This is a genomic window from Flavobacterium sp. UBA5153 (assembly GCA_002413745.1).
In the GTDB taxonomy this organism is placed as follows: Bacteria; Bacteroidota; Bacteroidia; order Flavobacteriales; family Flavobacteriaceae; genus Flavobacterium.
On the sequence record DHXP01000073.1, the window covers coordinates 301257 to 353918 of the forward strand.

43 protein-coding genes, 3 tRNA genes and 1 pseudogene (1 of these 47 cut by a window edge) are annotated in these 52662 nt (G+C 35.7%); 21 read left to right on the plus strand and 26 right to left on the minus strand.

Annotation, left to right across the window (positions count from 1 at the left end; genetic code table 11):
* The 13 genes from B2145_RS15740 to B2145_RS15800 all read right to left on the minus strand — a co-directional run.
* A protein-coding gene (locus B2145_RS15740; protein ID WP_291104370.1) for a hypothetical protein crosses the window boundary here: on the minus strand, nt 1–1640 show its 5' portion. 403 nt of this gene lie to the left of the window's left edge; 1640 of the gene's 2043 nt are visible here — the first part of the coding sequence; the start codon lies at nt 1638–1640; the stop codon falls past the left edge of the window.
* A 108-nt stretch (nt 1641–1748) separates the two neighbouring features.
* The gene (gene fabG / locus B2145_RS15745) at nt 1749–2495 is read right to left on the minus strand and encodes a 3-oxoacyl-[acyl-carrier-protein] reductase (protein ID WP_291104373.1); all 747 of its coding nucleotides are present in this window, start codon (nt 2493–2495) and stop codon (nt 1749–1751) included.
* Nucleotides 2496–2606: 111 nt separating this feature from the next.
* On the minus strand, nt 2607–3035 hold the full coding sequence (locus tag B2145_RS15750; RefSeq protein ID WP_291104375.1) for a hypothetical protein: 429 nt from the start codon (nt 3033–3035) through the stop codon (nt 2607–2609).
* 129 nt (nt 3036–3164) lie between these two features.
* Entirely contained in the window at nt 3165–4037 is an 873-nt protein-coding gene (gene sucD, locus B2145_RS15755) for a succinate--CoA ligase subunit alpha (RefSeq protein ID WP_291104378.1), read from the minus strand.
* A 94-nt stretch (nt 4038–4131) separates the two neighbouring features.
* Nucleotides 4132–4494: a nuclear transport factor 2 family protein gene (locus B2145_RS15760; RefSeq protein ID WP_291104381.1), complete on the minus strand. Its 363-nt coding sequence runs from the start codon at nt 4492–4494 to the stop codon at nt 4132–4134.
* A gap of 1 nt (nt 4495) precedes the next feature.
* Nucleotides 4496–5425 (minus strand): UDP-3-O-(3-hydroxymyristoyl)glucosamine N-acyltransferase, encoded by a 930-nt coding sequence (locus B2145_RS15765; RefSeq protein ID WP_291104384.1) that lies wholly within the window; start codon nt 5423–5425, stop codon nt 4496–4498.
* A 76-nt stretch (nt 5426–5501) separates the two neighbouring features.
* Nucleotides 5502–6068, minus strand: coding sequence for an elongation factor P (gene efp, locus B2145_RS15770; protein ID WP_291104388.1), 567 nt, complete (start codon nt 6066–6068; stop codon nt 5502–5504).
* Between the two features lie 173 nt (nt 6069–6241).
* The gene (lpxA, locus tag B2145_RS15775) at nt 6242–7027 is read right to left on the minus strand and encodes an acyl-ACP--UDP-N-acetylglucosamine O-acyltransferase (protein ID WP_291104391.1); all 786 of its coding nucleotides are present in this window, start codon (nt 7025–7027) and stop codon (nt 6242–6244) included.
* A gap of 70 nt (nt 7028–7097) precedes the next feature.
* On the minus strand, nt 7098–8486 hold the full coding sequence (locus tag B2145_RS15780) for a bifunctional UDP-3-O-[3-hydroxymyristoyl] N-acetylglucosamine deacetylase/3-hydroxyacyl-ACP dehydratase (protein WP_291104394.1): 1389 nt from the start codon (nt 8484–8486) through the stop codon (nt 7098–7100).
* On the minus strand, nt 8479–9525 hold the full coding sequence (gene lpxD, locus B2145_RS15785; RefSeq protein ID WP_291104397.1) for a UDP-3-O-(3-hydroxymyristoyl)glucosamine N-acyltransferase: 1047 nt from the start codon (nt 9523–9525) through the stop codon (nt 8479–8481). Before lpxD ends, B2145_RS15780 begins: the two co-directional genes overlap by 8 nt.
* Before the next feature lie 131 nt (nt 9526–9656).
* Nucleotides 9657–10886 carry an HD domain-containing protein gene (locus B2145_RS15790; protein ID WP_291104400.1) on the minus strand — a complete coding sequence of 410 codons (1230 nt, stop codon included), beginning with the start codon at nt 10884–10886 and terminating at the stop codon, nt 9657–9659.
* A gap of 48 nt (nt 10887–10934) precedes the next feature.
* Nucleotides 10935–11558, minus strand: a complete 624-nt coding sequence (locus B2145_RS15795) for a murein L,D-transpeptidase catalytic domain-containing protein (RefSeq protein ID WP_291104403.1) — start codon at nt 11556–11558, stop codon at nt 10935–10937.
* A 518-nt stretch (nt 11559–12076) separates the two neighbouring features.
* Nucleotides 12077–13363, minus strand: a complete 1287-nt coding sequence (locus B2145_RS15800) for a DUF4236 domain-containing protein (protein WP_291104406.1) — start codon at nt 13361–13363, stop codon at nt 12077–12079.
* Nucleotides 13364–13860: 497 nt separating this feature from the next.
* On the opposite strand from B2145_RS15800, the gene B2145_RS15805 reads away from it, so the two are divergent.
* The 5 genes from B2145_RS15805 (at nt 13861) to B2145_RS15825 (ending at nt 18085) form a co-directional block, all read left to right on the plus strand.
* Complete coding sequence (locus B2145_RS15805; RefSeq protein ID WP_291104409.1) at nt 13861–15414, plus strand: bifunctional response regulator/alkaline phosphatase family protein; 1554 nt, start codon at nt 13861–13863, stop codon at nt 15412–15414.
* 47 nt (nt 15415–15461) lie between these two features.
* Nucleotides 15462–15869, plus strand: coding sequence for a tRNA (adenosine(37)-N6)-threonylcarbamoyltransferase complex ATPase subunit type 1 TsaE (gene tsaE, locus B2145_RS15810; protein ID WP_291104412.1), 408 nt, complete (start codon nt 15462–15464; stop codon nt 15867–15869).
* Between the two features lie 10 nt (nt 15870–15879).
* Nucleotides 15880–16350, plus strand: a complete 471-nt coding sequence (locus B2145_RS15815) for a GNAT family N-acetyltransferase (RefSeq protein WP_291104415.1) — start codon at nt 15880–15882, stop codon at nt 16348–16350.
* A gap of 130 nt (nt 16351–16480) precedes the next feature.
* Nucleotides 16481–17674 carry an alanine dehydrogenase gene (locus tag B2145_RS15820; protein WP_291104418.1) on the plus strand — a complete coding sequence of 398 codons (1194 nt, stop codon included), beginning with the start codon at nt 16481–16483 and terminating at the stop codon, nt 17672–17674.
* A gap of 36 nt (nt 17675–17710) precedes the next feature.
* Nucleotides 17711–18085 (plus strand): DUF4258 domain-containing protein, encoded by a 375-nt coding sequence (locus B2145_RS15825; RefSeq protein ID WP_291104420.1) that lies wholly within the window; start codon nt 17711–17713, stop codon nt 18083–18085.
* Nucleotides 18086–18489: 404 nt separating this feature from the next.
* Here B2145_RS15825 and B2145_RS15830 read toward each other — a convergent pair.
* The 4 genes and pseudogenes from B2145_RS15830 to B2145_RS15845 form a co-directional block, all read right to left on the minus strand.
* Nucleotides 18490–18789 (minus strand): annotated as a pseudogene (locus tag B2145_RS15830) (ATP-binding protein); the annotation flags it as partial.
* Between the two features lie 286 nt (nt 18790–19075).
* A tRNA-Arg gene (locus B2145_RS15835) sits at nt 19076–19149 on the minus strand.
* Nucleotides 19150–19199: 50 nt separating this feature from the next.
* Nucleotides 19200–19274, minus strand: a tRNA-Pro gene (locus B2145_RS15840).
* 14 nt (nt 19275–19288) lie between these two features.
* Nucleotides 19289–19375: transfer RNA gene (locus B2145_RS15845), tRNA-Ser, on the minus strand.
* A gap of 306 nt (nt 19376–19681) precedes the next feature.
* On the opposite strand from B2145_RS15845, the gene B2145_RS15850 reads away from it, so the two are divergent.
* A complete protein-coding gene (locus B2145_RS15850) occupies nt 19682–20860 on the plus strand; it encodes an acetyl-CoA C-acyltransferase (protein WP_291104423.1) in 1179 nt (392 codons plus the stop codon).
* A 71-nt stretch (nt 20861–20931) separates the two neighbouring features.
* The gene (locus B2145_RS15855) at nt 20932–21693 is read left to right on the plus strand and encodes a C40 family peptidase (RefSeq protein WP_291104426.1); all 762 of its coding nucleotides are present in this window, start codon (nt 20932–20934) and stop codon (nt 21691–21693) included.
* A gap of 51 nt (nt 21694–21744) precedes the next feature.
* Here B2145_RS15855 and B2145_RS15860 read toward each other — a convergent pair whose 3' ends face one another.
* Nucleotides 21745–23019: a tetratricopeptide repeat protein gene (locus tag B2145_RS15860; protein WP_291104430.1), complete on the minus strand. Its 1275-nt coding sequence runs from the start codon at nt 23017–23019 to the stop codon at nt 21745–21747.
* Nucleotides 23020–23073: 54 nt separating this feature from the next.
* Nucleotides 23074–25698: a DNA gyrase subunit A gene (gene gyrA, locus B2145_RS15865; protein ID WP_291104433.1), complete on the minus strand. Its 2625-nt coding sequence runs from the start codon at nt 25696–25698 to the stop codon at nt 23074–23076.
* A gap of 259 nt (nt 25699–25957) precedes the next feature.
* Here gyrA and B2145_RS15870 point away from each other — a divergent pair, with 259 nt between their 5' ends.
* From B2145_RS15870 to B2145_RS15880, 3 genes are all read left to right on the plus strand, one after another.
* Complete coding sequence (locus B2145_RS15870) at nt 25958–28501, plus strand: ATP-dependent Clp protease ATP-binding subunit (RefSeq protein WP_291104435.1); 2544 nt, start codon at nt 25958–25960, stop codon at nt 28499–28501.
* A gap of 109 nt (nt 28502–28610) precedes the next feature.
* Nucleotides 28611–29981: a 30S ribosomal protein S6--L-glutamate ligase gene (gene rimK / locus B2145_RS15875; protein ID WP_291104437.1), complete on the plus strand. Its 1371-nt coding sequence runs from the start codon at nt 28611–28613 to the stop codon at nt 29979–29981.
* 48 nt (nt 29982–30029) lie between these two features.
* On the plus strand, nt 30030–30539 hold the full coding sequence (locus B2145_RS15880) for a DUF421 domain-containing protein (RefSeq protein WP_291104440.1): 510 nt from the start codon (nt 30030–30032) through the stop codon (nt 30537–30539).
* Between the two features lie 31 nt (nt 30540–30570).
* Here the strand turns inward: B2145_RS15880 and B2145_RS15885 are convergent, their stop codons facing one another.
* The 3 genes from B2145_RS15885 to hutH are packed head-to-tail and all read right to left on the minus strand — an operon-like array spanning nt 30571 to nt 34114.
* Nucleotides 30571–31878: an inorganic phosphate transporter gene (locus tag B2145_RS15885; protein WP_291104443.1), complete on the minus strand. Its 1308-nt coding sequence runs from the start codon at nt 31876–31878 to the stop codon at nt 30571–30573.
* 29 nt (nt 31879–31907) lie between these two features.
* Nucleotides 31908–32552: a DUF47 domain-containing protein gene (locus B2145_RS15890; RefSeq protein ID WP_291104446.1), complete on the minus strand. Its 645-nt coding sequence runs from the start codon at nt 32550–32552 to the stop codon at nt 31908–31910.
* A gap of 47 nt (nt 32553–32599) precedes the next feature.
* Entirely contained in the window at nt 32600–34114 is a 1515-nt protein-coding gene (gene hutH / locus B2145_RS15895; RefSeq protein ID WP_291104449.1) for a histidine ammonia-lyase, read from the minus strand.
* Between the two features lie 374 nt (nt 34115–34488).
* On the opposite strand from hutH, the gene B2145_RS15900 reads away from it, so the two are divergent.
* The 4 genes from B2145_RS15900 to thrC all read left to right on the plus strand — a co-directional run bounded on the left by B2145_RS15900 (nt 34489) and on the right by thrC (nt 40356).
* Nucleotides 34489–34893, plus strand: coding sequence for a hypothetical protein (locus B2145_RS15900; RefSeq protein WP_291104452.1), 405 nt, complete (start codon nt 34489–34491; stop codon nt 34891–34893).
* Nucleotides 34894–35535: 642 nt separating this feature from the next.
* Nucleotides 35536–37983: a bifunctional aspartate kinase/homoserine dehydrogenase I gene (gene thrA, locus B2145_RS15905; protein ID WP_291104455.1), complete on the plus strand. Its 2448-nt coding sequence runs from the start codon at nt 35536–35538 to the stop codon at nt 37981–37983.
* A 90-nt stretch (nt 37984–38073) separates the two neighbouring features.
* On the plus strand, nt 38074–39012 hold the full coding sequence (locus B2145_RS15910; protein WP_291104458.1) for a homoserine kinase: 939 nt from the start codon (nt 38074–38076) through the stop codon (nt 39010–39012).
* 54 nt (nt 39013–39066) lie between these two features.
* Entirely contained in the window at nt 39067–40356 is a 1290-nt protein-coding gene (gene thrC, locus B2145_RS15915; protein ID WP_291104460.1) for a threonine synthase, read from the plus strand.
* 128 nt (nt 40357–40484) lie between these two features.
* Here the strand turns inward: thrC and B2145_RS15920 are convergent, their stop codons facing one another.
* A complete protein-coding gene (locus B2145_RS15920) occupies nt 40485–41024 on the minus strand; it encodes a YSC84-related protein (RefSeq protein WP_291104463.1) in 540 nt (179 codons plus the stop codon).
* Nucleotides 41025–41703: 679 nt separating this feature from the next.
* Here B2145_RS15920 and ltrA point away from each other — a divergent pair.
* From ltrA to B2145_RS15935, 3 genes are all read left to right on the plus strand, one after another.
* The gene (gene ltrA, locus B2145_RS15925; protein WP_291104466.1) at nt 41704–42963 is read left to right on the plus strand and encodes a group II intron reverse transcriptase/maturase; all 1260 of its coding nucleotides are present in this window, start codon (nt 41704–41706) and stop codon (nt 42961–42963) included.
* Nucleotides 42964–43259: 296 nt separating this feature from the next.
* Complete coding sequence (locus tag B2145_RS15930) at nt 43260–43769, plus strand: GNAT family N-acetyltransferase (RefSeq protein ID WP_291104469.1); 510 nt, start codon at nt 43260–43262, stop codon at nt 43767–43769.
* Nucleotides 43770–44243: 474 nt separating this feature from the next.
* Nucleotides 44244–44837: a nitroreductase gene (locus tag B2145_RS15935; protein WP_291104473.1), complete on the plus strand. Its 594-nt coding sequence runs from the start codon at nt 44244–44246 to the stop codon at nt 44835–44837.
* A gap of 62 nt (nt 44838–44899) precedes the next feature.
* Here B2145_RS15935 and B2145_RS15940 read toward each other — a convergent pair whose 3' ends face one another.
* Nucleotides 44900–45754, minus strand: a complete 855-nt coding sequence (locus B2145_RS15940) for an NAD(P)H-hydrate dehydratase (RefSeq protein WP_414654636.1) — start codon at nt 45752–45754, stop codon at nt 44900–44902.
* Nucleotides 45755–46088: 334 nt separating this feature from the next.
* Between B2145_RS15940 and B2145_RS15945 the strand changes: the two genes are divergently transcribed.
* The 3 genes from B2145_RS15945 to B2145_RS15955 all read left to right on the plus strand — a co-directional run bounded on the left by B2145_RS15945 (nt 46089) and on the right by B2145_RS15955 (nt 48868).
* A complete protein-coding gene (locus B2145_RS15945; protein ID WP_291104479.1) occupies nt 46089–46514 on the plus strand; it encodes a hypothetical protein in 426 nt (141 codons plus the stop codon).
* 503 nt (nt 46515–47017) lie between these two features.
* Complete coding sequence (gene gcvT / locus B2145_RS15950) at nt 47018–48100, plus strand: glycine cleavage system aminomethyltransferase GcvT (protein WP_291104482.1); 1083 nt, start codon at nt 47018–47020, stop codon at nt 48098–48100.
* Nucleotides 48101–48157: 57 nt separating this feature from the next.
* Complete coding sequence (locus tag B2145_RS15955; RefSeq protein WP_291104485.1) at nt 48158–48868, plus strand: YebC/PmpR family DNA-binding transcriptional regulator; 711 nt, start codon at nt 48158–48160, stop codon at nt 48866–48868.
* Nucleotides 48869–48964: 96 nt separating this feature from the next.
* Here B2145_RS15955 and B2145_RS15960 read toward each other — a convergent pair whose 3' ends face one another.
* Nucleotides 48965–50005 carry a PLP-dependent cysteine synthase family protein gene (locus B2145_RS15960; RefSeq protein WP_291104488.1) on the minus strand — a complete coding sequence of 347 codons (1041 nt, stop codon included), beginning with the start codon at nt 50003–50005 and terminating at the stop codon, nt 48965–48967.
* Between the two features lie 72 nt (nt 50006–50077).
* Entirely contained in the window at nt 50078–52138 is a 2061-nt protein-coding gene (locus tag B2145_RS15965) for a S9 family peptidase (RefSeq protein WP_291104491.1), read from the minus strand.
* A gap of 142 nt (nt 52139–52280) precedes the next feature.
* On the opposite strand from B2145_RS15965, the gene B2145_RS15970 reads away from it, so the two are divergent.
* Entirely contained in the window at nt 52281–52601 is a 321-nt protein-coding gene (locus tag B2145_RS15970) for a YbaB/EbfC family nucleoid-associated protein (protein ID WP_291104494.1), read from the plus strand.
* Nucleotides 52602–52662 lie beyond the last annotated feature (61 nt).

Here is a 52662-nt window from a genome sequence, read left to right on the forward strand (position 1 = left end):
GTTTTGGTATTAGTCACTGAAATAGTCAAACGTGCTTTCTCGTCAAATTCGTAGTTTTTATTGAAGTATTGTGCCGAAATTTCAATTGCTTCACCCGAATTGTAGAAATTTTCGTGGCTGACAACCAACGATTTTTTCGAGTTATTGGAGGCTAAATATTGGATGATTTTATCAACGAAAACACCAAATTTTCCGAATGATTGATTATCAATGTGGCTTTGCAAACGCCATTTCCAAAGGTTTTCTCCCAAAAGAAAAGCCGAGCGTTTACCTTGATTTTCAGCAAAAGCCAATAAAGGTGAATTGGTTTCAATGTTTCTGATTTTGGAAGAAAGTAATGTTGCAACATTTCCATTTGTGGTTACCGTTCCAAAAGCATTTTGCAAAGGCGAAAAATTTTCAAAACCCAAATTCTCAATCGCAAAAAGATTAAACCGTGAATTGAATTCGGCCAAATAATCTTCTTTTTGACCGCTCATTTTGAAAACTAAATTGCTTTGTTGTTGGTTCAAAAAATTGAAATCAGTGTCAGTTCCCGTGACAATAAAAGTGTTAATTCCAGCTAATTTATTGTTCTCAAAAATTGATTTAAACTCTGCGGTTGGTTGGTATAAAATTAAAATATTATAATCCTGTAATGATTTGATTTCTTTAGGTTTAACAATAGTTACTTTTCGTTGTGCATTAGATTCTATTGCTCGTTTCAAAGCGCCAATATCAGGATGATTTATTGCCGAAATTATCGCCACATTGGTCTTTTGGTCAATCACTTCGATCGCAAAATTTTTGGTGTTATTATAGGTGTTTTTTTCTTTTTCTTTGGAAGAAATCGAGGCCTTAAAAACTTGCAACTCCACTTTATCGGCAGGAAGCAGAACGTTTAAAATCTCTGACTTTTTGGATGAAGAAAACGAAACTGTTTGCCTGCTCAAAACCGAATTTCCTTGCGAGATACTAAAATCGGCGGTTACATTTTTGTTTCCTGAATATTGTAAAAATACTTCCACAGGAAATTTATTCTTGTGAAAGGCATATTTATTGACATTCAATTGATTGATTTTCAAATCCAAAAATGTAGTTGTATCGCCTACTACCAAAGGATAAACCTTGTTATTTGCGTCAAAACTATACACATAATCATTGCCCGAAGTTTGATTACCGTCGGTGATCAAAACCGTCGGGAAAACAACATTTTTGTAGATACTTTTCAGGTTTTGGGCAACTTCATCAATATTCGTCTGGCTTCCCTTGAAATTCATCCCGATAGCTATCGGGACTTCCGATTGCTGGAATTCGCTGTCAAATTGATAGGATTGCACATCGAATTTGTCCAATAAATCTTTGTTTTGGGCCAGTTTTTTGTGTAATTCCAATTCCGTTTCTTTGGCTTTCAAATCAACAATAGAACTCGAATTGTCAACAACAATTGGTAAAGGTGTTTTCACGATTTCGAAAGTTTTTCTGGAAATTATTGGATTAATCAACAATAACAAAATTCCGAAAATGGATATGAAACGCAAAAAAGCCAAAACCAAGTTCACTTTCGACTTGGTTTTGGCCTTATAATAATATTGAAAAAACGACAAACCACCAGCTATTATTAGAGAAAGCAATAGTGATAGAATGGCGTTTGTGGTCATTTATTTATATTTAAAAATTCGAAGATTCAAAGATTTAAAGATTATAAAATTAAATGTTACATCTTCAAAATCAATTTTTAAATCTTTAAATGATTTAATCTTTTAATATTAAGTAAGCGTTCCTCCACAAACGTTCAAAACTTGCCCGGTGATATAGCTACTCATATCCGAAGCCAAGAAAAGGCAGGCATTAGCAACATCTTCGGTAGTTCCCCCACGTTTCAATGGAATCCTTTCTCTCCAACCTTGAATCACTTCGTCACTTAATTTTGCCGTCATTTCAGTTTCGATGAATCCTGGGGCGATAGCATTGCAACGAATATTTCTTGAACCCAACTCCAATGCCACCGATTTTGTAAAACCGATAATTCCAGCTTTAGAAGCCGCGTAATTAGTTTGACCAGCATTTCCCTGAATTCCTACCACGCTGCTCATATTGATGATTGACCCAGCACGTTTTTTAAGAAAAGTTCTTTGAATGGCTTTGGTCATATTAAAAACCGACTTCAAGTTGACATCAATTACTTTGTCGAAATCTTCTTCGGACATACGCATCAACAAGTTGTCTTTAGTTATTCCGACATTGTTTATCAAAATATCAACGGTTCCGAATTCTGCCAAAACAGCATCTACAAATATTTGCGCTTCTTTGAAATCAGCGGCATTCGATTGATACCCTTTGGCTTTTATACCCATTTCGTTCAATTCGTTTTCTAATGCCATAGCCGATTCGACAGAAGAACTATAGGTAAACGCCACGTTTGCACCGTGTTTTGCAAAAACTTCAGCAATTCCTTTTCCTATTCCGCGACTTGCGCCTGTGATTATGGCCACTTTTCCTTCTAGTAGTTTCATATTATGATTTAAGTTTGTTTATTATCGAGTTTCAAATATAAGAATAATGTAGGGAGTGCCAAAAAAAATGCCCAACGAATTGTGGGCATTTATATTTTGCGATAAAATGTACTAAAAAGCAACATTCCATCTTGGCAATCTTCCGTTTTCGTCAAGGAAGTTTTGTAAAATTTGTCCTTCCACAAAAGTTGGGATTACTTTAGTTTTTTCGTTGAATGTTTCATACCAATACACTTCAAGTCTTTCTATTTTTTCCAGTTTCATTTGTGCTGGCCAAGAGTATTTTCTTCCTGTTTTGGCAAATTGGTGTCCGTTAACAATCTTGTCGAACAATCCACCGTTTTTGCTTTTCAGCGTTCCGTCATTTTGGATTGTTCCTGTAGAACCAACCATAATTAACTCTTTTTCTTCTCCATCAACTGCATACACAAGGAAAATTCCGCTTCCGGTTTCTGTGGCATTACAAACTTCTTCTAGACTATCATCAGTTGTATAACTAAATTGATTTTTGACTTTGAACTTTTTTAATTCTTTATACATTTTATCTTTTTTTGCCACAAAGGCACTAAGGCACAAAGTGTTTTTTTTATTAATTTTAATAATAGAAAAAAGTCTCAATACAATTATCGAGACTTTTTTTTTGGTTTTATTATTTAAAAATATTGGAGTTTATCCTAATACTTCTTTTACTTTTTTTCCAATTTCTGCAGGAGAATCCACCACGTGAATGCCACATTCTCTCATAATACGTTTTTTGGCTTCAGCTGTATCATCGGCACCTCCAACGATTGCACCTGCGTGACCCATTGTTCTTCCTTTTGGAGCAGTCTCTCCAGCAATGAATCCAATTACTGGTTTACGGTTTCCATCAGCTTTGATCCATTTGGCAGCGTCAGCTTCCAATTGACCTCCAATTTCGCCAATCATGACGATACATTCGGTTTCTGGATCATTCATAAATAATTCGATGGCATCTTTCGTGGTTGTTCCAATGATTGGATCTCCACCAATACCAATTGCGGTCGTGATTCCCAAACCTTGTTTTACCACTTGATCAGCCGCTTCATAAGTCAACGTTCCAGATTTTGAAACGATACCAACTGTTCCTTTTTTGAAAACAAAACCTGGCATAATACCTACTTTTGCTTCACCCGGAGTAATCACGCCAGGACAGTTTGGACCAACTAATCTGCAATCTCTGCTTTTGATGTAATTATTGGCTTTTATCATATCTGCCACCGGAATTCCTTCGGTAATGGCGATTATCACTTTGATACCTGCATCGGCAGCTTCCATAATTGCATCGGCAGCAAAGGCCGGCGGTACAAAAATAATGGTAGTATCAGCTCCTGCTTGATCTACGGCGTCCTTAACCGTATTGAAAACTGGGCGATCTAAATGGGTTGTTCCACCTTTTCCAGGAGTAACTCCACCAACAACGTTGGTACCATACTCAATCATTTGAGAAGCATGGAAAGTTCCTTCGCTTCCTGTAAATCCTTGAACAATTATTTTGGAATCTTTATTGACTAAAACGCTCATGATATATTTTTTTATGTAGTTTTTTAATTGTGATGCAAAAGTATAAAATAGTAAACAGTAATCAGTAATCAGTATTCAGTTTTTTAGGGCTAATTTATGATAATTGGCTCATTTGATAGCCTCTAAATAATTTATTGTCTTTTATTTGCCAAATTGCCATAAAATGTGCCAATAACATTTCTTCTCTTGGATTTTCAATTGTTTTTACAAAATGAGAATACCGCACCGAAACTATGTCTTTTTCCACTATAATATGACTTATTCTTACTTTGGATCTTACATAGGCCCTGCTCAATTCGTTGGATAAATCCATTAAAGAATCATAATTCATCTGTATAAATCCTTTGGTGCTATTCCAATCTATCAAGATTTCTGGATGCACGAATTCTTTCATAATTTCGCTATCAATGAGTGCGTCAGATTTATAAAATTTTAGAACAATTTCTTTGGCAGACATATCATTTTAATTTATTTAGAATTTCTGGTATCTTTTTGATATTGGCAAGCTGTTTCAATTTTTCCCTGGATTCTTCGATTGGTGTACCAAAATAAGTTTTACCGCCTTCAACCGATTTTGTAACTCCAGTTTGACCAAGAATTACAGCCTTCTCGCCTATTGTTATTCCGCTTGTGGTTCCTACTTGTCCCCAAATAGTGACTTCATCCTTAATTATTACACAACCCGCAATTCCTGTCTGGGAAGCAATCAAGCATTTTTTTCCAATTACGGTGTCGTGTCCAACATGTACTTGATTATCAATTTTTGTTCCTTCGCCAATGGTTGTATCGCCCGAAACTCCTTTATCAATGGTACAAAGTGCACCAATGCCAACATTGTCTTTTATAACCACTCTACCTCCAGAAATCAATTGGTCGTAGCCTTCGGGACGTTTTTTATAGTAAAAAGCATCTGCTCCAAGAATGGTTCCCGCATGAATAATCACGTTATCACCAATTACGGTATGGTCATAAATGGAAACATTCGAATGAATCAAACAATTTTTTCCAATGATTACGTGGTTTCCAATAAAAGAATTAGGTTGAATTATCGTTCCTGCTCCTATTTTGGCTGAAGCCGAAATAGCTGCATTGGCAGACTGAAAAGGCCTGAAATGATTTGTTAATTTATTGAAATCCCTAAAAGGATCATCGGAAATCAACAAAGCTTTACCTTCGGGACAATCTACATTTTTGTTTATCAAAATGGTTGTTGCCGCCGAATTCAGTGCTTTGTCATAATATTTTGGATGATCAACAAAAACAATATCGCCTGATTCGACTACGTGAATCTCGTTCATTCCAGAAACGGGAAAAAAAGGATCGCCAACATATTCACAGTTGATAATAGTTGCGATTTCTTGTAATGTATGGGTTTTGCTGAATTTCATTTTAATTTAGGGTATAAATTTAGAGGGTTATGAGTTTAGACTAAACTTCTAAACTCATAACCCTCTAAACTAGAAACTATTCCTTAACGCGTTCCATATAATTTCCAGAAGCGGTATCAATTTTAATTTTGTCGCCTTCATTGATAAATAAAGGCACGTTTACTGTCGCTCCAGTTTCAACCGTGGCTGATTTTGTGGCATTTGTAGCGGTATTCCCTTTTATTCCAGGCTCTGCATAAGTCACTTCAAGTACCACAGATGCAGGCATATCAACCGAAAGAGGCAAATCGGTTTCCGTATTGATGCTTACCATTACGTTTTCGCCTTCTTTCAATAATCCCGGCGAATCCAATATGTTTTTATTCAAGGAAATTTGTTCGAAAGTTTCAACATTCATAAAATGAAATTCATCTCCTTCTGGATATAAATATTGGAATTTATGGTTTTCAACCCTCACTTCTTCAATTTTATGCCCTGCCGAAAAAGTATTGTCCAATACTTTTCCGTTAGTCAAACTTCTTAGTTTTGTTCGAACAAAAGCGGGTCCTTTTCCAGGTTTAACGTGAAGAAATTCTATGATTTTATAAATATCATTGTTGTATTTTATACACAATCCGTTTTTAATATCTGATGTTGATGCCATTTTGTTTTTTTTATTTCTTTCCTCTCCCCAACCCTCTCCAAAGGAGAGGGAGCCGAGGCTGAAAATTAGTTACTAATTATTTTATATTATTGTTTTATTTTGTGCTACGTTATATTTTTTGCAATATAGTTACACCTACACTCCCTCTCCTTCGGGGAGGGCTGGGGTGGGGATTAATAATTCCCGGTATATCCCTTCATGACCCCTCTTGATGAATTTCTGATAAAATCTAATATTTCATCGCGTTCAGGAGTTGCTTCCATTTCAGCCTCAATGATACCTATAGCTTGGGTTACATTATAATTTTTTTGGTAAAGAATTCTATATATTTCTTGAATTTCCCTGATTTTTTCGGGCGTGAACCCCCTTCTTCTTAGTCCGATTGAATTGATTCCCACATAAGACAAAGGCTCTTTTGCTGCCTTTGTAAATGGTGGAACATCTTTTCTGACCAATGAACCACCTGAAACCATCGCGTGATCTCCAACATTTATAAATTGATGGATGGCTGCCAAGCCTCCAATAATGGCATATTTACCAATTGTAACGTGGCCTGCAAGCGCTACTCCGTTTACGATGATGGCATTGTCACCAATATGGCAGTCATGGGCAATATGTGCCGTTGCCATAATCAAACAATTATTGCCAAGGGTTGTTTGACCTGATGCGATTGTTCCTCTATTGATGGTTACACATTCTCTGATTGTACAATTGTCGCCAATTATTGCCAAAGAATCCTCCCCACCAAACTTTAAATCTTGTGGAATTGCCGATATTACCGCACCTGGAAAAATATTGCAATTTTTTCCTATTCTTGCGCCTTCCATTATGGTTACATTTGAACCTATCCAAGTTCCGTCACCGATGACTACATTATTATGAATCGTTGTAAAGGGTTCAATAACTACATTTTTTGCAATTTTTGCACCCGGATGAACGTATGCTAAGGGTTGATTCATCTGTGATTTTTTATTTAGCCTCTCCCCACAACCCTCTGTAAAGGAGAGCGTAGCGATTGGTAGTTTATATTTATTGTTTTCTAGCTATTTGCGCCATTAACTCCGCTTCGGCCACAAGTTTTCCGTTGGCATAAGCATTAGCCTGCATGTGACAAATTCCTCTTCTGATAGGAGTAATTAAATCACATTTAAAAATTAAGGTATCCCCCGGAAGCACTTTATGTTTGAATTTGACATTGTCAATTTTCATAAAGTATGTCAAATAATTTTCTGGATCAGGAACTGTGCTCAATACTAAAATCCCTCCTGTTTGTGCCATCGCTTCAACGATTATTACACCTGGCATAACCGGAGCTCCCGGAAAATGACCCACAAAGAAGTTTTCGTTCATCGTTACATTTTTCAATCCAACTATATGACTTTCGGACATTTCTATTATTCTGTCAATAAATAAAAATGGAGGTCTATGTGGAAGCACGGACATAATTTTATGAATATCCATCAAAGGCTCTTGATTCAAATCATAAACAGGAACAAAATTTCTTTGCTCAATTTTTATGATTTTGGCCATTTTTTTAGCAAACTGTGTATTCACAAAATGACCCGGTTTATTGGCTATTATCTTTCCTTGTATTCTAGTGCCAATTAAAGCCAAATCGCCTACTACATCAAGCAATTTATGTCTAGCGGCTTCGTTCGGATAGTGCAACGTTAGATTATCTAAAATACCATTTGGTTTTACCGATATTTCGTCTTTTCCAAAGGCAACTTTTAGACTATTCATTGTTTTTTCGGAAATTTCCTTATCTACATACACAATGGCATTATTCAAATCTCCTCCTTTTATTAAACCATCCTCTAAAAGGGATTCCAGTTCATGAAGAAAACTAAAGGTTCTTGAATCGGCAATTTCCGTTTTAAAATCAGAAATAGTTTTCATCGTGGCATTTTGGGTTCCCAATACTTTGGTGCCAAAATCGACCATCGAGGTTATTTGATAATCATCACAAGGCATCACCAATATCTCGCTGCCTGTTTCATCATCAGTATAAGAGATTACTTCTTTAACAATGTATATCTTTCTTTTCGCCTCTTGTTCTTGAATTCCAACTTTTTCGATAGCTTCAACAAAATATTTCGAAGAGCCATCCATAATAGGAAGTTCTGATGCGTCTAATTCAATGATGACGTTATCTAAATCACAACCAACCAATGCTGCCAGAACATGTTCCGGCGTTTGAATTTTGACACCTAATTTTTCTAAATTGGTTCCCCTTTGCGTGTTTACAACATAATTCGCATCGGCCTCAATAATGGGCTGCCCTTCAAGATCTACTCTCACAAAAGTATAACCATTATTTATTGGTGCAGGTTTGAATGTTATTTTAACTTCTTTTCCTGTATGCAGTCCAACTCCAGTTAGTGAAATTTCTGTCTTGATGGTCTTCTGTTTAACCATTTTTTCCATTTTTTTGGTTTAATATTTGTTTTTTTAATTCTTCTATCTCAGTAACAATTTTTGGCAAATTCTTGAAATGAACATAGGATTTACTGAAATCATTGTATCCAAATGTTGGGCTTCCTTGCAAGATTTCATTATCTTTAATATTACGGGCTACACCGGATTGCGCCTGAATTCGCACATTATCACCTATCGTCAAATGTCCTACAATGCCTACTTGACCTCCTATCATTCCGTTTTTGCCAATTTTTGTGGAACCGGCAATTCCGGTTTGGGCCGCTATTACCGTATTTTCGCCTATTTCTACATTATGCCCAATCTGGATTTGGTTGTCCAGCTTCACTCCTCTTCTTATAATGGTAGAACCCATTGTGGCCCTATCTATGGTGGTGTTTGCCCCAACTTCTACGTTATCTTCTATAATAACATTTCCTATTTGGGGAATCTTGGAAAATGTCCCGTCGGGATTTGGTGCAAAACCGAAACCATCCGCTCCAATAATAGTCCCGGAATGTATGTTGCAATTGTTGCCAATTATACTTTCTGAATGGATTTTTGCGCCAGCAAAAATAGTGACATTATCCCCTATTACCACATTTTCTCCCACGAAACAATTAGGATAAATCTTCACATTTTCACCCAAGACCACGTTTTCTCCAATGTAACTAAAGCTTCCCAAATATAAATTGGCTCCATATTTTACATTTTCCGAAAGAAATGAAGGCTGTTCAATTCCGGTTTTATTCCCTTTTTTTGCCTGGTCGTAAAATTCCAGTAATTTTGAAAAAGATAAGTAAGCATCTTCCACTTTTATTAGTGTAGTTGCCAGTTCTCTATCAGGGGCAAAAGTATTATTTACAATAGTTATGGTAGCCTGTGTAGTATAGATGTAATTTTGGTATTTTGGGTTTGCCAAAAAGGTAAGTGATCCCTCGGATCCCTCCTCAATCTTGGACAATTTATAAACCTCGGCATTGGGATTACCAACGACTTCTCCTTCTAAAATTCCCGCTATTTGTTCTGCTGTAAATTTCATCTTATCTGATTATATTTTTTATAAGAATAAGATGGAAATCACTATCTATTATTCTAATTCTATTCAAAAAAAATGTACTGGCTCGTTTCATTCCGACAAAAATATAAAAAAATAGATTTTAAATGTTCATTTTATGCAAGTTGTTTTGGGAAACATATATAATATTTGGTTACCAATTTAGACAATGACTTCAAATTCAATTGATCAGAGGCTTCAACAATGTCTTCAATAGTTCTATCTTTTTTCAAAATCCGAATCGGTTCTGCTTCTTTACTATATGCTTGGTTTTTAATTTTACCCTTAAAAATAAAATAATTGGTTTCGAGCAAACTAATATTGTTTTCCAATGCAAAACGTTCCTTTATGAGTTGCAATTCTTCCGTTGGAATTTTTTCGCTGCTTACTTTTATTTTCAATAAATCCCTGTTGATTATCATTTTACTCAAAGATGAAAGTATAAAATCGTCCTGCTTTTGCCAAGATTTTAAGGCGCTAATAATATCAAAATCATCCAATTGTGAAAACAAATCTAGGTTTTCGCTATCGAAAATATCTAAGGTAATTTTGTTCTGCATAAAAAATAGCAACGGCTCGCTACACGGCAACACAATTCCTTTCTGGGTCAGTTCTTTGGCGCGTTTTAGGACTTTCGTCAAAATTAACTCGGCCACCAAACTGGTTTTATGCAAATAAGCCTGCCAATACATCAATCGTCTCGACATCAAGAATTTCTCTACCGAATAAATGCCTTTTTCTTCAATGACCAAAACATCGTCGACCACATTCATCATTTGGATTAATCGCTCAGAATTGACGTTTCCTTCTGCCACACCTGAATAAAAACTGTCACGTTTCAAGTAATCCATTCGATCCATATCGAGTTGGCTGGAAACGAGTTGCAGCATAAATTTTCGATGATAATCACCCTTGAAAACCTGAATAGCCAAACTCAATTGACCGTCAAATTCCACATTCAGTTGGTCCATAAACAACAATGAAATGGCCTCGTGATGCACATCTTCGACAATGCTTTTTTCCATGGCATGCGAAAATGGTCCGTGACCTATATCGTGCAACAAAATGGCAATATACAAGGCATTTTCTTCTTCCTGCGAAATAGAAACGCCTTTAAAACGAAGTACTTCGACGGCTTTTTGCATTATATGCATACAGCCCAAAGCGTGATGAAAACGGGTATGATTTGCTCCGGGGTACACCAAATACGACAATCCCATTTGGGAAATGCGTCGCAAACGTTGAAAATAAGGATGTTGGACTAAATCGTAAATTAAGGCATTTGGGATGGTAATGAACCCGTAAATGGGATCATTGAATATTTTCAGCTTATTGATTTCGCTCACTATATTGATTTGTTTTGAGGAACAAATATAAGGAAAGCAGTAATTTTATCAATAATAAATATCTAAAATGATATTCCTTTTAGAATTGTCGACTAATTTCTCAATTCTGTCATAATATATTTCGTTGACCATTGGGCAGCCAAAACTGTGACAAATGGCTTTGTCCTGCTGCTCATAAGGCACAAAACTATATTTATGCAGCACAATACTTCTCGCAAAAGCATTATTGTTGGTTGGGTCTAATCCGTATAATTTAAAGGCTTTGCCGAATTTTCCCACATATTCTTTCCCAATATAATATTTGCCTAATGAGGTGCAAAGAGAGCTGTTTGTATTGCTGAATTTCAATTCCCCGGCATTTCCCGTTTCTGAACCCAAACCGTGTGCAACCAGACCTTGATCCACTATTGTGTCCTTTTTTAAGTCATACACAATGAATCTGTTTTTACCGGACATAATTCGCATGTCAATAAAAAAAGCCAACTCAGTATTGTATTTGGGATTATTGTTAATGAATTGCTTTATAACTTTTACTTGTTCCAATAGCCTTTCTTCAGTTGAAATGGCCACTGACGAAATTTCATGGGTCTTCTTTTCTGGATTTGGTAATTCCTTCTTGAAACTAGAAAGAAGGATTCCAATTGGAATTAATATGAAAATTATTTTTCTCATTGGGTAGTATGCTAATTTTATTCGGATCGTTTAGACAACAATCATGCCGTTTTCTGAAAATGATTCTGATTTTCAGAAAATAAACAAACGACAAAATTACAAAATAATTGTTTTATAAACCAAAAATTTAAAATTACATACTGCTCTTTAACAGTGTTTTATATGAAATATAAGTGTAAAGCCACAACTTGGGTTAGTGTCTGGATCGAAGAAATTCTGATTGACCCTTAAACTTTATTTATGTTTGTTAGCACGATGGCGCGGATTTATAATCCGTGCCTATTACAATTATTTAGATTACTTTTCAATTTAAATAGATAGTATTTCTATTTGCTTTTTCACTTGTGTCACTTGTGTTTATGGGCACGGATTGCAAATCCGCGCTATCGTTCAAGAGAAAAATTCTTGTATTTCCGAGCCATCTGGGTATTTTCGGCTTAACGAAAATACAATAAAAAACGGTAATTCCAATAAAGTTCCCAGTCTTGCCAAACCGCTGTTAGTGGCTGGACTTTTTTTTATAACGGGTTTACTGTTTTAAATTCAAAATTAGTAGATACGTTTAAATTATTTTCAAAATTGCCAAAGGCTTCTAAAGAATTAATTGCCTTTATATTTAAGCTTGAAAATATTTCTCTAGTAAATTTTATAGAATATATATATTGATCTTCTGCTTTTCCATTTAATTTATTAAGCCTTTGAGTATATCCTGAAACAATAATATTTGTAATTTTTGGTGAAATATTATAAAATGTTCCTGCTAAAAAAAAAGCTATTCCAGAAACACATTGAGAATATTCTTGTTTTAATTCTTTTTGGGATTTATTTTTTATTGAAATTTTTCCACTTGATAATAAACTTGCTTTTTCAGTTGGCATATGTTCAATTTCTGGCAAATCTAAATTGATTTTTAGATTTTGCTCTAGATATTTATAGTCCAATGTAAATTCTACTGGTAAAGTAATTTCACCTATTATACTTTCTATTTTACTTTCGATGTAATCATTATCACCTAATAATATTTTCTCAAGTTCGTTTTTGATTTTTAAATACTCCGCTAAATACTCTTTATCTTTTGTGTCTTTAGTATACTTTTCATTTTCATTAAATTCTTTATTTTTACTTTCCCATTCATTTGTTTTTTCTTTAAATGTTTTTTGTAAATTTTCATCAACAAAATCTTGTCTCATTTTTTTATTCTTCCAAAAAAAAACTTTTTTAATGTTTTTCTTTGCAATTATTTCTAAATCTGATTTTATTAATTCTATTTCCGGTTTTATAATATCGAATTTCTTTACGTTGTATGTTTTAGGTTTCAAATTATCAAGTTCCGTTTGAAATATATTTTCAGTAATTATTTCGGGTGTATATTTGAATATATTTATAAATTTTTCTGTTTCTTCATCAATAGAATTTTTTCTACTTTCAGTTAAATCGTAAACTACTTTTTTATAACTATCACTTTTTTTAATTTTTCTAATTAAACTTTCATCGCTTAGTATTCTACCATTTTTATCTTCAACAATTAAAACTGGAATTCCCTTTTCATCAAGTCTAATATTAACATTTATTTCGTCTTGCTGGTTTTTCGAATTGTTTGATAATGAAGAAATATTATCGTTTGAATTTGAACTTACTTTTGTTCTTTTGTATAATCCAGTTCCTGGAATTCCTGTGTTCATATAAGTTCCATTTTTCCCAAATGTTGCTGAAGCACCTCTAACTCCTGCACTCATACTTAAACCAGAACCTGAAAGATTTAAATTTAATCCCTTTGCTATTTTTATTCTTTTTCTAAAAGCCATAATTTTTTATTTAATTAGTCTTTCTGCAGATTTTTGGTAGTCTTGCCTACAACTTGCATATAAGTATGATAAAATCATACAAAGCCACCCATTTTTGGGTAGATTGTAGTGACAAACGCCATACTTTATTGCAATTCAAATATATAAATAAATTATTACAAATAATTGAATAAAACTTTCTAATTCCTCTACTCTTTTGAGGATAAGTCTTTGGGAACTAAATATCTTGTCTTCTCGCATGCGTGAGGGATGGAAGCGGCATCCTCGCAGTGCAACGGAGAGATACAGCGCACAGTCCGACAGCGCCGCAGCTTGCGGAGGCGGTGGCACGCCCACAAGAATTTTAGCGAACTGACGAAGTAAATTCAAATTCGCATTCCGTTTTAAAGCCAATACCTTAAAATAGTATTAAATTAGCATACTATTGGCAACTTCCCCTTATAAAAAAAGTAAATTGCCGCATTGATTTATTACTTTTGAATACTTTTTACGAAATTATGGATAAGATAAAAATACTTTGGGTCGATGACGAAATTGACTATTTAAAACCCCACATTTTATTTCTGGAAAAGAAAAATTACAGTGTTACCACTTGTAATAACGGTCGCGACGCCATTGATATTTTTGAAAACGATAATTTTGATATCGTTTTTCTGGACGAAAATATGCCCGGCATGAGTGGTTTGGAAACACTTTCGGAAATGAAGGAAAAAAAATCCTCGATCCCGATGATTATGATTACCAAAAGTGAGGAAGAATATATTATGGAGGAAGCCATTGGCTCAAAAATCGCCGATTATTTGATAAAACCGGTGAATCCAAACCAGATTTTGTTGAGTTTGAAAAAGAATTTGGATCATTCACGATTGATTTCCCAGAAAACGACCTTGGATTACCAAAAAGAATTCCGGAAAATTTCGATGGAAATGGCGATGGTCAATTCCTATGAAGATTGGGTTGAATTGTATAAAAAATTGGTTTTTTGGGAATTGGAACTTGAAAACATTGATGACCAAGGTATGATTGAAATTTTGGAATCCCAAAAAGCGGAAGCCAATTCACAATTCGGGAAATTCATAGAACGCAATTATGAAGATTGGTTTGCCCCAAAAGCTGACAAACCCATACAATCTCACACTTTATTCAGGGAATTAGTTGTTCCGGAAATTGTAAAAAAAGACAAACCCATACTGTTTGTGGTAATTGATAATTTGCGTTACGACCAATGGAAGGTTTTTGAAAACGTGGTGGGCAATCACTATAAATTAGAAAAAGAAGTGCCATATTACGCCATTTTACCCACGGCGACACAATATGCCCGAAATGCCATTTTCTCCGGTTTGACTCCGCTTGAAATGGAAAAACAGTTTCCTCAATATTGGAAAAACGATCCTGAAGAAGGCGGAAAAAACTTGTTTGAAGCCGAATTTTTGGCAGCACAATTAAAACGACTCGGGTTGAACATCAAGCAGGATTATTTTAAAATCACCAATCTTGCCGGTGGAAAAAGACTGGTTGAAAATTTCAAAACACTGAAAAACAATGATTTGGTTACGGTGGTTTACAATTTTGTGGATATGCTTTCGCACGCAAAAACCGAAATGGATGTGGTAAAAGAACTGGCTTCAGATGATAAAGCCTACCGCTCGTTGACTTTGAGCTGGTTTAAAAATTCTCCCCTTTTGGAAATTATTCAGCAAGCGCAAAAACTGGGATTCAAGTTAATTTTGACTACGGATCACGGAACCATAAACGTAAAAAATCCTTCAAAAGTTGTTGGAGATAAAAATACAAGTCTTAATTTACGATACAAAACGGGACGCAGTTTAACATACGAACACAAAGATGTTTATGCCGTGAAAGAACCAAAAAATATAGGCTTGCCCACAATTAATATGAGCAGTTCCTATATTTTCGCAAAAAATGATTTATTTTTGGCTTATGTCAACAACTTCAATCATTACGTGAGTTATTATAAAAACACGTACCAACACGGTGGAATTTCTTTGGAGGAAATGATTATTCCGTTCTTGATTTTTAACCCAAAATAAATAGTGGTCAGTTTGCAGATAAAAACCGAACACTGAACACTTAAATTATGGAAATCACTTTTTCATTAGACGAAATTAATGAAGTTGCCAAGCAAATTCTGGAGCAAAATCCGAACAAAGTCATCCTTTTTCACGGAGAGATGGGAGTTGGAAAAACCACTTTAATCAAAGCCTTGGCAAAACAGCTCGGCGTTAATGAAGCCACAAGCAGTCCAACTTTTTCTTTAGTTAACGAATACCAAACAACTGACAACCAAACTGTTTATCATTTTGATTTTTACAGACTCAATAATGAAATCGAAGCCTTGGATATGGGAGCCGATGAATATTTATATTCTGGTAATTGGTGTTTTATCGAATGGGCCGAAAAAATTCCAAACCTTATTCCTGATACGCATTCCGTAATTTCCATCACCTTGCTTTCCGATAATAAACGCTCTTTAAAACTAAGTTAATCATAACAATATGGATTTAGACAACGCAGTAATAATCATCCCATTTTCACCCGCTTTAAAGGAAGAAATAAAAATATTGAATCTAGAATGGCTGAAAAAATATTTCAGAGTGGAACCCAAAGACGAACTTGTACTTTCTGATCCTCAAGGCGAAATTATTGACAAAGGCGGAATGATATTTTATGCCAAATACAATGAGAAAATTGTAGGCACAGTTTCCTTATTAAAAATAGACGATACCACTTTCGAACTGAGTAAAATGGCCGTAACCGATGACGTTCAAGGACTGGGAATCGGGCAAAAACTTATGGAACATTGCTTAAAAATAGTCAAACAAAAAGGCATCAAAAAACTTGTCTTATATTCAAACAGAAAATTATTACCCGCTATTTATCTGTATAAGAAATTTGGCTTTATAGAAGTGCCTTTGGAGGAAGGTGTCTATGAAAGAGCCAATATTAAAATGGAAAAAATTATTTAGTCCCGTTTTCATCTGCAGTTTTCAGTTTTTGGATACGAGTAAAAACCATGACCAAAAACTGAATTTATCTCATATAATGAACAGATTCTAATCTTTTTCCGTAAATTGTACCACTAATTTAACAAAACCAATGTCGATAACTCCATTTACAAAACAACAGTTATTACCTCAAGAAGAAAAACTTGAAATAGCTAGATATAAAAGTGAACTTTTCATTGGTATTCCAAAAGAAAACAGTCATCAAGAACGTCGTATTTGCCTTACTCCTGATGCAGTAAACTCATTAACTTATCAAGGACATCGAGTTATGGTAGAGGCCGGTGCTGGAGAAAGTTCCAGTTATTCAGATAAAGAATATTCTGATGCTGGTGCCGAAGTCACAAAAGATACTAAAAAAGTTTTTAGTTGTCCAATGATCCTAAAAGTGGAACCTCCCACTCTGGCAGAAATAGTCATGATTAGCCCACAAACAATCATCATATCGTCTATTCAATTAAAAACCAGAAAGAAAGCTTATTTTGAAGCCCTGGCCAAAAAAAAAATTACGGCTCTCGCATTTGAATATATAAAAGATGAAGACGGTTCCTATCCTGCCGTGAAATCTTTGAGTGAAATAGCAGGAACAGCATCAATTCTTATTGCAGCCGAATTAATGATTAGTAATAAATTTGGCAAAGGATTATTATTCGGGAACATTACCGGAGTTCCCCCAACCGATGTAGTTATTTTGGGAGCTGGAACAGTAGGCGAATTTGCAGCAAAAACGGCCATTGGTTTGGGTGCCAACGTGAAAGTTTTCGACAATTCAATAACAAAACTAAGACGCTTACAAAACAATTTAAACCAGCGCATTTTCACGTCAACTATTCAACCCAAATCTTTGTTGAAAGCCCTAAGAAGATGTGATGTGGCTATTGGCGCCATGCGTGGTAAAGAACGTTGTCCAGTAATAGTTACAGAAACCATGGTTGAGAGCATGAAAAAAGGAGCAGTAATTGTTGACGTAAGCATTGATACAGGTGGTTGTTTTGAAACTTCGGAAGTTACCACACACGAAAAACCAACCTTTATAAAATATAACGTATTACATTATTGTGTGCCAAATATTCCTTCGAGATATTCAAAAACAGCATCCCTTTCAATAAGCAATATCATTACGCCTTATCTTTTGCAAATTGCTGAAGATGGAGGGATAGAAAGTGCCCTTCGAAGGAACACAGGCTTAAAAAACGGAGTATATTTATACCACGGAATCCTTACCAATAAAGCCATTGGAGATTGGTTTGACTTACCGGATAACGATATCAATTTAATCGTGTTTTAAATAAACTTTATTTTACCTTTGCCGAAAATTTAATTTATGAAATTAGCACACCGTTTTGCCTATTATTTATTGGGATTAATAATAGGATCTTTTTTTGTGGCTGCTGTATTTGCCGGAAAAGACACCCGTTGTAATTATTTTCCAAATGCCAGAGTTTTGAATGATTTAAGAAATAAACCTTTTCAATATTCAGATAAAGCATCTCAAATATTATCCGAAAAATGGATTGATACCATCGATATAAAAAACACTTTAAAATTTGGAGACGTAGATTTTGATAAAAGCAATATTAAAGTTGGTTCCGGAAAAATATATGTCATAGAAGGGAAAACTGTAAAAAATCAGGAAATCACACTCAAAGTGATTAATTATCCTGAAAAAGCAGTCTTGGAGGATATTATAAAAAAATAATATTGTGAAATATTGGCATAAAAAAACTCCTCAGACAATTGAGGAGTTTTTTTGTGGGCGATGAGGGGTTCGAACTTTCCTCATAATGCGCTGATATATAACTGCAAATTCCAGTGATATTGACCACCCAATTCCAATTTAAAATGACCACCTCCATCTTTCATTTGAAACTACTTTTTTTCATCTGTTAATTAGTATTCAAATATACTTAAAATATTACCCTTTGTATATACCTCTTTTCTTTCTCATAGATTCTCCATGTAATTCGAGTCGGTAAGATTGATGTATAAGTCTATCCAAATTGCATCAGCTATGGTTTTTTCTTCAATTATATCGTACCATCCTTGTACTGGGATTTGTGAGGTAACGATAATTGAACCATTATTATGTTGGTCTTCAATGATTTATAAAATGGTAATTCTATTATGACTATCCAATGCTTGGAGTCCAAAATCGCCAAGTATAATGACCTCTTGCCTTTCTATTTTGGCAAGTTCTCTCAAGTAAGAACCATCTGATTTGGCCATTTTTAATTTAGCAAACAACTTCGAAGTATTAAAATAACTTACTTTAAAGCCCTGTATACAGGCTTCATAACCCAATGCGGTACCTCAATAGCTTTTACCTACACCGGCATTTCCAGTGATTAAAATGTTTTCATTTTTTTCTACAAATTCACATTCTGCTAGACGTAGTACCATGTTTCGGTCAAGATTACGCTATACATCAAAATTGATATTTTCAATATTTGATTTGTAATGGAATCAGGCATTCTTTATAGAAGCAAATATTTTTACGTTTGCGTTTTCCTAAATGCGAAATCTGAATTACTAAAGGAAATCCTTCAGGTATTTCAGTTTATTTTTTGAATAATTTTATTTCGATTTTTATATGCAAAAAGGTGGAGAAATGTTGTAAAATGTGAAAAAAATATACAAATAAATCACATATAAAAACCAATAAACCCACTGAAATCAGTGGGTTTCTCTGTGAAGGCAGAAGGATTCGAACCTTCGACCGCCTGCTTAGAAGGCAGGTGCTCTATCCAGCTGAGCTATGCCTCCATTAATTATTTTAAGACCGCCTGCTTAGAAGCAGGTTTTCAAAAAATTAGTCGGGGTGGCAGGATTCGAACCTGCGGCCTCCTGCTCCCAAAGCAGGCGCGATAACCGAGCTACGCTACACCCCGAAGTGCAAAAAAAGCGGAGAGTAAGGGATTCGAACCCTTGGTACAGTTACCCATACGCATGTTTAGCAAACATGTCCTTTCGGCCACTCAGGCAACTCTCCAATTAAGAACGTATATTCCTTTTAAGCGGTTGCAAATGTAACTTTCTATTCTATATTTTACAACTAATTAGTACCTTTTTTTAAATGTTTTTTTATTATTAAACCAAAATCATTAAAAATCAAATGTATAGCTATTCTATAAATACACTTTAAATTTTTCTTTTAATAAACAATATTTAAAAAGTAGACTGAAAAATTTCGAAATTAAAAATTTACTACCATTAATGGTATAATATTATCAAAATTGTAATTTAGTATTTACACAAAATGATTAAATTCGCAACATAAACTAACAGTCTATATATCATGAACAAAAAAGTTGTTATCGTTTCTGCCGTTAGAACACCTATCGGAAGTTTTATGGGGGGATTATCTACAGTTGCTGCTCCAAGATTAGGCGCAGTTGCCATAAAAGGCGCTTTAGATAAAATACAATTAGATCCAAAATTAGTTGATGAGGTTTTTATGGGCAATGTAGTTCAGGCTGGTGTGGGCCAAGCCCCTGCCCGACAAGCTGCTATATATGCCGGTTTACCTAACACTGTGGCTTGTACAACAGTCAATAAAGTTTGTGCTTCCGGTATGAAAGCAGTAATGTTTGGAGCACAAGCAATTCTTTGTGGCGATGCAGAAATTGTCGTTGCCGGAGGAATGGAGAACATGAGTTTGATTCCGCATTATATGAATCTGAGAAATGGTTATAAATTTGGCCCTGCCACAATGATTGACGGAATACAAAAGGATGGTCTTGTAGACGCCTACGATAATAATGCCATGGGCGTGTGTGCTGACTTATGCGCAGCGGAATATAATTTCACCAGAGAAGATCAAGATAACTTCGCTATTCAATCGTATGAGCGTTCCGCAAAAGCATGGGATGCTGGTAAATTTGACAACGAAATAGTTCCTGTTTCAGTTCCACAAAGAAAAGGAGACCCCATAATAGTGTCCAAAGATGAAGAATTCACGAATGTAAAATTAGATAAAATCCCATCGCTAAGTCCTGTTTTTACAAAAGACGGAACTGTGACTCCAGCTAATTCTTCAACTATAAATGATGGTGCCGCTGCTGTAGTTTTAATGAGTGAAGAAAAAGCATTATCCATGGGATTAAAACCTTTGGCATATATTAGAAGTTATGCCGACGCAGCCCAAGAGCCAAAATGGTTCACAACCAGCCCTTCAAAGGCAATTCCCAAAGCGTTAGAAAAAGCAGGATTGACGATAAATGATGTTGATTATTTCGAATTTAACGAGGCCTTTGCTGTTGTAGGGTTGGCCAATGCAAAAATTCTGGGATTAAATGATAAAAAAATAAATGTAAATGGCGGAGCAGTTTCTTTAGGTCATCCGTTAGGGTGTTCCGGAGTGAGAATTATAGTTACATTACTGAACGTTTTAGAACAAAATAATGGCAAGATCGGTGCTGCCGCAATTTGCAATGGTGGCGGTGGCGCTTCGGCAATTGTTATTGAAAGAGCCTAAATAATTATAAGTTGTGAGTTATGGGTTTTGAAACTTATAACTCATAATTCTTAACTCATAAATCAACTTAAATGTTCGGAATTTGTAATCTTGCCATAATCCCGCTTCGGTTTGAACCCAGTGATAAAAGCGAAATCGTTTCCCAAGTTTTGTTTGGCGAGCATTTTGAAATCTTGGAACAATTAAAACAGTGGTCCAGAATCAGGATGCAATATGATGACTATGAGGGTTGGATAGATTCTAAACAACTTCAGGTAATTTCCGAATCAAATTTTGATCAATTGTCCAAGGATGCAATTATTCTAAACGGGGATTTGGTTGAATATATTACTGCACCCAATAATTTATTAATGCCCATTCCTCTTGGAGCCTCGCTTTCTTTTTTAAATAATAGCGAGATAAATACTTCGAACTATAATTTTGAAGGAACAAAAAATAGTGGTACAAAGCCTAAAGGATTCTTAATAAATACCGCATTTATGTATTTAAATGCACCTTATCTTTGGGGAGGAAAAAACCCATTTGGGATTGATTGTTCGGGTTTCACACAAATGGTTTACAAGCTCAATGGATATAAACTGCTGCGAGATGCCTCCCAACAGGCGACACAAGGAGAAGCTTTGAGTTTTATTGAAGAAAGTGAACCTGGCGATTTGGCTTTTTTTGATAATGAAGAAGGCAATATCATTCATGTGGGTATTATTATGGAGGATAATTATATCATCCACGCCAGCGGAAAAGTCAGAATCGATAGACTGGATCATTTGGGAATTTATAATGCGGAAGCCAATAAACACACGCATAAACTTCGAGTCATCAAAAAAATTATATAAAAAAATCCCGATTGTTAAAATCGGGATTTTTTGCTAAAAGTGAAATTGTTGTTATTCTTTAATTTTTCCTTTCAGGGCTTTATACTCTGCAGTCATCTCCAATGCACTGTAAACATTTAAAAGTGTTTTGGCTACATCAATATTTGTTGGATTGAGTTCAACCGCCTTTACAAGATAAGGAATAGTACTTCTGAACAAATCAAATCTTTTATTTTTCAACTCGTCATAACGCTTCATATCCTTGGCAGAAGTTCCTAATTTATTCATTTCATCAATTATAACCTTCTCGTTTTCAAGCTTTAATGCTGCCAAGTTGATATAGGCATTGATGTAATTTGGATTGATTTCTATAACTCTTTTATAGTATTTCTCCGCTTCTACTGGATTTTTTGCATTGGCGCTAATCACTCCAAGATTAAAAACCAAATCTGCATCATTTGGATTTTTTTCCAATGCTTGTGCAATTAGTTTTTTGTATGTTTCAAAATCTTTTGTTTCTAAATATAAATTGGCTTCAGTCAAAATCAGTGAAGTGTCCTCTGGATTTGCTTTTCTTGCATCGGAAATTGCTTTTTTGGCTTCTTCCGTTTTTCCGTTTTGAACTAAAATCAAGGCTATATTTTTGTAAATTTCGCCTCTTTTTGAAGGAACAATTTCTGTTCTTGGTTTTTCATGAGTGGTTATTTTTACCATTTTATCTCTTTCCTGTGCAGAAGGAAAACTATTTTCTTCACCTGTTAATTTATTGGTTGCAAAATAATTTACTCCTTTGCCTGAATAGTTCAATGTTTTTAAATCTTCATACAATTTAAGTGCTTTATCATATTCTTTGGCATTTACATAAGACGAAGCCGCATAATATAAATTTATGGTGTCTTTTTTATCCAATAAATAAGCATCATATAACTTTTGGGCGCTGTCTAAATGTTTATCTATTTTAGAATCTGCAACGGCAGCATTTATCAATTTATATTTAATATCGATAATTGAAGTAGTGGCTTGAGAAGAATACTTATTCTTTCCTGAAGTTTTCTCAACCGCCAATAAATCTTGGTATGCTTTGGCAGCCAGAGAAAGATTTTTGCCTGTTTCTACGTTTTTATTTGCCAAATCCAGCAAAGCATTTCCTTTTACAAAGAAAAATTGGGCTTTTTCAGCATCAGTTGCATTCGGAATTAGAGATTCAGCCCCTTGTAAAAGGGTTACTGCTTCCGCTGAATTTCCACCTTTCAACGCTTTTTCGGCAGCTTTAATTTGATCTTTTTGAGCAAAAGTAGCTACTGATATCAATAATGCTGACGCTAGTATTACATATTTACTTTTCATAACATTCTAGTTTTTAATTTAATTATTATTCTTGATTTTCTATTTTAATATTGTTTATGCTTCATCATCTGAGTCCTCTTCATCATTTTCTTCCTCAGACTCATCGTCTTCGTCTTCCTCTTCAGAATCATCCTCTTCGTCGGCACCCTCGTCTTCAAGCGCTTCCAAGACTGGTTTTACTCTTTCGATTGCTTCGGTTTCTATGACATTTCCATCCTCATCAACAACAACTTCGGCCACATCATCTTTCATTACCTTAGTAACTGCCGCGATAGAATCATTTCCTTTGATGTTGATTAATTTAACGCCTTGGGTGGCACGTCCCATAACTCTTAAATCTTCGACAGCCATTCTAATCGTCAATCCAGATTTGTTGATAATCATCAAATCATCCGCATCAGTTACCGCGTTTATCGAAATCAATTTACCTGTTTTTTCAGTGATGTTCAATGTTTTAACTCCCTTTCCACCACGATTCGTGATTCTGTATTCGTCAAGGCTGGAACGTTTTCCATAACCATTTTCGGCAACGACTAGAATTTCACTGTTCATGTCATTGACAGTAACCATGCCAATAACTTCATCGGTATCATCTTTTAATGTAATTCCGCGAACTCCCGAAGCGGTTCTTCCCATTGGACGCGTTTTGGTTTCTTCAAAACGAACTAATTTTCCTGATTTCACGGCCAAAATAATTTGACTTTTACCGTCGGTCAATTTTGCTTCCAATAATTCATCGCCTTCCTTGATAGTAATTGCAGCAACACCATTAACTCTAGGTTTAGAATATTTCTCCAAAGAAGTTTTCTTAACTTGACCTTTTTTGGTCACCATAATAAGGTTATGGCTTTTAATATAGTCTTGGTCTTTTAAATCTTGTGTGCAAATAAATGCTTTTACCTTGTCGTCGCTTTCTATGTTGACCAAGTTTTGAATAGCCCTGCCTTTTGCAGTTTTGCTTCCTTCAGGAATTTCATAAACACGCATCCAGAAACATTTTCCTTTTTGGGTAAAGAACATCATGTATTGGTGATTGGTAGCCACAAACATATTTTCAAGGAAATCTTGATCTCTTGTTCCTGCACTTTTTTGTCCAACTCCTCCTCTATTTTGTGTTTTGTATTCCGATAAATTAGTACGTTTGATGTAACCTGCGTGCGAAATGGTAATTACCACATTTTCATCGGCAATTAAATCTTCGATGCTAACATCCCCACCAGAATATTCGATTAGCGAACGACGAGCATCTCCATATTTTTCACGGATTTCGATAAGTTCTTCCTTAATTAAAGCTATTCTCAAATTAATATCATCCAATAAAGCTTGTAAATGCTCTATTGTCTTCATAATTTCGTCATATTCTGCTCTTAATTTATCTTGCTCCAAACCTGTCAATTGACGCAAACGCATTTCGACAATCGCACGAGACTGAATATCCGATAATTTGAATCTTTCGATTAATTTTTCTCTGGCTTCTTCGGTATTTTTTGAGGCTTTGATTAATGCGATTACTTCATCAATATTATCCGAAGCAATAATTAAACCTTCCAAGATGTGCGCTCTTTCTCGTGCTTTTCGCAAATCAAACTGTGTTCTACGAACTACGACATCGTGACGGTGTTCAACAAAATAGTGAATCATATCTTTTAGATTCAACATTTGTGGACGCCCTTTTACCAATGCAATGTTGTTGACGCTGAATGAGGATTGTAATTGCGTAAACTTGTACAGCGTGTTCAAAACCACGTTTGGCGTGGCATCACGTTTCAAGATATAAACGATACGCATACCATTTCTATCCGATTCGTCACGAATATTGGCAATTCCTTCGATTTTTTTATCATTAACCAAATCAGCAGTACGCTTGATCATGTCTGCTTTGTTGACTTGGTATGGAATTTCGGTAACGATGATACATTCTCTGCCGTCAACTTCTTCAAAACCAACTTTGGCGCGCATAACAATACGCCCTCTACCCGTTTTAAATGCTTCGCGAACTCCCTCATAACCATATATGGTACCTCCAGTTGGAAAATCCGGGGCTTTAATATAAGTCATTAATTCGTCAATTTCAATTTCGTTGTTATCAATGTAGGCTAATGTCCCGTTGATAACTTCGGTAAGATTATGAGGAGGCATATTGGTAGCCATACCTACGGCAATTCCCGTTGCCCCATTTATTAATAAAGTTGGAACACGAGTTGGCATTACTTTTGGCTCATACAAAGTATCGTCAAAATTCAGCTGAAAGTCAACCGTTTCCTTTTCGATATCCGCCATAATTTCTTCCGAAATTTTGCGCATTCTTGCTTCGGTGTAACGCATTGCAGCTGGACTGTCACCATCAACAGAACCAAAGTTACCTTGGCCGTCGACCAATAAATAGCGTAAACTCCATTCCTGGGCCATACGAACCATCGCGTCATAAACCGAGGTGTCACCATGAGGGTGATACTTTCCTAAAACTTCTCCGACGATTCTCGCAGATTTTTTATGGGCAGATTTTGAAGTTACTCCTAGATCATACATTCCGTAAAGTACTCTTCGATGTACTGGTTTCAAGCCATCTCTAACATCAGGAAGTGCTCTTGATACAATTACCGACATCGAATAATCGATGTAAGCTGATTTCATTTCATCTTCAATGTTAATAGGAATTAACTTTTCTCCTTCAGACATAAGTTGTAATATTTAAAAAATTATTTTAGTTTCAAAACGTGCTAATATACACCTTTTTGATTTTTTTTAACACGTTTTTCATTTCTAATTTCAATGATTTATTAACAAATTCCACTTCTTTTTTCGTTAATAAATTAAGTGAAATTTAACATTTTTTTCATTGCTTTTTTGTCAAATAGCTGACATTCGTTTATAAAAGGAATGATTATTGTTTTTCAAACACTAATTCACTAAATTTACATTACAAATACAATATATTATGGATGATAATTTTTCGCCAAGAGTAAAAGATGTTATTACTTATAGCAAAGAGGAGGCCTTGCGATTAGGACATGACTTTATAGGTACCGAACACTTGATGTTAGGTATTTTAAGGGATGGCAACGGAAAAGCAATTGATATATTGAATAATTTGTCTGTAGATTTAGACCATTTACGTAGAAAAGTAGAGATTCTAAGCCCTGCCAGTCCTAATGTAGAAACCAACATTGAAAAGAAAAATCTACACCTTACCCGACAAGCAGAGCGTGCATTGAAAACCACTTTTCTTGAAGCAAAAGTGTTTCATAGCACTTCTATCAGCACAGCACATTTATTACTGTGTATTTTAAGAAATGAAAACGATCCAACAACCAAGCTATTGAATAAAATGAATATTGATTATGATGTAGCCAAAGAACAATATCTAAATATGACACCAACTGAAGAAGATTTTATAGAAAACTTGCCAAGAAACGACTCATACAACGAGGATTCAGGACAAGATGACAGTCTAAAAGAAGGAACTTTTAACAATCCAGCCAATAAATCAAATAAAAAATCCAAAACACCGGTGCTGGATAATTTTGGTAGAGATTTAACAGAAATGGCCGAAGAAGGGAAATTAGACCCTGTCGTGGGACGCGAAAAAGAAATTGAGCGTGTTTCCCAGATTTTGAGCCGACGCAAAAAGAACAATCCGCTTCTTATAGGAGAACCAGGAGTAGGAAAATCGGCTATTGCCGAAGGTCTTGCCTTGCGTATTATTCAAAAGAAAGTATCCCGAATATTATTCAATAAACGCGTGGTAACCCTTGATTTAGCTAGTCTTGTTGCGGGAACAAAATACCGTGGACAGTTTGAAGAGCGAATGAAGGCTGTGATGAATGAATTGGAAAAAAACAATGATATCATTCTTTTCATTGATGAAATTCACACCATTGTAGGTGCTGGCGGAGCCGCCGGTTCACTTGATGCTTCAAATATGTTTAAACCCGCCTTATCAAGAGGTGAAATTCAATGTATTGGAGCGACAACCCTTGATGAATACCGTCAATATATTGAAAAAGACGGAGCACTCGAAAGACGTTTTCAAAAAGTAATCATAGAACCAACTTCGGTTGAAGAAACCATTACAATCTTGAATAACATAAAAGACAAATATGAAGACCATCATAATGTAACCTATACTCCAGAGGCTATTGAAGCCTGTGTTAAGTTGACAAACAGATATATGTCAGAGCGTTTCTTGCCGGACAAAGCCATCGATGCTTTAGATGAAGCGGGTTCTAGAGTTCATATAATAAATATTGATGTTCCTAAACAAATTTTGGATTTGGAGCGAGAGCTGGAAGAAGTGCGTGAATTAAAAAATTCAGTCGTAAAAAAACAAAAATATGAAGAAGCGGCCAAACTTCGCGATGACGAAAAACGTATCGAAAAAGATTTAGCCATAGCCCAAGAACAATGGGAAGAAGATGCGAAAAATAATCGAATTGAAGTTACGGAAGACAATGTTGCCGACGTAGTTTCAATGATGACTGGAATTCCCGTAAATCGTATTGCCCAGACTGAAAGCAATAAACTAGCTAAATTACCTGAACTTATTGAAAACAAGGTTATTGGACAGCACGAAGCTGTAATGAAAATTTCTCGTGCCATTCAAAGAAATCGTGCTGGATTAAAAGATCCAAATCGACCAATTGGTTCCTTTATTTTCTTAGGACAAACCGGCGTTGGAAAAACCCAATTGGCAAAAGTTCTGGCAAAAGAATTATTCGATTCAGAAGATGCCTTGATTAGAATTGATATGAGCGAATATATGGAAAAATTTTCCATTTCACGATTAGTTGGAGCACCTCCAGGTTATGTGGGTTATGAAGAAGGCGGACAATTAACCGAAAAAGTGCGCCGTAAGCCCTATTGCGTGGTGCTTTTGGATGAAATTGAAAAAGCACATCCGGATGTTTTCAACATGCTCCTTCAAGTGTTGGACGATGGTTTCTTGACTGACAGTTTAGGAAGAAAAATTGATTTCAAGAACACCATCATTATTATGACATCGAATGTTGGCGCACGCCAATTGAAAGATTTTGGACAAGGCGTTGGTTTTGGCACTGCTGCCAAAGTAGCACAAGCCGACGAAAATTCGAAAAGTATTATAGAAAACGCCTTGAAGAAAACTTTCGCACCGGAATTCTTGAATAGAATTGATGATGTAATCGTGTTTAACACATTGGAAAAACACGATATTGATTTAATTATCGAAATAGAATTAAAAAAATTATATGATCGCGTAAAAGAATTGGGCTACCAATTAGTTCTTTCCGATAAAGCAAAAGCATTCATTGCAGAGAAGGGTTTTGACAGACAATTTGGCGCAAGACCACTAAAAAGAGCCATTCAAAAATATGTTGAAGATGCGCTTGCCGAAGAAATTATTACTTCTAAAATTGCTTCGGGTGACGAAATATTTATGGATTTGGACGATACTTCGCAAGAACTTGTCGTGAATGTGCACAAAGCTGAAAAACCTACTAATTAGTAGGTTTTTTTTGTTTCACTTTAACCGAATATTTAACCGTAATTTAATATCCATAATTCTTTATTTCAATATATATTTACACCCTATTTAATACTTTATAAATTCATTTATGCCACTTAACAAAATCATATTGGGTAGCGAGGAATGGTGTTCTTTCCCAGAATTAGGAATTCCTACCATCAAAGCGCGTGTCGATTCTGGTGCAAAAACATCAGCTTTACATGCCATTAACATTGCTCCATTTATTAAGGATGGCCAAAATTGGGTTAAATTTGACATCAATCCCATCCAAAACAATGTCAAAACAATAATCCATTGTGAAACTCCTTTAGTAGATAAAAGAGTAGTGAAAAGCTCCAGCGGTTTTAGAGAACAGCGCTACGTAATACAAACTTCATTGGATATTGGAAATTCAAAATGGCTCATTGAAATGACTTTGACCAATCGAGATTCAATGGGTTTTCGAATGTTATTGGGTCGTGAAGCCATGAGCGGAAGAGTTCTGGTCGACCCTGAGCAAAAATATCTTTTGGGACAACCCTCAACAGATAATTTAAAAGAACTTTATAAAAATTCCGAAAAGGCAAGTTCTGGTTTACGCATTGGACTCTTGGCAAGTAACCCGGAATTGTACAGCAACAAGCGAATTATGGAAGCTGGCGAAATGCGTGGTCATGAAATGCATTTTTTGAACATCAAGGAATGTTATATGAAACTGGATGCCAAAACCCCCGAAATTCATTATCGTGGCGGTATAATATTGAACCAATTTGATGCCATCATTCCGAGAATTCGGCCTAGTATTACTTTTTATGGTTGTGCCTTGACCCGACAATTCGAAGCTTTGAATGTGTATTGTTTAAATTCTTCAACAGCAATTACGCAATCGCGTGATAAATTATTCTCCTTACAATTGCTTTTGCAAAGCGGAATTGATATTCCAACAACCGGTTTTGCCAATTCGCCTTTGGATACCAATGATTTAATAAAAATGGTTGGCGGTTCTCCGTTAATCGTAAAATTACTCGAAGGAACCCAAGGAAAAGGAGTCGTTTTGGCAGAAACTAAAAAAGCTGCCGAGAGTGTTATCAATGCTTTCAAAAGTTTGAATGCCAATATTTTGGTACAAGAATTTATAAAAGAAGCCAACGGAAAAGATTTGCGTTTGTTTGTGGTCGATGGGAAAGTAGTTGCTGCCATCCAGCGTGAAGCAATGCCGGGTGAATTCCGAGCCAATATTCATCTTGGCGGAACGGCTTCGATTATAAAACCAACCTCCGAAGAGAAAAAAATTGCTATTCGTGCCGCCAAAGCAATGGATTTAAAAGTGGCTGGCGTCGATATTATCCGTTCTTCAAAAGGTCCATTATTGCTTGAAGTGAACTCATCGCCAGGGCTTGAAGGCATTGAGGGCGCCACAAACAAAGACATTGCCGGTGAAATGATTATCGCTATCGAAAAGAATTTTAAATTAAAATAATAATCTTATTTGGTATTTCTGGCAACTAGAAACTTTAAACAATAAAGTATGAATCCTTATTTTGATATTATTATTCGAAGCGCATCAGTATATCTTTTTATGCTTATTGCTTTGCGAATTTTTGGTAAGAAAGAATTATCCCAACTCAATACTTCCGACGTAATTTTAATATTATTGATAAGCAATTCGGTTCAAAATGCAATGGTGGGAAACAACACAAGTCTTTTAGGAGGTTTGGCAGCTGCTGTTGTACTTTTTATCATCAATTTTGCCTTAAAAAAATTGATGTTTAAGTCCAAAAGATTCAATGATTTTATGCAAGAAAAGCCAGAAATTTTAATTTACGACGGGAATTTGGATTTTAAAAAATTAAGTGAATTAAACATCACTTCCGATGAATTAAAAGAAGCGATGCGGGAACATGGTATTGAACATTTTACAAGTGTAAAACTTGCAATATTAGAGATTGATGGCAATATCAGCATTATTTCTGGTGAAAACAATCTTCGTCAAACCCATTATAAAAGAATAAAAAGAACAAAGAAATTGATAAGTTGAAATGGCTGATACTTTTTTTTTGTGATAAATTCTATAAAAATATAGTAAGAATATAGTAAACCGATGCTGCTAAAATAGCAGTAATTGGAATGGTCAAAACCCAAGCCCAAATCAGACTCACAGTCACACCCCAACGAACCGCCGAAACCCGTTTAGTTAATCCAACTCCAATGATGGAACCTGTAATGGTATGGGTCGTACTTACCGGTATTTTTAAATGTTCAGTAAAATATAAGGTCAAGGCTCCGGCAGTTTCGGCAGCAACACCTTCAAAAGGCGTCACTTTCGTGATTTTAGTTCCCATTGTTTTTACAATTTTCCAACCACCACTCAAAGTTCCGGCCGCAATTACAGTGTAACAGGCCAATGGTATCCATTGTGGTATTTGACCTGCGATTTCATCACCATTTACCCCTTTTGAAGGCAAGACAACATGTAGCCATGACGGTAAACTTTCCATGGCAACACCACTGGTATGAATATAAACAACAACCGCTGCGGCAATAATTCCCATTACTTTTTGAGAATCATTTCCACCATGTCCCAAGCTAAATGAAGCAGAAGAAATTAATTGCATTTTTCTAAGCCAAGCACTAGATTGAACTTGGTTTAAACTACTGAAAATCAAACAGAAAAAACTTATTGATAAAAGAATAAATGCCACTAAAAACCATTTAATATTATGTGGGTCACAAATAACACTCCAAAAAACAGAGTCAAAACGAGGTTCTTTAACATCATAAATTAGCTTACTTGAAACAAACCATATCGTCATTGCCATTATGGCAATTGTAAACAATTTTGGAACAATTCCTTTTTTGGAAGAGTGCAAAAGCCAAATGGATATAAGATAGGATACCACTAATCCTATCAATGGCGCCAAAACAATAAATGAAATAATTATTAAAACACCAGAGGGCATTCCGCCATCTTTTCCTGCTGTGTACCAGTTTACAATATCGAAGCCCATGTGATTTAAGCTGGCATGAGCAATTGCTGCTCCCGCAAAACCACCAATTAATGCGTGAGACGAACTTGAAGGAATTCCTTGCCACCAAGTAATTAAATTCCACATAATGGAGGCAATAACGCCTGCAAGAATTACAACCAAATTAATATGACTGGAATCAGCCGTTTTTGCAACACTATCAGCTACTCCAAAACCAAAAACCCAATAGGCCAAGAAATTGAAAAAAGCAGCCCAAAGTACCGCTTGAAAAGGAGAAAGCACCTTTGTGGCAACAACGGTAGCGATGGCATTCGCAGCATCATGAAACCCATTGATGTAATCAAAAATCAAAGACAAAACTATAATAACTATAAGTAGGGTAAATTCCATAAAAATAATTTCAGAGGAAACAGATTGATTTAAGAATGTTTTACAGAAATAGATTCTAAAACACTGGCAACGCTTTTGCATTTATCCGTCGCTGTTTCTAAAACTGATAATACTTCTTTGTATTTGATAATATTTTTTGCATCTGTTTCGTTTTCAAAAAGATCTGAAACCGCCTTATCATAAACACTATCTGATTTGCTTTCCAACTTATTTATTCTTAAACAAGCATCAGTAATATTTTTCATCTTTTTGAAATTTTTCAATTCTTTCACGGCAAAATCAATATTCTGACAAGCTTCAAGATTAATCTCGGTCAATTTTCTAATCGATTTGGTGATCTTGTCTACTTGATATAACCTCATTCTACTGGATGCGCCATGAAGATTATCGGCCACATTATCTATTGAAGTAATCAATGAATGAATATCTTCCCTGTCGAATGGAGTAATAAAATTTCTGCTCAATTCAAGATTAGTTTGACGTGTTATGTCTTCCCCTTTTTGCTCCAATTCATCTATTTTAGTAAAAAGGTCGTCTCTAACTTTCAAAGGAAGATTTACTGCTTCATGCAAAATTGAAGCTAATTGAACTAAATTAGCTGATGCTTCCTCAAAAAGAGGAAAGAATTTTTTGTCCTTTGGGACCAAAAATTGAAAGATACTGTTTATAGACATTTTGTTAATTTTAGAAAACAAATTTACTTTATTATTTTATGCAAATGTTAATTTATTCCCAACAAATCTTCTTCGATTTCAAAACTATTTAAAAAAGATACGGTTTTCTCAATATCATAATGCAAAATTCGATCTTCTTTTACCAACGGAACTTCCTCTCGGTACGCTTTTAAAAACATTTCGATAAAATCACTCGATTCCAATGGTCTTCTGTATTCAATTGCCTGCGAAGCATTCATTAATTCTATGGCCAAAATTCGTTCCAAATTATCCATGACCCGTAAGGCTTTCGTGGCCGCATTGGCTCCCATACTCACGTGGTCTTCTTGTCCATTGCTCGATATAATACTGTCCACACTCGCTGGCGTTGCCAATTGTTTGTTTTGACTGGCAATACTTGCCGCTGTGTATTGCGGAATCATCAGACCTGAATTCAATCCAGGATTATCGACCAAAAATGCAGGAAGATTTCGCAAACCCGAAATCAATTGAAAAGTTCTTCGTTCAGAAATACTTCCCAATTCAGCCAATGCAATTGCCATAAAATCCAATGCCAAAGCTAATGGTTGTCCGTGAAAATTGCCTCCGGAAATGATTTGGTCACTTTCGGTAAATATATTTGGATTGTCCGTCACCGAATTGATTTCGGTCTTGAAAACTTTTCGTACATAATCAATCGCATCTTTCGAAGCACCGTGAACCTGAGGAATACATCGAAAAGAATACGGATCCTGAACGTGAGTTTTTTCTTGACTGATAATTTCGCTTCCTTCGAGAAAACCTTTTACGCGATTTGCAGTTACAATTTGACCTTTATGCGGACGGATAAAATGAATCAACTCGTGAAAAGGTTCTATTCTTCCGTCGAATGCTTCCAAGGAAATTGTTCCAATTAAATCAGCCAAATAGGAAAACTTATTGGCTTTCATCAAAATATGCGTTCCATAAGCACTCATAAATTGTGTTCCGTTCAACAAAGCCAAGCCTTCCTTGGATTTTAATACAATGGGTTCCCAATTAAAATGTTTTAAAACTTCGCTGGAATGCACTTTTTTGCCTTCAAAATAGACTTCGCCTTCACCCAACAATGGCAATGATAAATGGGCTAATGGAGCCAAATCGCCAGAAGCGCCAAGCGAACCTTGGGTATAAACTATTGGAAGTACATCATTGTTGTAAAATTCAACCAATCGTTCCACCGTTTGCAGTTGAATTCCTGAATGTCCATAACTCAAGGATTGTATTTTGAGCAACAACATCAATTTGACAATCACTTTGGGCACTTCTTCACCCGTTCCGCAGGAATGCGATTTTACCAGATTTTCCTGAAGTTTCGATAAGTTTTCGTTAGAGATTTTAACGTTGCAAAGGGATCCAAAACCTGTATTGATGCCATAAATGGGTTTCGAATGTGAAGCCATTTTTTTGTCGAGATAATCCCTGCATTTTTGGATATTTACCTTGGCTTCATCGGATAATGCCAATGATTTATGATGCGAAATAATTTCTTGCAATGCTTCTAAAGAAAGTACTTCGGTACTTACATAATGTGTATTATCCATTTAGTGTTGGCTTTTGAGAGGTCAAAATTCAATAAATCAATATTAAAAAGCAACATTTTGACAGTAAAATATTTATATTCTTTTTTTTGTCTCCTATTTTTTAAAATATTCGTAAAAGCAAGACGGAAAATTTAGGTTTGTCCATAAAAACTATGATTTAGCAATTGATAGGTTTCAAGAAATGCAGATTCATTAATCTTTTGATAAAGCTAAATTATTTAAAATAGTACTCGATATTTTAAATATTAAAATTCTAAATTTACAACATAATTTTAATCAACTTTCATTAACAAGTAGGTAAAACTTGATAATAAAAGAGGATGAAGGTTTTTTAAAATTTGTTTGCTTAACACTGTCAAAATTAAATTTACAATATGGAGTTTTTTAAAATTATTAACGTACAAACTACAGAAAATCAATTACACGAATTACTCTCATTTGAAAATTTTAATTCATTAAATGAAAGTTTATTTATTCTTGATTATGACAATAATTCCGTTAATATCGGGGGTGTTTGGGGAGAATTCACCTTAAGTCGCGATCAAATAAGAGGAGGTGTTCGATTTGCTTTAGTAGAATGTCCCAATGCATTAACTTGGACTATAACAACTGGCTATCTTCCTGCCAAAGAGCAAATCGTATTGCATTTAACCATCAACCGAATGGAAATCGATCAAAATTTTATCGATGAATTAAATGAGTTTATAGACGATTGGGAACAGGGTCTCCTTCAATTTTTTAAAAATAAACCTGTTGAATTACTTAAAACAAATTCATAAGTTTTTTTTAGGAAAACCTTTGTTTTTTAGTCCAATTTGATTGTGACGTTGCAGTTTTACAACCACAATAAATCACTGCCATAAGAATTCATTCCCTACTGCAAAAAACTGGTTTTTGTGTCTTTTACTTTTTATTGGATTTCTTTATTAAAATGGATTTGAAAGTTTTTATTCCTTTAAAAATTGATAAACCCCTTGCCCATTAAAGTCGAAAGCAATAAATTTAGAATACAAATTTGGAATAACTGCACAAAAAAGGCTCCCCCGCAGTATTATTGTCTAACCCTATTTTCACAATAGTTACAATAAATTGCCTGTTTATTGGAATATAATAATATTTCATCTAATTGAGTAGCTATTTTTAAAATATTCGCAAAAACAGAATATAGGGTTTTGATTTTTTATAAAAAGCTGTACTTTTGAAAAATCAAAATGGTAAACAACAGCAAAACATATCAATCTTCGATAACAGCCCAAACTCGGGTTGCTTTTTCTGTTACATTTACCGCTACTACAACGACTACAACTACCCTTTAGGGGTATACATTTTACATATAATCCAGTTTTTGTACTTCTTTTCTAAATGAAGAGAGTTCATAGGTGTATAAAAAACATTCGCATTTTTAAAATAAAACAGACAAAATGAAAGTATTAAAATTTGGCGGAACTTCAGTAGCCAATGCGCAAAATATAAAACTCGTATTAGATATAGTTCTCAATAAAGCAAAACAGGAAAAATTGGTTGTTGTCGTTTCGGCTTTTACCAAAGTAACTGATTTGTTGGTTCTCGCTTCCCAAAAAGCAGCTTCAAATGACGAAAGTTTCAAAGAAGTTGTTGCTGAAATCGAGAAAAAACATTTGGATGCCATAAAGGAACTGATTCCCGTTAGCGAACAAAGCGGCTTGTTGAGTCACATCAAAAGAATCATCAATCACCTCGAAACGTTGTTGGACGGTTGTTTCCTTTTGGGCGAATTATCTCCAAGAACATCGGATACTATATTAAGTTTTGGAGAATTATTGTCTTCTTATATTATTGCCGAAGCATTAAAACAAAACCTGAAAAATAGCGGTTATAAAGACAGCCGAGAGTTAATCAAAACCAATAATCAATTCGGAAAAGCTGCGGTAAACTTTGAAATTACGAATCAATTGATTGCTGATTATTTCGCTTCGAATGATTCTCAGGTAGTGATTATGCCCGGTTTTATTGCCACTTCCCTCGATGGAATAAATACTACTTTAGGCCGTGGTGGTTCCGATTATTCAGCTGCAATTTTGGCTGGAGCCTTGGATGCGTCCGAATTGGAAATTTGGACCGATGTCAACGGAATGTTTACCGCCAATCCGAAAATTGTAAAACAAGCACAACCTATTGCTACAATTTCTTATCAAGAAGCAATGGAGTTGTCGCATTTTGGCGCCAAAGTTTTGTATCCGCCAACGATACAACCCGTTTTGAGAAAGAATATCCCCATTCTTATCAAAAACACTTTCGAGCCGGAAGCCGAAGGAACTCTTATTTCGAATAAAATTAATTCACAAACAAATCCGGTAAAAGGAATTAGCCATATTGACAACATTACATTAATTACCCTTGAAGGTTCGGGTATGATAGGCGTTGCCGGTTCTTCAAAAAGACTTTTTGAAGTATTGTCACACGAAAACATCAATGTAATTTTCATAACTCAGGCTTCATCCGAACATTCCATTTGTATTGGAATTCTAAATGCCGATGCAGAAAATGCAGAAAATGCCATCAATAAAGCCTTTGCCATAGAAATATCGCAAAACAAAATTGAGCATTGTATTGTCGAAAAAAATCTATGCATCATTGCATTGGTGGGCGAAAACATGAAAAACCACCAAGGATTAAGCGGCAGAATGTTTAGCACTTTAGGGAAAAATAATGTCAATATCAGGGCGATTGCACAAGGCGCCTCCGAAAGAAATATTTCGGCAGTGATTAATGAAAGAGACGTGAAAAAAGCACTGAATACGCTTCACGAAAACTTTTTTGAGGAAAACACAAAACAGTTGAATTTATTTGTAATGGGGGTTGGAAACGTAGGTGAAAAATTCATCGAACAAATCAATCAACAAAAGAAATTCCTGAAAGAAAATCTAAAAATAAACTTGAGGGTTGTGGCTGTGTCCAATTCCAGAAAAATGTATTTTGACGAAGACGGAATTCCTTTGAAAGAGTGGCAATCCTTATTGGAAAACGGAGAAACTGCCGACAAAGAAGCTTTTATTGCAAAAGTAAAATCACTCAATTTACGCAACAGTATTTTTGTGGATATCACCGCAAATCAAGGCGTTTCCGAAACCTACGAACAATATCTAAAACAGAATATTGCCGTGGTTACCTGTAATAAAATTGCCTGCTCATCGGCGTATGACAACTACAAAAAACTAAAAAATCTTTCCCGAAAATACAATGCCCCTTTCTTGTTCGAAACCAATGTTGGTGCTGGATTGCCCATCATTGATACTTTAAAACATTTGATAGCTTCAGGCGATAAAGTCAACAAAATTCAAGCTGTTTTATCAGGTAGTCTGAACTTTATTTTTAATAATTTTGACGAAAATAATTCTTTTCACGATGTGGTAAAAGAAGCTGGAGTCCAAGGATTTACAGAACCTGACCCGAAAATTGATTTAAGTGGAGTTGACGTTGCCAGAAAGATATTAATCCTGATACGAGAAAGCGGTTACAAAATGGAAATCGAAGATATTGCCAATAGATCTTTTATGCCGGCAGAATGTTTGGCAACAACAAATAACAAGGATTTTTTCAAATCATTGGCATCGAATGCAAGCCATTTTGAGAATTTATTAAAGGAGGCAAAAACAAAAGATTGTCGTTTGAAATATGTTGCCACTTTCGAAAACGGAAAAGCAAGCGTTGGACTGGAATTTATTCCAAGAGAAAGTCCTTTCTATAATTTGGAAGGAAAAGACAATATTGTCCAATTTTACACGGATCGTTATATCGACCAACCTTTATTGATAAAGGGTGCCGGTGCTGGTGCTGCGGTAACAGCATCCGGAATTTTTGCCGATGTGATTCGAATTGGAAACATTTAAAAAAGTATTCAGTGTTCAGTCGCAGTGTTCAGTTTAGAAACCGATAAAAACTTTGTGTCTTTGTGCCTTCGTGGCGAAAAACAATAAATTATGAATGAAATAAAAATATTTTGCCCTGCAACAATCGCTAATCTTTCCTGTGGATTTGATGTTCTGGGACTTTGCTTGACCACTGCGGGTGACGAAATGATTATTCGAAAATCCGATGTAAAAGGCGTTCGCATTACTAAAATCGTGGGAGCTGATTTGCCATTGGAAACCGAAAACAACGTAGCTGGTGTTGCTGCTTTAGCAATGTTGGAAGAATACGAAAGAGAATTTGCCCCGATAGCTATCGGGATTGAAATAGAAATCTACAAACACATCAAAGCCGGAAGCGGAATCGGAAGTAGTGCCGCTAGTTCTGCCGGAGCCGTTTTTGGAATTAACGAATTGCTTGGTCAACCTTTCACCCGAAAAGAATTGGTGAAATTTGCGATGCAGGGCGAAAAATTAGCCAGTGGCAACGCCCACGCTGACAATGTCGCCCCTTGCCTTTTGGGTGGTTTTACTTTGGTAAGATGTTCCAACCCATTGGATATCATCAAAATCGAAAGCCCAGAAGAATTGTATGCGACCGTCGTTCATCCTCAAATTGAGTTGAAAACTTCGGATGCGCGTTCGGTATTGAAACAAACCGTTTCCCTAAAAAGCGCGATTACACAATGGGGAAATGTGGGCGGATTAATAGCCGGACTTTATACCAAGGATTACGAATTGATTGGTCGTTCCTTACACGACGAAATCGTGGAACCGCTGCGAAGCGTTCTGATTCCCGGATTTGACTCGATCAAGAAAGCTGCATATGAAAATGGAGCATTGGGTTCCGGAATTTCAGGTTCTGGCCCATCCATTTTTGCTTTGAGCAAAGGAAAGGAAACCGCCGATAAAGTCGCCGCCGCCATGAGTGCCATATATGACGAAATAAAATTGCCTTATGAAATTCACGTTTCGAAAGTGAATGAAGAAGGAATAAGTATAATAAAATAACAATAAACCGATTGCTTTGCTTCATGCTTCGCAACGCCTCGCAATGACAATAAAATGAAATACTACAGTTTAAACCATAATGCACCCAAAGTTTCTTTTGAAGAAGCCGTAATACAAGGACTGGCAATCGACAAAGGATTGTATTTTCCGGAATCTATAACTCCATTAAATCCTGATTTTTTTTCAACTATCGAAAATTTGAGCAACGAAGAAATTGCTTTCGAAGCCATAAAGCAGTTTGTGGGAGACGAAATTCCAGACGAAACTTTAAAACAAATCATTGCCGAAACCTTGTGTTTCGATTTCCCGACTGTGAAAGTTGAGGATAGTATTTACGCACTGGAATTGTATCACGGGCCAACAATGGCTTTTAAGGATGTTGGCGCACGATTTATGTCACGTTGCTTGGCTTATTTTAACAAAGACAAAAAAGACAGTACAAACACGGTTCTCGTGGCGACTTCTGGCGATACCGGTGGCGCTGTTGCCAGTGGCTTTCTGGGCGTTCAAGGCGTGGAAGTTATCATTTTATATCCTTCGGAAAAAGTGAGCGACATTCAGGAACGACAATTGACGACTTTGGGTCAAAACATAAAAGCGCTTGAAGTGGATGGCGTTTTTGACGATTGCCAAGATATGGTCAAAAAAGCGTTTTTGGACGAAAGTCTAAAACATAAAAACCTGACTTCGGCTAACTCAATCAATATTGCGCGCTGGTTGCCTCAAATGTTCTATTTTTTCTTTGCTTACAAGCAACTGAAATCCCAAAATAAAGCGTTGGTTTTTTCTTGTCCGAGTGGCAATTTCGGGAATATTTGCGCCGGAATTATGGCGAAAAAATTAGGTTTGCCAATCGAACATTTTGTGGCTTCAACCAATGTGAATGATACCGTACCACGATTTTTAGAAAAAGGAAATTACGATCCAAAACCGTCCAAAGCAACGATTTCAAACGCAATGGACGTTGGGAATCCAAGCAATTTCATTCGCATCCAGGAAATGTACAACAACGATTTGGAGCAGTTCAAAAAGGATTTTTCTTCTTTTTCTTTTACCGATGCCGAAACTTTGAGCGCCATGAAATCTATCTATAAAGCAGATGGTTACATCGCAGAACCTCACGGTGCAGTGGGTTATTTGGGATTGAAAAAAGAATTGCAAAATCATAAAAATTCGATTGGAATTTTCTTGGAAACGGCACATCCCATCAAGTTTTTGGATGTGGTTGAACCGGCATTAAACATAAAACTTCCCATTCCTGCACAAATAGAAAGCGTGTTGCACAAAGAAAAAGTGAGCATAAAGATTAAGAGTTACGAAGAATTGAAAGCGTTTCTGGGATAAATAAAACTCTGATAAAAAAGATACTGCAGATTCGCAGATTTTATAACTTTTAAAATCTGCGAATCTGCGGTTTTTTTGTGCTTGTGGTACCAAACCAGATTGCTTAAATTTCACTTGCAAAGAAAACGCTACAATTTATTAAACTTAAACTTTTGTCCTCCAATCGATGCCTCATACATAAGTCCACCTTTCTGCATCGTGAACACCATAACACCATTAGTATACTTTACATTCGCTGAGGCACCTTCAGTCACGGCTACTGCCGAAGCTTGGGCGGCAAACTCGAATCGGCTATCTTTAAACCGTTCCAATTCCTCTTTAGACTCAAAAAATATTACCTCACGATACGCTTGTCCACCTGCCTGAAATCCTATGCTCAATTGCGACAACTTTGCCATACCTATTATATTGTTATGTACATAGACAACCCCGTTACCGGCTGCTCCACCAATGCCGATTCCTCCCTTGCCAACATTGGGAAAGATAACATAGCCGGACGCTTTTTCAAAAAGGCCTTTCATAAGGGGATCCTTTTTAATGAACTCAGCCTTTGCTGTATGGCTGTCAGCAATAATTTTATTCTTTTTAGCTCTAGATTGACCTAATATTGGCGTTGTATTAATTACACAGGCCATCACAATTACCAAAATAATTTTTAAATTTTTCATGTGTTCCATATATTTAATTGTTGTAAAATTTATTACTTTAAAGATAACACAAATTTCTTATATAACAATAAAAACATCTGATTATCAGTATCATAAATATTTGTTTTATCGATTTATAACGTAATTATACCCCGAACGCTCGGAGTGTGCTGTGAATGAATAACGACTGCGAGTGTTATTCAATGCTGTATAAAAGATGGAAGTAGGTCTTCCGCAATCGTTGTGCAAGCGAGGGTTGCAAACCACCTCTCGGTGCTGGAATAGTAATAGACTGGTATTGAACGGAAAGAGGAAAAGGCTAACCAGATTGGTCAGGTAAGAATAAGAGAGATGAACGCAAGTAAACCTTCGATGAAGTTGTGTGATATCGGAACATTTTGTCAAAAGCCTATTTTTCCGAGAATGGGTGATAATTATAGCGGGAACTTGCTTACTGGCTATAAGGCAAACGCAATAAAGGAGGCATGACTCTTATTCAGGCTTTTATACGGAACTCAGGAAGTCCTTGCTAGATGACAAGAGAACGGCACAAGTGGGAAGTACCCATAAGGCTTATAGTATCGATGCTAGTAAGGATGGCGGATGATGTTGTAGTAGCGATGAAACTTTTGTAATGAGAGTGGAGCCAAGAACATCAATCATACAGTTGTTGGTAGATTAACAACTTAAACATTTAAGGATGACTAATTTATTTACGACAGAATCAAAACAAATTCCGATAACCAAAAAGATGGTTAAGGAAGCATACTGCAAAGTAAATTCTAACAAAGGGAGTGCAGGAGTTGATAAAGAAAGCTTGGAAAAATTTCAAGAAAATTTACTCAACAATTTGTACAAAATTTGGAACAGAATGAGCTCGGGCAGTTATTTTTCTCAACCAGTCAAGGAGGTTGTCATTCCCAAAGCAGGCGGAGGCGAACGAAAGTTGGGCATCCCGACCATCAGCGACCGCATCGCCCAAGAGGTAGTTAAAACCTATCTTGAACCGAGGTTAGAAGCCGTATTTAGTAAAAACTCGTATGGCTATCGACCAGGCAAGAGCGCACACGATGCTTTGCAAAAGGTTAGAGAAAATGTAAGGCATTATTCTTGGGTTATCGATATGGACATCAAGGCCTTTTTTGACGAGGTAAATCACGAATTATTGCTCAAAGCAGTAGATAAACACGTTTCAGAAAAATGGGTGCGAATGTACATTGAGAGATGGTTGGTATGTCCCATTCAAACTTCAAAAGGCGAACTAATCCAGAAGAAAGGAGAAGGAACGCCACAAGGAGGCGTTATAAGTCCGTTACTGGCTAATCTATTTTTGCATTATGTTTTAGACAAATGGCTTGAAAAAGAATATCCACAATTATCATTTGTAAGATATGCAGATGATGTGATTGTGCATTGTCACAGCGAAAGTCAAAGTCAGGAAGTATTAAAAGCAATTAAGAATAGATTAGAAAAGTGTAAACTGCGATTAAGCGAGCAAAAGACTAAAATAGTTCATTGTCAGGCTTATAATAGAACTAGGCATAAGAATTATCCAAAGAAATTTGACTTTTTAGGCTTTACTTTCAAACCTAGACCCAAAGCCACAAAAGAGGGCAGGATGTTTTTAGGTTATGATTGTGAGATAAGTCAGAAATCACAAACACGGATAGTCCAAAAGTGGAAAGACCTAAAGTTTCATAAGCAAAGTAACATAGTAATACAAGATATTGCCAACAAACTTCGTTTACAAACAATAGGAATTGCTCGGTATTATGGCTATTTTAAAGTTTGGACAGTGCAACGATTATTTAGGAATTTGGAAAATCGATTAGCAAAATGGGTAAGGAATAAATATAAGTCGATGAAGAGTAGTTATAGTAAAGCATACAAGTGGCTAAAGTCAATAAGAATTGATTATCCAACATTGTTTTACCATTGGCAACTCTTTAAAACAATATGATTCGTATGATAAGAGCCGTATGAAGCGAGAGTTTCACGTACGGTTCTGTGAGAGGCTTGAGATGAAATACTCTTGCCTACTTGACTATATAAAGCGGAAACGCCACTCATTTCCTCAGAGGGAAGACACAAACAACAACTGCAATGAAATGCCATTTTGTTGTCCTTTTTTTTACCTTTGAACAATTGGTCAATGTGTTTTAAAAGTGAGGTTAAAAATAGGATGCTTTAACTTATTCTGGCAATTCACATTCCTTTAAAAAAATCAAAGCCAGAACCCAGGAATATATATTACTTATGATTACAAAAGCAACACTAGAAGACGTTTCAACCTTAAATAAATTGATAAATTCAGCCTATCGGGGTGAATCCTCCAAAAAAGGATGGACCACCGAAGCCAACCTATTAGAAGGAAGCAGAACCACCGAAAAAGAACTAACTGAAATCATTCAAGACCAAAAAAACACCATTCTAAAATTTACGGAGAATAACCGAATTATAGGTTCTGTATTGTTAATTGAAAAAGAGCATCAATTGTATCTAGGAATGCTAACGGTTTCACCAGAATTGCAAAATAGTGGTGTTGGAAAAAAATTGTTGCAACAGGCTGAAATTCACGCTTCGGCATTAGGCTTAACTAAAATTATTATGACAGTGATTTCAGTTCGTGAGGAACTTATTTCTTGGTACAAACGCAACGGTTATGTAGCTACGGGAGCAAGAGAACCATTCCCGGTGGGCGACGTTCATATTCCAATCTCCAATCACCCTTTGGAATTTATCGTATTAGAAAAAAGGATTCAATAGTTGTCAAAAAAACCTTTGTCAAAGTTTTGGACAAAGGTTAGAATTTTAAATCTATTTCACCCATTTAAACTCAAATACACTTTTCCAAAATTTGTTGATTTTTTGTTTGACGGGTTTATTATTTAAAAACCTGGGTACAATTATAATTTTATCCCGTAGGGATTACATATTGGTAGCTTTATCGAGTATTCCTGACATTTGTCCCGTCAGGGACTAAACCAATTTAGAGTAAATATATAGTCCCTGACGAGAGAAAATAAAAGAATCGCATTTTTTTTCTACCAACATAAAATCCATACGTAAAAATAAATCATTGAAAATCAAATAATTAGATTGATTATTGTTATTGTTTTTTTGAATTAGGTTTGAATTTTATTTATCTTTACTATTACAATTGCAGTACTATAAAATTGTAATTACTTATGCATCCTCATTCAAAAAAGAACTTGAAAGATAATTTAAATAGGATATATCATGAATGAAGTAATCAAAACAATATACGAAAGAAGAGCTGTTCGTAAATATACTGACCAAACTGTAAACACAGCCATTATCGAAAAATTATTGGATGCAGGAAGAATGGCACCTTCGGCAATTAATAAACAACCATGGAAATTTTATATTGTCACTTCAAAAGAAGATATTAAATTATTTTCCGGCGAAATTGCTAAAGAAGGCATGAAAAGTATAACCGATATGAGCTTAAAAAAAGTGGCTAAAGCAGTAGTTTCGGGTATAACACACTTATCCCATGGCATTGATTTTCTAACAACCAAAGACCCTGTTTTTTATGGAGCTCCTGTAGTTATTTTTATAACTTCTCCAAAAGAAAACGAATGGGCAGGTCTTGATATCGGCATGTGTTCCCAAAACATAATGTTAGCGGCGAAATCTTTAGGTTTAGATAGTTGCCCGATTGGTTTTGGGAAATTTGTCGAAAAAACCAAAGATTATTCAAAACTGAATATACCCGAAACTGAACAAGTACAAATTGCAATTATCATTGGATATGGAAAAGAAAATCCTGAAATTCATGAAAGAAAAAAAGATAATGTTTTTTGGGTATGATCAAATAAGAGAGAATTGAAATAGGAAGCAATTGGCGGATAAGAACAATATAACAAGAAGTGCTAATCCATATTCTCCAAACTCAAATATGCTTTTCCAATATTCGCAATAATATCCGAAGCTATAAACGACTGATAGCCTGTTTCGGGTAAGGCGATGTCGGCAGTCAATCCGTGGAGGTAAACGCCGAGAACGGCAGCGTCAATGGGTTCGTAAGATTGTGCGAGCAAACTCGTAATCATTCCCGTTAAAACGTCTCCGGTTCCGGCTGTTGCCAAGGCGGCGTTTCCTGTCGTATTTTCGTAAATGGTTTCGCCGTCAATGATGAAGGTTGGCGCGCCTTTCATCACGATTATTAGATGATGCAGGGTAGAAAAAGCGATAGTTTTTTCGAATTTCTCGGCATTTGAATTCCATTTTCCAATGAGTCGTTCCAATTCTTTTGGGTGTGGCGTGAGAATGGTTTTATCGGGTAACAACGAAATCCATTGCTTGTTTTGGGAGAGAATATTCAGCGCATCAGCATCGATGACCAAAGGCGTTTTGTCATTGACCAGAAATTCGTGAAGCGCATTTTGGGTTTCCAACTCCTGCCCGATTCCGGGTCCAATTCCGATGGCTTGCGGCATAAAATCGAATTCAATTTTCGAAATGTATTCTTCCTCAACATCCGTTACAACCATCACTTCCGGATTGGCAGTTTGCAGGATTTCATACCCACATCGCGGAATAAACGCCGTGACCAACCCGCAGCCGGTTTTCAAACAAGCCTTGGAGGATAAAGCCATCGCTCCTATTTTGCCATAACTGCCGCCTATTAACAAGGCGTGTCCTTGAATGCCTTTGTGGGTGTGTTTGTCAATGGGCTTGTACCGTTTGAGGATTGCTGTCTTGTGGATGTGAATTGGATTTTTCATTGCGTTTGTTTGCATAAAGTTACAAATTTTAAATGATTGTCCGTTTTTGACGCTATTCTATTTTTCGCTGCAGATTATATTGATTATTTTAAGGTTTTCCCCACCTAATGCAACTTGTTAATAACTAATGATTTATTATTTGTATTAATTAGTTTTATGTAAGTAAAATCACTAGTTTTGATTGACTATTGATGTAACAGTTCAATAACGTAAAGATGTTACTATTTTAGGTGGATTGGAGCTATTGTATAGCGTATATATACGAGTTGGCGGTCAGTTTGGAGAACCGAAACTACTATCAGATTTTTTTGAATAATAATAAAGCCTAGATAAAATGTTTGAAAGCATAATAAATTGGATAATGGTTAACAAAGATTCGTTAATAAGTAACGTTTTAGTTAGTTCGGCATTTTTAGGAATTGGTAGATTATGGATTCTGAAAAGAAAAATTCCAAAAATACTAAAAACACTCAAAAATATTAAAGTTATAAAATATTTAGGGTTTATAGTTGTATATATCTTACCACTTGGTACAATTGTTTGGATGATTGTTGACAAAACAAACGAACCAACTTTTAAAAACATCGCTTTATTCATAATAATTTGTGTTACTTTAGTTTATAATATTTTAATGAATAGTATTATTTCTATTTACGAACTGATGCATCAAATAATCGAAGCTAATTCAAAAAAGTTTTCTGAAATTGATTCGTACGCAGGAAGAGTAAATTCAGCAATAAAAGAAATTAGAAAAGAATAAAACAGAACCGCCAACAGCTGTTTTGAGCTAGCTGGAATTTAGTGGAATTATTGTTTCGCATCATAATTCTGCAAAACCAAAAACTGAAAGGTTACTAATTTTCAGCCATCTCAAAGCAGCGTAGACATTAGCAGAAATCTTAGAACTCAGCATAAAAATGATATGAATTGGAAAAAAATTAATGAAATTTTAAATCTATCTGATAAATCAGAAATTTATTATAATTCTGGTTTTAAATTATGGCAAGAAAATTTTTTGGATCCCGACCCCGCGGATTTGCAATCCGTGCCCATAATCACAAGAAAAAACAAAAAAGCCCCACAATCCTTAACTTATTGTGGGGCTTTTTGATTGTAAGATGGCTCCCGTTCCTCGCAATGACAGATTGCAAGAAGCGGGACATGAGCGAAGCGAACTGGCGAAGCAAATAGCTCCCAAAAACACTTTGCCACTCAAAATAAAATCAATAAATTAGCCACTTCAATTTTTACACAAAACCTACAATGAAAAATACTGCGCTTACGCACATACACGAGAGTTTGGGAGCCAAAATGCTTCCGTTTGCCGGATACAATATGCCTATTTTATATGAAGGCGTGAATGCTGAACACGAAGTGGTTCGCAACAGCGTGGGCGTTTTTGACGTTTCCCATATGGGCGAATTCCTGTTGACGGGACCCAATGCCTTGGCCTTGATTCAGAAAGTGACTTCGAATGATGCGTCGACTTTGACAATTGGCAGAGCGCAATATTCTTGTTTACCCAACAATGACGGTGGTATCGTTGACGATTTGATTGTTTACAAAATGAAAGACGAGCAATATTTATTGGTCGTAAATGCTTCGAATATTGATAAAGATTGGGATTGGATTTCTTCGCACAATGATTTGGGCGTGGATATGAAAAACCTTTCGGAGGATTATTCTTTATTGGCGATACAAGGACCCAAAGCGGTTGAAGCGATGCAATCGTTATCTTCCATCGATTTGTCGGCGATTCAATATTATCATTTTGAAGTGGCTGATTTTGCGGGAATCGACAACGTGATCATCTCGGCTACGGGTTATACCGGTTCCGGAGGTTTCGAGATTTATTGCAAAAATTCGGAAGTAGAAACTATTTGGAATAAAGTTTTTGAAGCTGGTGCTGCCTTTGGAATCAAACCAATTGGTCTTGCCGCTCGGGATACTTTGCGTTTGGAAATGGGATTTTGCTTGTACGGAAATGACATCAACGACACCACTTCTCCATTGGAAGCAGGTTTGGGTTGGATCACCAAATTCACCAAGGAATTCACCAATTCCGAGAACTTGAAAAAGCAAAAAGAAGCAGGTGTTTCCAAAAAATTAGTGGCTTTCGAAATGCAGGAACGTTCGGTTCCAAGACACGATTATGAAATTGTGGATGCATCGGGAAATCACATAGGAATCGTAACTTCGGGAACGATGTCGCCATCAATGAATGTTGGAATTGGATTGGGATACGTGACTACAGAAAACAGTGCCATTGGAAGCGAAATTTTCATCAGAATCCGAAAAAATGATGTTCCTGCTAAAGTGGTAAAATTGCCTTTTTACAAGAAATAAAATCATTTGGAAAAATAACTAATAACTGTATTTTTGCAGTTCAAAATATAATCAGAAATGGGAAGAGCGTTCGAATTTAGAAAAGGAAGAAAAATGAAACGTTGGTCGGCAATGGCCAAAGCATTTACCAGAATTGGGAAAGATATTGTAATGGCTGTGAAGGAAGGTGGACCAAATCCCGATGCGAATTCAAGATTAAGAGCCGTTATCCAGAATTCAAAGGCAGTAAATATGCCCAAAGAAAATGTGGAACGCGCCATTAAAAAAGCAACCGACAAAGATACCGCCAACTATAAAGAAGTTTTATTTGAAGGTTATGCACCACACGGAATCGCACTTCTGGTTGAAACTGCCACCGACAACAACAACAGAACTGTTGCTAACGTGAGAAGCTATTTCAACAAATGCAACGGAACTATGGGAACGCAAGGTTCAGTAGAATTTATGTTTGACCATACGTGTAACTTTAGAATTCCTGCCAATGGAATTGATCCTGAAGAACTGGAATTGGAATTAATCGATTTTGGTGCCGAAGAGGTTTTTGAAGACGAAGACGGAATTTTGATCTACGCGCCTTTTGAAAGTTTTGGTACCATCCAAAAAGAATTGGAAAACCGAAAATTGGAAATCCTTTCTTCCGGTTTTGAAAGAATTCCACAAATCACAAAAAAACTGACTGAAGCCGAAGCTGCCGACGTGGAGAAACTAATCGAAAAATTGGAAGAAGACGAAGACGTGATGAACGTGTATCATACGATGGAAGAATAGAACCAAATTACATAGTTAGATTGCATAAAAAAACTCCATTCGCTAAAACGAGTGGAGTTTTTTTATCTTGGTACCTTGTACTAAATACTTGAGCCCTTACTTTATAAATTCAATTTTTTGCGCTTCTTCTTCATTGATACTGTCAAAGAAACCTTGTTCGTTCATCCAGTCATCGCTGAATACTTTGCTCATATAACGGGAACCGTGGTCAGGGAAAATGGCAATTACATTACTGTTTTCATCAAACTCTCCTTCTTCGGAATATTGTTTAATGGCTTGAAGAACCGCTCCAGAAGTATAACCTACAAACAAACCTTCTCTTCTTGCTAATTCTCTAGTTGCGTGCGCACTTTCTTCATCGGTAACTTTTATGAATTTATCGATAACATCGAAATCAGTAGCTGATGGAATCAAATTTTTTCCCAATCCTTCAATTCTATAAGGGTAAATTTCGTTGTTGTCGAACTCTTTTGTTTCGTGGTATTTTTTTAATACAGAACCAAATGCATCAACACCTAAAATCCTAATATTTGGATTTTGTTCTTTCAGGTATTTCGCAGTTCCAGAAATGGTTCCACCTGTTCCGCTACAAGCGATAAGATGCGTGATTTTACCGTTTGTCTGTTCCCAAATTTCCGGTCCTGTCGATTTATAATGCGCATCAACATTCAGTTGATTAAAGTATTGATTGATATAAACAGACCCTTTGGTCTCCTCATGTAATCGCTTGGCAACATTGTAATAAGAACGCTCATCATCAGCAGAAACGTGCGCTGGACAAACATATACTTTTGCTCCTAAACTACGAAGCATATCAATCTTGTCTTTAGAGGATTTTGAACTTACCGCCAAAATACAGTTATAACCTTTGATAATACTTACCATCGCTAAACTAAAGCCGGTATTTCCGGAAGTGGTTTCTATAATGGTATCACCAGGAGAAAGAATTCCCTTCTTTTCGGCTTCTTCAATTATGAATAAAGCTATTCTATCTTTGGTGGAATGACCAGGATTAAAAGCTTCTACTTTTGCGTAAAAATTTCCTTTTAATTCTTCGGTAACTCTATTTAGTTTAATAAGTGGTGTATTACCTATTAATTCTAAAATATTATTATAAGCGTTAATTTCTTCTTTCATAAAAAAATAGTTAATCAAGGACACTTTTTAATTTAACCTAAAATCCTTGCAAATTTAACAAAAAATTTTGAATTATTTTTCAATTTTTTCTAAATCTAACAAAAAACTGAATTCTTTTGCCAGTTCTTTAATTGCTTCAAACCTTCCCGAAGCACCTCCATGTCCTGCATCCATATTTGTGTCGAGAAATAAAATTGAATTATCTGTTTTCATACTTCTTAATTTAGCCACCCATTTAGCTGGCTCCCAGTACTGTACCTGTGAATCGTGCAAACCTGTCGCAATATACATATTGGGATAATTTTGTTTTTTGATATTATCATAAGGCGAGTAGGATGCCATATATTTGAAATATTTTTTAACATTTGGATTTCCCCATTCATCATATTCTCCAGTTGTTAATGGTATGGTTTCGTCCAGCATTGTCGTAATTACATCTACAAATGGAACTTGTGCAATGATTCCGTTATATAATTCTGGCGCTAAATTCACTATTACCCCCATCAATAATCCACCAGCAGAACCACCTTCGGCATACAAATGTTCTGGGGAAGTGTATTTTTGGTCAATTAGGAATTTGGAACAATCTATAAAATCAGTAAAAGTATTTTTCTTTTTCAACAATTTTCCGTGTTCATACCAATGCCTTCCCAAATCTTCTCCGCCTCGAATGTGCGCTACTGCGAAAATAAATCCTCTATCGAGCAACGTCAATCGGGTTGAGGAAAAAGTAGCGTCCATAGAATGTCCATACGAACCATAAGCATACAATAACAATGGATTCTTGCCGTCTTTTTTCAATCCTTTTCTGTAAACCATCGAAATAGGAATCTGCGTTCCATCTTTTCCGGTTGCCCAAAGTCGTTCTTCTGTGTAATTATTTTTGTCGAATTTTCCGCCAAGAACCTCTTGCTCTTTTTTGATTTCCTTAATTTTTGTTTTCATATTGAAATCAATAACAGAAGCAGGCGTTGCCATCGATTGATATGCATAACGCAAAATATCAGTCTCAAAATCCACGTTGGTTGTCGTGTAAGCCGTGTAAGTTTCGCTTTCGAAAGGTAAATAATATTCTCCTTCTCCACTCCAAGGCATTATGCGGATTTTATTCAACCCATTGAAACGTTCTTCGACTACCAAAAAGTTTTTGAAAATTTCGATGTCTTCCAACAAAACATCATCTCTATGCGGAATAACTTCAGTCCAATTTTCCTTGGAAGTTGCTGTTTCTAAAGTTTTCATCAACTTGAAATTCGTTGCTTTGTCCTTATTGGTCAAAATATAAAAACTATCGCCGTAATGATTGATGCTATATTCCAAACCTCGAACACGCTTTTGAAAAATCCTGAATTTTCCGTCGGGATTGTCGGCTTCCAATATTCGATATTCGGTTGTTAATGTGCTTTCAGCTTCAATCGCCAAATATTTTCTGGACTTAGATTTAGCAATTTCGACATTAAAAGTTTCATCTTTTTCATAATAAACCAATACATCGTCGGCTTGATTTGCTCCTAATTTATGTTTGAAAATTTTATCCGAACGCAAAGTGGTTTCATCCTGGCCAGAATAAAAAACAGTCTTGTTATCATTTGCCCATACCGCACTTCCGGTAACTTTCTCGATTTTATCAGAAAGGATTTTACCCGTTTCCAAGTTTTTTATTTGAATGGTATAAATCCTTCTTCCAACGGTATCCACAGAAAAACTGGCCAATTTATTGTCCGGGCTAATACTTAAACCTCCCAGTTGGAAATAAGAATGTCCTTTGGCCAATTTATTACAATCGAACAAAATTTCTTCTTTTGCCGAAAGGCTTTCTTTTTTTCTGGAATAAATGGGATAATTTTTTCCTTTTTCAAAACGGGTGATGTAGTAATAACCGTTGTATAAATAAGGTACTGATTCGTCGTCTTCCTTGATCCTGCCCTTCATTTCTTCAAACAATTCCTTTTGAAAGGCCTTGGTATGCGCAGTCATTTTTTTGTAATAGGCATTCTCCTTCTTGAGATAATCAATGACTTCAGGGTTTTCTCTGTCATTGAGCCAAAAATAATTGTCAATTCTCGCCTCACCGAATTTCTCCAGTGTTTTAGGGATTATTTTGGCAACTGGAGGTTTTATTTTTTCTGGCATATTTTGAGCTTTCAATTTATTGAAGATAATACAAAAATAGTACAAAGACTTCTTAGAATGAATCTATTTATCATTAAAAATTTAATTGAATATAACACTGCAATATAGTAATTTTGCATTACAAATTTTTAAAATTATACAAATGGATTTAATGGGAATGATGGGTAAATTGAAAGAAACCCAACGAAAAATAGAAGAAACAAAAAAAAGGTTGGATTCTGTTTTAATTGACGAACAAAGCAATGACGGTTTATTGAAGGTTACTTTGACAGCCAATGGAAAAATAAAATCCATCTCGATTGACAATGCCTTATTGGAAGACAAAGACCAACTGGAAGATTATTTGATAGTAACGTTAAACAAAGCCATCGAAAAAGCGGCTAAAGTAAATCAAGCCGAATTGGATGCTGTCGCAAAAGTCGATATGCCAATGATTCCAGGACTGGACGAAATGTTTAAATAACGTTTTTGAACCAAAAAATAAACCGTAAAGTAACCTATTAACCTGAATTCGATTAATATTA

Excerpts from the sequence above, each read along its gene's own strand:
- fabG (WP_291104373.1), bottom strand. The coding sequence starts at position 2,495 with ATGAAACTACTAGAAGGAAAAGTGGCCATAATCACAGGCGCAAGTCGC.
- B2145_RS15750 (WP_291104375.1), bottom strand. The coding sequence starts at position 3,035 with ATGTATAAAGAATTAAAAAAGTTCAAAGTCAAAAATCAATTTAGTTAT.
- sucD (WP_291104378.1), bottom strand. The coding sequence starts at position 4,037 with ATGAGCGTTTTAGTCAATAAAGATTCCAAAATAATTGTTCAAGGATTT.
- B2145_RS15760 (WP_291104381.1), bottom strand. The coding sequence starts at position 4,494 with ATGTCTGCCAAAGAAATTGTTCTAAAATTTTATAAATCTGACGCACTC.
- B2145_RS15765 (WP_291104384.1), bottom strand. The coding sequence starts at position 5,425 with ATGAAATTCAGCAAAACCCATACATTACAAGAAATCGCAACTATTATC.
- efp (WP_291104388.1), bottom strand. The coding sequence starts at position 6,068 with ATGGCATCAACATCAGATATTAAAAACGGATTGTGTATAAAATACAAC.
- lpxA (WP_291104391.1), bottom strand. The coding sequence starts at position 7,027 with ATGAATCAACCCTTAGCATACGTTCATCCGGGTGCAAAAATTGCAAAA.
- B2145_RS15780 (WP_291104394.1), bottom strand. The coding sequence starts at position 8,486 with ATGGTTAAACAGAAGACCATCAAGACAGAAATTTCACTAACTGGAGTT.
- lpxD (WP_291104397.1), bottom strand. The coding sequence starts at position 9,525 with ATGAAATTTACAGCAGAACAAATAGCGGGAATTTTAGAAGGAGAAGTC.
- B2145_RS15795 (WP_291104403.1), bottom strand. The coding sequence starts at position 11,558 with ATGAGAAAAATAATTTTCATATTAATTCCAATTGGAATCCTTCTTTCT.
- B2145_RS15800 (WP_291104406.1), bottom strand. The coding sequence starts at position 13,363 with ATGGCTTTTAGAAAAAGAATAAAAATAGCAAAGGGATTAAATTTAAAT.
- B2145_RS15805 (WP_291104409.1), top strand. The coding sequence starts at position 13,861 with ATGGATAAGATAAAAATACTTTGGGTCGATGACGAAATTGACTATTTA.
- tsaE (WP_291104412.1), top strand. The coding sequence starts at position 15,462 with ATGGAAATCACTTTTTCATTAGACGAAATTAATGAAGTTGCCAAGCAA.
- B2145_RS15815 (WP_291104415.1), top strand. The coding sequence starts at position 15,880 with ATGGATTTAGACAACGCAGTAATAATCATCCCATTTTCACCCGCTTTA.
- B2145_RS15820 (WP_291104418.1), top strand. The coding sequence starts at position 16,481 with ATGTCGATAACTCCATTTACAAAACAACAGTTATTACCTCAAGAAGAA.
- B2145_RS15825 (WP_291104420.1), top strand. The coding sequence starts at position 17,711 with ATGAAATTAGCACACCGTTTTGCCTATTATTTATTGGGATTAATAATA.
- B2145_RS15850 (WP_291104423.1), top strand. The coding sequence starts at position 19,682 with ATGAACAAAAAAGTTGTTATCGTTTCTGCCGTTAGAACACCTATCGGA.
- B2145_RS15855 (WP_291104426.1), top strand. The coding sequence starts at position 20,932 with ATGTTCGGAATTTGTAATCTTGCCATAATCCCGCTTCGGTTTGAACCC.
- B2145_RS15860 (WP_291104430.1), bottom strand. The coding sequence starts at position 23,019 with ATGAAAAGTAAATATGTAATACTAGCGTCAGCATTATTGATATCAGTA.
- gyrA (WP_291104433.1), bottom strand. The coding sequence starts at position 25,698 with ATGTCTGAAGGAGAAAAGTTAATTCCTATTAACATTGAAGATGAAATG.
- B2145_RS15870 (WP_291104435.1), top strand. The coding sequence starts at position 25,958 with ATGGATGATAATTTTTCGCCAAGAGTAAAAGATGTTATTACTTATAGC.
- rimK (WP_291104437.1), top strand. The coding sequence starts at position 28,611 with ATGCCACTTAACAAAATCATATTGGGTAGCGAGGAATGGTGTTCTTTC.
- B2145_RS15880 (WP_291104440.1), top strand. The coding sequence starts at position 30,030 with ATGAATCCTTATTTTGATATTATTATTCGAAGCGCATCAGTATATCTT.
- B2145_RS15885 (WP_291104443.1), bottom strand. The coding sequence starts at position 31,878 with ATGGAATTTACCCTACTTATAGTTATTATAGTTTTGTCTTTGATTTTT.
- B2145_RS15890 (WP_291104446.1), bottom strand. The coding sequence starts at position 32,552 with ATGTCTATAAACAGTATCTTTCAATTTTTGGTCCCAAAGGACAAAAAA.
- hutH (WP_291104449.1), bottom strand. The coding sequence starts at position 34,114 with ATGGATAATACACATTATGTAAGTACCGAAGTACTTTCTTTAGAAGCA.
- B2145_RS15900 (WP_291104452.1), top strand. The coding sequence starts at position 34,489 with ATGGAGTTTTTTAAAATTATTAACGTACAAACTACAGAAAATCAATTA.
- thrA (WP_291104455.1), top strand. The coding sequence starts at position 35,536 with ATGAAAGTATTAAAATTTGGCGGAACTTCAGTAGCCAATGCGCAAAAT.
- B2145_RS15910 (WP_291104458.1), top strand. The coding sequence starts at position 38,074 with ATGAATGAAATAAAAATATTTTGCCCTGCAACAATCGCTAATCTTTCC.
- thrC (WP_291104460.1), top strand. The coding sequence starts at position 39,067 with ATGAAATACTACAGTTTAAACCATAATGCACCCAAAGTTTCTTTTGAA.
- B2145_RS15920 (WP_291104463.1), bottom strand. The coding sequence starts at position 41,024 with ATGAAAAATTTAAAAATTATTTTGGTAATTGTGATGGCCTGTGTAATT.
- ltrA (WP_291104466.1), top strand. The coding sequence starts at position 41,704 with ATGACTAATTTATTTACGACAGAATCAAAACAAATTCCGATAACCAAA.
- B2145_RS15930 (WP_291104469.1), top strand. The coding sequence starts at position 43,260 with ATGATTACAAAAGCAACACTAGAAGACGTTTCAACCTTAAATAAATTG.
- B2145_RS15935 (WP_291104473.1), top strand. The coding sequence starts at position 44,244 with ATGAATGAAGTAATCAAAACAATATACGAAAGAAGAGCTGTTCGTAAA.
- B2145_RS15940 (WP_414654636.1), bottom strand. The coding sequence starts at position 45,754 with ATGAAAAATCCAATTCACATCCACAAGACAGCAATCCTCAAACGGTAC.
- B2145_RS15945 (WP_291104479.1), top strand. The coding sequence starts at position 46,089 with ATGTTTGAAAGCATAATAAATTGGATAATGGTTAACAAAGATTCGTTA.
- gcvT (WP_291104482.1), top strand. The coding sequence starts at position 47,018 with ATGAAAAATACTGCGCTTACGCACATACACGAGAGTTTGGGAGCCAAA.
- B2145_RS15955 (WP_291104485.1), top strand. The coding sequence starts at position 48,158 with ATGGGAAGAGCGTTCGAATTTAGAAAAGGAAGAAAAATGAAACGTTGG.
- B2145_RS15960 (WP_291104488.1), bottom strand. The coding sequence starts at position 50,005 with ATGAAAGAAGAAATTAACGCTTATAATAATATTTTAGAATTAATAGGT.
- B2145_RS15965 (WP_291104491.1), bottom strand. The coding sequence starts at position 52,138 with ATGCCAGAAAAAATAAAACCTCCAGTTGCCAAAATAATCCCTAAAACA.
- B2145_RS15970 (WP_291104494.1), top strand. The coding sequence starts at position 52,281 with ATGGATTTAATGGGAATGATGGGTAAATTGAAAGAAACCCAACGAAAA.